At 40.8% G+C, this 57,671-nt stretch carries 52 protein-coding genes and 7 tRNA genes (2 of these 59 cut by a window edge); 42 read left to right on the top strand and 17 right to left on the bottom strand.

Translation table 11 applies throughout. The features are described 5' to 3' along the window. The 12 genes from HC725_RS08275 to HC725_RS08220 all read left to right on the top strand — a co-directional run. Positions 1 to 17, top strand: the 3' end of a protein-coding gene (locus tag HC725_RS08275) for an EpsG family protein (RefSeq protein WP_190331349.1). 976 nt of this gene lie to the left of the window's left edge; the window shows 17 of its 993 coding nt (coding positions 977–993); the start codon falls outside the window, past its left edge; its stop codon occupies positions 15 to 17. A 9-nt stretch (positions 18 to 26) separates the two neighbouring features. Then, positions 27 to 1,235: a glycosyltransferase gene (locus HC725_RS08270; RefSeq protein WP_190331348.1), complete on the top strand. Its 1,209-nt coding sequence runs from the start codon at positions 27 to 29 to the stop codon at positions 1,233 to 1,235. Positions 1,236 to 1,237: 2 nt separating this feature from the next. After that, positions 1,238 to 2,275: a polysaccharide biosynthesis protein gene (locus HC725_RS08265; protein WP_190331347.1), complete on the top strand. Its 1,038-nt coding sequence runs from the start codon at positions 1,238 to 1,240 to the stop codon at positions 2,273 to 2,275. Beyond that, on the top strand, positions 2,276 to 3,379 hold the full coding sequence (gene wbjC / locus HC725_RS08260) for a UDP-2-acetamido-2,6-beta-L-arabino-hexul-4-ose reductase (RefSeq protein WP_190331346.1): 1,104 nt from the start codon (positions 2,276 to 2,278) through the stop codon (positions 3,377 to 3,379). Positions 3,380 to 3,396: 17 nt separating this feature from the next. Then, the gene (gene wecB / locus HC725_RS08255) at positions 3,397 to 4,527 is read left to right on the top strand and encodes a non-hydrolyzing UDP-N-acetylglucosamine 2-epimerase (RefSeq protein WP_190331345.1); all 1,131 of its coding nucleotides are present in this window, start codon (positions 3,397 to 3,399) and stop codon (positions 4,525 to 4,527) included. After that, a complete protein-coding gene (locus tag HC725_RS08250) occupies positions 4,527 to 5,723 on the top strand; it encodes a glycosyltransferase family 4 protein (protein WP_190331344.1) in 1,197 nt (398 codons plus the stop codon). The genes wecB and HC725_RS08250 overlap by 1 nt, the downstream gene beginning before the upstream one ends. Then, positions 5,724 to 6,122: a WbuC family cupin fold metalloprotein gene (locus tag HC725_RS08245; protein WP_190331343.1), complete on the top strand. Its 399-nt coding sequence runs from the start codon at positions 5,724 to 5,726 to the stop codon at positions 6,120 to 6,122. 72 nt (positions 6,123 to 6,194) lie between these two features. After that, entirely contained in the window at positions 6,195 to 7,256 is a 1,062-nt protein-coding gene (gene wecA / locus HC725_RS08240) for a UDP-N-acetylglucosamine--undecaprenyl-phosphate N-acetylglucosaminephosphotransferase (RefSeq protein WP_190331342.1), read from the top strand. Between the two features lie 56 nt (positions 7,257 to 7,312). Then, complete coding sequence (locus tag HC725_RS08235) at positions 7,313 to 8,479, top strand: nucleotide sugar dehydrogenase (protein ID WP_190331341.1); 1,167 nt, start codon at positions 7,313 to 7,315, stop codon at positions 8,477 to 8,479. Between the two features lie 1,304 nt (positions 8,480 to 9,783). Further along, positions 9,784 to 10,803, top strand: a complete 1,020-nt coding sequence (locus HC725_RS08230; protein WP_190331340.1) for a DHH family phosphoesterase — start codon at positions 9,784 to 9,786, stop codon at positions 10,801 to 10,803. 280 nt (positions 10,804 to 11,083) lie between these two features. Beyond that, positions 11,084 to 12,628: a 2,3-bisphosphoglycerate-independent phosphoglycerate mutase gene (gene gpmM / locus HC725_RS08225; RefSeq protein WP_190331339.1), complete on the top strand. Its 1,545-nt coding sequence runs from the start codon at positions 11,084 to 11,086 to the stop codon at positions 12,626 to 12,628. Positions 12,629 to 12,721: 93 nt separating this feature from the next. Further along, positions 12,722 to 13,921 (top strand): murein hydrolase activator EnvC family protein, encoded by a 1,200-nt coding sequence (locus HC725_RS08220; RefSeq protein ID WP_190331338.1) that lies wholly within the window; start codon positions 12,722 to 12,724, stop codon positions 13,919 to 13,921. 403 nt (positions 13,922 to 14,324) lie between these two features. On the opposite strand, the gene HC725_RS08215 is transcribed toward HC725_RS08220, so the two are convergent. Continuing rightward, positions 14,325 to 15,698 carry an MATE family efflux transporter gene (locus HC725_RS08215; protein WP_190331337.1) on the bottom strand — a complete coding sequence of 458 codons (1,374 nt, stop codon included), beginning with the start codon at positions 15,696 to 15,698 and terminating at the stop codon, positions 14,325 to 14,327. Positions 15,699 to 16,086: 388 nt separating this feature from the next. Here HC725_RS08215 and HC725_RS08210 point away from each other — a divergent pair, with 388 nt between their 5' ends. After that, the gene (locus HC725_RS08210; RefSeq protein WP_190331336.1) at positions 16,087 to 16,377 is read left to right on the top strand and encodes a co-chaperone GroES; all 291 of its coding nucleotides are present in this window, start codon (positions 16,087 to 16,089) and stop codon (positions 16,375 to 16,377) included. Positions 16,378 to 16,434: 57 nt separating this feature from the next. Further along, positions 16,435 to 18,087 (top strand): chaperonin GroEL, encoded by a 1,653-nt coding sequence (groL, locus tag HC725_RS08205; RefSeq protein WP_190331335.1) that lies wholly within the window; start codon positions 16,435 to 16,437, stop codon positions 18,085 to 18,087. Between the two features lie 145 nt (positions 18,088 to 18,232). Here groL and HC725_RS08200 read toward each other — a convergent pair whose 3' ends face one another. The 3 genes from HC725_RS08200 to HC725_RS08190 all read right to left on the bottom strand — a co-directional run bounded on the left by HC725_RS08200 (position 18,233) and on the right by HC725_RS08190 (position 21,139). Then, complete coding sequence (locus HC725_RS08200) at positions 18,233 to 18,616, bottom strand: hypothetical protein (protein ID WP_190331334.1); 384 nt, start codon at positions 18,614 to 18,616, stop codon at positions 18,233 to 18,235. Between the two features lie 458 nt (positions 18,617 to 19,074). After that, positions 19,075 to 20,109, bottom strand: a complete 1,035-nt coding sequence (locus HC725_RS08195; RefSeq protein ID WP_190331333.1) for a methionine synthase — start codon at positions 20,107 to 20,109, stop codon at positions 19,075 to 19,077. Between the two features lie 55 nt (positions 20,110 to 20,164). Then, on the bottom strand, positions 20,165 to 21,139 hold the full coding sequence (locus tag HC725_RS08190) for a putative oxygenase MesX (protein ID WP_190331379.1): 975 nt from the start codon (positions 21,137 to 21,139) through the stop codon (positions 20,165 to 20,167). A gap of 224 nt (positions 21,140 to 21,363) precedes the next feature. On the opposite strand from HC725_RS08190, the gene HC725_RS08185 reads away from it, so the two are divergent. Next, complete coding sequence (locus tag HC725_RS08185) at positions 21,364 to 22,839, top strand: ATP-binding cassette domain-containing protein (RefSeq protein ID WP_194687900.1); 1,476 nt, start codon at positions 21,364 to 21,366, stop codon at positions 22,837 to 22,839. Positions 22,840 to 22,968: 129 nt separating this feature from the next. Here the strand turns inward: HC725_RS08185 and HC725_RS08180 are convergent, their stop codons facing one another. Continuing rightward, positions 22,969 to 23,496, bottom strand: coding sequence for an MgtC/SapB family protein (locus HC725_RS08180; RefSeq protein ID WP_190331332.1), 528 nt, complete (start codon positions 23,494 to 23,496; stop codon positions 22,969 to 22,971). Between the two features lie 265 nt (positions 23,497 to 23,761). Here HC725_RS08180 and acuI point away from each other — a divergent pair, with 265 nt between their 5' ends. Then, positions 23,762 to 24,742 carry an acrylyl-CoA reductase (NADPH) gene (gene acuI / locus HC725_RS08175; RefSeq protein ID WP_190331331.1) on the top strand — a complete coding sequence of 327 codons (981 nt, stop codon included), beginning with the start codon at positions 23,762 to 23,764 and terminating at the stop codon, positions 24,740 to 24,742. Positions 24,743 to 24,922: 180 nt separating this feature from the next. Here acuI and HC725_RS08170 read toward each other — a convergent pair whose 3' ends face one another. Both HC725_RS08170 and epmB read right to left on the bottom strand, forming a co-directional pair. After that, positions 24,923 to 25,864 carry a LysR family transcriptional regulator gene (locus HC725_RS08170; RefSeq protein WP_190331330.1) on the bottom strand — a complete coding sequence of 314 codons (942 nt, stop codon included), beginning with the start codon at positions 25,862 to 25,864 and terminating at the stop codon, positions 24,923 to 24,925. A gap of 14 nt (positions 25,865 to 25,878) precedes the next feature. Next, a complete protein-coding gene (epmB, locus tag HC725_RS08165) occupies positions 25,879 to 26,967 on the bottom strand; it encodes an EF-P beta-lysylation protein EpmB (RefSeq protein ID WP_190331329.1) in 1,089 nt (362 codons plus the stop codon). Positions 26,968 to 27,000: 33 nt separating this feature from the next. Between epmB and efp the strand changes: the two genes are divergently transcribed. Beyond that, positions 27,001 to 27,567 carry an elongation factor P gene (efp, locus tag HC725_RS08160; protein WP_190331328.1) on the top strand — a complete coding sequence of 189 codons (567 nt, stop codon included), beginning with the start codon at positions 27,001 to 27,003 and terminating at the stop codon, positions 27,565 to 27,567. Between the two features lie 186 nt (positions 27,568 to 27,753). Then, positions 27,754 to 28,203, top strand: a complete 450-nt coding sequence (locus HC725_RS08155) for a hypothetical protein (protein ID WP_190331327.1) — start codon at positions 27,754 to 27,756, stop codon at positions 28,201 to 28,203. A 97-nt stretch (positions 28,204 to 28,300) separates the two neighbouring features. Here the strand turns inward: HC725_RS08155 and frdD are convergent, their stop codons facing one another. Genes frdD through frdA form a run of 4 tightly spaced genes read right to left on the bottom strand, consistent with a single transcriptional unit; the run spans position 28,301 to position 31,633 of the window. After that, positions 28,301 to 28,663 carry a fumarate reductase subunit FrdD gene (frdD, locus tag HC725_RS08150; RefSeq protein WP_190331326.1) on the bottom strand — a complete coding sequence of 121 codons (363 nt, stop codon included), beginning with the start codon at positions 28,661 to 28,663 and terminating at the stop codon, positions 28,301 to 28,303. Between the two features lie 9 nt (positions 28,664 to 28,672). After that, complete coding sequence (gene frdC, locus HC725_RS08145) at positions 28,673 to 29,056, bottom strand: fumarate reductase subunit FrdC (RefSeq protein WP_190331325.1); 384 nt, start codon at positions 29,054 to 29,056, stop codon at positions 28,673 to 28,675. 1 nt (position 29,057) lies between these two features. Continuing rightward, a complete protein-coding gene (locus HC725_RS08140; RefSeq protein ID WP_190331324.1) occupies positions 29,058 to 29,804 on the bottom strand; it encodes a succinate dehydrogenase/fumarate reductase iron-sulfur subunit in 747 nt (248 codons plus the stop codon). Next, complete coding sequence (frdA, locus tag HC725_RS08135; protein ID WP_190331323.1) at positions 29,804 to 31,633, bottom strand: fumarate reductase (quinol) flavoprotein subunit; 1,830 nt, start codon at positions 31,631 to 31,633, stop codon at positions 29,804 to 29,806. The genes HC725_RS08140 and frdA overlap by 1 nt, the downstream gene beginning before the upstream one ends. A 264-nt stretch (positions 31,634 to 31,897) precedes the next feature. Between frdA and HC725_RS08130 the strand changes: the two genes are divergently transcribed. Beyond that, a complete protein-coding gene (locus tag HC725_RS08130; RefSeq protein WP_190331322.1) occupies positions 31,898 to 32,686 on the top strand; it encodes a hypothetical protein in 789 nt (262 codons plus the stop codon). A 167-nt stretch (positions 32,687 to 32,853) separates the two neighbouring features. Further along, positions 32,854 to 33,822, top strand: coding sequence for an elongation factor P--(R)-beta-lysine ligase (epmA, locus tag HC725_RS08125; RefSeq protein ID WP_190331321.1), 969 nt, complete (start codon positions 32,854 to 32,856; stop codon positions 33,820 to 33,822). Between the two features lie 21 nt (positions 33,823 to 33,843). On the opposite strand, the gene HC725_RS08120 is transcribed toward epmA, so the two are convergent. Continuing rightward, complete coding sequence (locus tag HC725_RS08120) at positions 33,844 to 34,743, bottom strand: LysR family transcriptional regulator (protein ID WP_190331320.1); 900 nt, start codon at positions 34,741 to 34,743, stop codon at positions 33,844 to 33,846. Between the two features lie 203 nt (positions 34,744 to 34,946). Between HC725_RS08120 and HC725_RS08115 the strand changes: the two genes are divergently transcribed. The 4 genes from HC725_RS08115 to HC725_RS08100 all read left to right on the top strand — a co-directional run bounded on the left by HC725_RS08115 (position 34,947) and on the right by HC725_RS08100 (position 39,573). Further along, positions 34,947 to 36,644 carry an L-lactate permease gene (locus tag HC725_RS08115; protein ID WP_190331319.1) on the top strand — a complete coding sequence of 566 codons (1,698 nt, stop codon included), beginning with the start codon at positions 34,947 to 34,949 and terminating at the stop codon, positions 36,642 to 36,644. An 81-nt stretch (positions 36,645 to 36,725) separates the two neighbouring features. Continuing rightward, positions 36,726 to 37,484: a (Fe-S)-binding protein gene (locus HC725_RS08110; protein WP_190331318.1), complete on the top strand. Its 759-nt coding sequence runs from the start codon at positions 36,726 to 36,728 to the stop codon at positions 37,482 to 37,484. Next, positions 37,481 to 38,914: a LutB/LldF family L-lactate oxidation iron-sulfur protein gene (locus HC725_RS08105; protein ID WP_190331317.1), complete on the top strand. Its 1,434-nt coding sequence runs from the start codon at positions 37,481 to 37,483 to the stop codon at positions 38,912 to 38,914. Before HC725_RS08110 ends, HC725_RS08105 begins: the two co-directional genes overlap by 4 nt. Next, positions 38,914 to 39,573, top strand: coding sequence for a LutC/YkgG family protein (locus HC725_RS08100; RefSeq protein ID WP_190331316.1), 660 nt, complete (start codon positions 38,914 to 38,916; stop codon positions 39,571 to 39,573). Before HC725_RS08105 ends, HC725_RS08100 begins: the two co-directional genes overlap by 1 nt. An 8-nt stretch (positions 39,574 to 39,581) precedes the next feature. Here HC725_RS08100 and HC725_RS08095 read toward each other — a convergent pair whose 3' ends face one another. The 4 genes from HC725_RS08095 to rsgA all read right to left on the bottom strand — a co-directional run bounded on the left by HC725_RS08095 (position 39,582) and on the right by rsgA (position 43,469). Further along, positions 39,582 to 40,469, bottom strand: coding sequence for a DMT family transporter (locus HC725_RS08095; protein ID WP_190331315.1), 888 nt, complete (start codon positions 40,467 to 40,469; stop codon positions 39,582 to 39,584). 65 nt (positions 40,470 to 40,534) lie between these two features. Then, complete coding sequence (locus tag HC725_RS08090) at positions 40,535 to 41,248, bottom strand: glycerophosphodiester phosphodiesterase (protein WP_190331314.1); 714 nt, start codon at positions 41,246 to 41,248, stop codon at positions 40,535 to 40,537. Between the two features lie 146 nt (positions 41,249 to 41,394). Next, positions 41,395 to 42,321 carry an archaetidylserine decarboxylase gene (gene asd / locus HC725_RS08085; RefSeq protein ID WP_190331377.1) on the bottom strand — a complete coding sequence of 309 codons (927 nt, stop codon included), beginning with the start codon at positions 42,319 to 42,321 and terminating at the stop codon, positions 41,395 to 41,397. Positions 42,322 to 42,416: 95 nt separating this feature from the next. Then, positions 42,417 to 43,469: a small ribosomal subunit biogenesis GTPase RsgA gene (rsgA, locus tag HC725_RS08080; protein WP_190331313.1), complete on the bottom strand. Its 1,053-nt coding sequence runs from the start codon at positions 43,467 to 43,469 to the stop codon at positions 42,417 to 42,419. A gap of 116 nt (positions 43,470 to 43,585) precedes the next feature. Between rsgA and orn the strand changes: the two genes are divergently transcribed. From orn to HC725_RS08040, 8 genes are all read left to right on the top strand, one after another. After that, positions 43,586 to 44,149: an oligoribonuclease gene (gene orn / locus HC725_RS08075; protein ID WP_190331312.1), complete on the top strand. Its 564-nt coding sequence runs from the start codon at positions 43,586 to 43,588 to the stop codon at positions 44,147 to 44,149. Between the two features lie 142 nt (positions 44,150 to 44,291). Further along, positions 44,292 to 44,367: transfer RNA gene (locus HC725_RS08070), tRNA-Gly, on the top strand. Between the two features lie 65 nt (positions 44,368 to 44,432). Further along, positions 44,433 to 44,509 (top strand) — tRNA-Met (locus HC725_RS08065). A gap of 127 nt (positions 44,510 to 44,636) precedes the next feature. Continuing rightward, positions 44,637 to 44,712, top strand: a tRNA-Gly gene (locus HC725_RS08060). Between the two features lie 168 nt (positions 44,713 to 44,880). Continuing rightward, positions 44,881 to 44,957: transfer RNA gene (locus tag HC725_RS08055), tRNA-Met, on the top strand. Between the two features lie 128 nt (positions 44,958 to 45,085). After that, a tRNA-Gly gene (locus HC725_RS08050) sits at positions 45,086 to 45,161 on the top strand. Between the two features lie 65 nt (positions 45,162 to 45,226). Continuing rightward, positions 45,227 to 45,303: transfer RNA gene (locus HC725_RS08045), tRNA-Met, on the top strand. Between the two features lie 143 nt (positions 45,304 to 45,446). Then, positions 45,447 to 45,522: transfer RNA gene (locus HC725_RS08040), tRNA-Gly, on the top strand. Between the two features lie 682 nt (positions 45,523 to 46,204). Here the strand turns inward: HC725_RS08040 and queG are convergent. Continuing rightward, positions 46,205 to 47,323: a tRNA epoxyqueuosine(34) reductase QueG gene (gene queG / locus HC725_RS08035; RefSeq protein ID WP_190331311.1), complete on the bottom strand. Its 1,119-nt coding sequence runs from the start codon at positions 47,321 to 47,323 to the stop codon at positions 46,205 to 46,207. 291 nt (positions 47,324 to 47,614) lie between these two features. On the opposite strand from queG, the gene tsaE reads away from it, so the two are divergent. The 10 genes from tsaE to HC725_RS07985 all read left to right on the top strand — a co-directional run. Then, positions 47,615 to 48,082 (top strand): tRNA (adenosine(37)-N6)-threonylcarbamoyltransferase complex ATPase subunit type 1 TsaE, encoded by a 468-nt coding sequence (gene tsaE, locus HC725_RS08030; RefSeq protein ID WP_190331310.1) that lies wholly within the window; start codon positions 47,615 to 47,617, stop codon positions 48,080 to 48,082. After that, complete coding sequence (locus HC725_RS08025) at positions 48,076 to 49,821, top strand: LysM peptidoglycan-binding domain-containing protein (RefSeq protein ID WP_190331309.1); 1,746 nt, start codon at positions 48,076 to 48,078, stop codon at positions 49,819 to 49,821. Before tsaE ends, HC725_RS08025 begins: the two co-directional genes overlap by 7 nt. Before the next feature lie 74 nt (positions 49,822 to 49,895). Then, positions 49,896 to 51,878 (top strand): DNA mismatch repair endonuclease MutL, encoded by a 1,983-nt coding sequence (gene mutL, locus HC725_RS08020; protein WP_190331308.1) that lies wholly within the window; start codon positions 49,896 to 49,898, stop codon positions 51,876 to 51,878. Next, positions 51,875 to 52,810, top strand: coding sequence for a tRNA (adenosine(37)-N6)-dimethylallyltransferase MiaA (gene miaA / locus HC725_RS08015; RefSeq protein ID WP_190331307.1), 936 nt, complete (start codon positions 51,875 to 51,877; stop codon positions 52,808 to 52,810). The genes mutL and miaA overlap by 4 nt, the downstream gene beginning before the upstream one ends. 258 nt (positions 52,811 to 53,068) lie before the next feature. Next, positions 53,069 to 53,341 (top strand): RNA chaperone Hfq, encoded by a 273-nt coding sequence (gene hfq / locus HC725_RS08010; protein WP_190331306.1) that lies wholly within the window; start codon positions 53,069 to 53,071, stop codon positions 53,339 to 53,341. 35 nt (positions 53,342 to 53,376) lie between these two features. After that, positions 53,377 to 54,684, top strand: a complete 1,308-nt coding sequence (gene hflX / locus HC725_RS08005) for a ribosome rescue GTPase HflX (protein ID WP_190331305.1) — start codon at positions 53,377 to 53,379, stop codon at positions 54,682 to 54,684. Positions 54,685 to 54,745: 61 nt separating this feature from the next. After that, complete coding sequence (gene hflK / locus HC725_RS08000) at positions 54,746 to 55,939, top strand: FtsH protease activity modulator HflK (RefSeq protein ID WP_190331304.1); 1,194 nt, start codon at positions 54,746 to 54,748, stop codon at positions 55,937 to 55,939. 2 nt (positions 55,940 to 55,941) lie between these two features. Continuing rightward, a complete protein-coding gene (gene hflC, locus HC725_RS07995) occupies positions 55,942 to 56,928 on the top strand; it encodes a protease modulator HflC (protein ID WP_190331303.1) in 987 nt (328 codons plus the stop codon). A gap of 118 nt (positions 56,929 to 57,046) precedes the next feature. Beyond that, on the top strand, positions 57,047 to 57,211 hold the full coding sequence (locus tag HC725_RS07990) for a DUF2065 domain-containing protein (RefSeq protein WP_190331376.1): 165 nt from the start codon (positions 57,047 to 57,049) through the stop codon (positions 57,209 to 57,211). Between the two features lie 133 nt (positions 57,212 to 57,344). Next, positions 57,345 to 57,671: the 5' end (the start) of an adenylosuccinate synthase gene (locus HC725_RS07985; protein ID WP_190331302.1), read on the top strand. Its footprint extends 990 nt past the window's final position; only the first 327 of its 1,317 coding nucleotides appear in the window; its start codon is at positions 57,345 to 57,347; its stop codon lies beyond the right edge, outside the window.

The following is a 57,671-nucleotide window of genomic DNA, read 5'->3' as shown; positions in this document are numbered from 1 at the left end:
TTTCATTTGTTTTATAAGGAGTGGGGATGGATATTGTTTTTTTAGGTGGCATATTTTCTAGCTCTGAAGCTGAAATGATTATTAATGATTCTATTGGTCCAATTCAAAATGCAGCAGATTCTTTACAAAAAAAATACTTGGATGGGTTGGCTGAAAATGAAAGTGTGAATTCTTTATCTGTTATCAATTTACCATTTATTGGTGGTTACCCTGGTTCTTATAAAGAAAAAACTTTCACTCCAAGGGCGAAAAAATCCAATTACAATGGTGTTAAGGTTGATAATATTAAGTTTATCAATGTAAAGGGCTTTAAGCACATGGCTCGCTTTTGGGGAGCATTTGTTTCAATAAGAACTATCTTAAAATATAAAAAAGATATTAAAGTAATATGCTATTCAATGCATCTTCCATTTTTGTTGGCATGTTATATTAATAAAATTTTCAATTCACGAATCAAGTTCTATGTGATAATACCTGATCTCCCAGAGTACATGTCAGAAAGAGTTGGTATTAATGCGTTTTTTTATCGATTAGTTAATAGGTTGTCCTACTCTATTGTCAATAAATCTTCTGGTATAAGTGTTATTACGAATGCAATGGTAAATCGGTTCTCTAAAAACTTAAATCATGTCCTTATAGAAGGAATATCTTCATCAGAAAGGTTTTATTATAATATGGGTGATGAGTATTTGTCTTTTTATTGTAGTGAACCATTTTTTCTTTATTCAGGAACTTTAGATAGAAGGTATGGAATACGAAATTTGATAGAATCATACTCTGACTCTGGAGTTTCAAATGTAAAACTTTATATTTGTGGCGACGGAAATGATCGTGATTATGTGGTCGAAAAAAGTAACGACATTAAAAATGTTATATATTTAGGTCAGCTAGAGAGAGAAAAAGTGTTAGCTTTACAATCGATGGCTTTAGCTTTAGTTAATCCTCGGAGTAATAATGATGAATTTACAAAGTATTCATTTCCATCAAAAGTTTTAGAGTATATGAGCTCAGGGGTTCCTGTGATTATGTATAAACTTGATGGTATTCCAAGTGAGTATGATTCCCTTTACTTTAAGGTTGAAGATGAAGGTGACTTAAAATATGTTTTAAAAAAAGTATCAGGTTTTTCAAAGGAATATTTATTTGAATGTGGTTTGAAAGCCAAAGAGTTTGTTAGTGAGCATAAGTGCGCAAGCAAACAAGTTTCTAAGTTAGTTTCTATTATGAAGGTGTAATAATGTTTAAAGATAAGTCTCTTTTAATTACTGGAGGAACGGGGTCGTTTGGCAACGCAGTTCTAGACCGATTTATTAAATCAAATATTAAGGAGATTCGAGTTTTTTCTCGTGATGAGAAAAAACAAGATGACATGCGTAAAAAATATAATTCGTCTAAGTTGAAGTTTTATATTGGTGATGTTCGTGATTATCAAAGTATTTTAAATGCTAGTCGTGGTGTCGATTATATTTATCATGCGGCAGCACTTAAGCAAGTTCCTTCATGTGAATTTCATCCAATGGAAGCTGTAAAGACTAATGTTCTTGGTACCGAGAATGTTCTTGAAGCTGCGATTCAAAATGAAGTGAAGCGTATTGTTTGTTTAAGTACCGATAAAGCGGTTTACCCTATTAATGCTATGGGGATATCTAAGGCGATGATGGAAAAAGTTATCGTTGCGAAATCACGTAATGTTGATCCTGAAAAGACCATCATATCAGCAACTCGATATGGTAATGTGATGGCTTCTCGTGGCTCTGTAATCCCTCTATTTCTACGCCAAGTTATGAGTGATCAACCAATCACTATAACTGACCCGAATATGACCCGTTTTATGATGACATTAAATGATGCAGTAGACCTCGTACTTCATGCATTTGAGAATGGAACAAATGGTGATATTTTTGTACAAAAGGCACCTGCGGCAACCATTGATGTGTTAGTAAAGGCACTTCTTAAAATTACGAGTAAGCCAGATCATATCGTAAAAACTATTGGTACTCGCCATGGTGAGAAATTATATGAAGCGCTATGTAGTCGAGAGGAGATGTTTGTGGCTGAAGATCAAGGTGGATATTATCGCATACCTTCAGATAATCGCGACTTAAATTACTCAAAATTTAATGAAGAAGGTGAGAAAGACCTTTCTACTATCGAAGATTATAACTCACATAACACTGAACGCTTAGATGTCGATGGCATGATTAAGTTATTACATAAGCTTGATTTCATTGCAGACATTGAAGCTGGAAGTCTTATTGTGCCAGAGGGAGTGTAAATGAAAATTGTTGTTACTGGAGCAAAAGGTTTTATTGGTAAAAATTTATGTGTCATGCTCCGTGAACAAGGCTATCAAAATATAATTGAAATTGGTCGAGACACATCGCGGGAGCAATTAAAACATTCACTTCGTGAGGCTGATTTTGTTTACCATTTGGCTGGTATAAACCGACCTAAGAATGAATCCGAGTTTTTGGAAGGAAATACCGATTTTACTAACTACATAATCGGTGAGTTAAATGCATCTAATAAAACCGCTACTTTAGTTGTTAGCTCTTCGACCCAGGCCAACCAAGATAATGCGTATGGACGTAGTAAAGCTGTAGCTGAAAAATCGGTTGAGCAATATGGTATTGAAACTGGTGCTTCTTATTATATTTATCGGTTACCTAATGTTTTTGGTAAGTGGTGTCGCCCCAATTATAACTCATTTGTTGCTACGTTTTGCTATAACACCTTAAATAATTTAGATGTTAATATTCATGATCCTGATGCGGCTGTGACATTGGTTTATATTGATGACGTATGTCGTAGTTTCATATCTCTTCTTACTGAGAGTGAGAAATCTGGTTATCAACATATAGCAACAGAATATTCCACCACTGTTGGTGACGTAGCGGATTTACTTAAAGCATTTAAACAAAGCCGTGAAAGCTTAACTACTGAAAATGTGGGAACAGGCTTTGAACGTGCGCTGTATTCTACTTATCTTAGTTATATGACTCCGGGGCAATTTAATTACGCTATTCCTAGCTATGGTGATGAGCGTGGCGTCTTTAGTGAAATGCTCAAAACGAAAACGGCGGGACAATTTTCATTTTTTACCGCTCACCCTGGTATTACTCGAGGGGGACATTATCACCATACTAAGACTGAAAAATTTTTGGTTTTAAAGGGAAAAGCTTTGTTTAAGTTTGAGCATATCGTTACAGGTGAGCGTTATGAGCTTCAGACCGGTGGGACTGAAGCACAAATTGTAGAAACGGTTCCTGGATGGTCGCATGATATTACTAATATTGGTGATGAAGAAATGATCGTCATGTTATGGGCAAATGAAATTTTTGACCGTGAAGCACCTGATACCTTTGCTCGCCCACTGTAGTTATAAAGAGAAAGAAAATGAAAAAATTAAAAATAATGTCAGTAGTGGGGACTCGCCCAGAAATTATCCGCCTTTCTCGTGTATTGGCAAAGTTAGATGAACATTGTGAGCACGTCATTGTTCATACTGGCCAAAACTATGACTTTGAGTTAAATGAAGTATTTTTTAATGATTTAGGCGTTAGAAAGCCTGATTTCTTCCTAAATGCTGCTGGTTCTTCTGCCGCGGAAACTATTGGTCAAGTAATTATTAAGGTTGATCAGGTTCTTGAGGAAATTAAACCAGACGCAATGCTTGTTCTAGGTGATACGAATTCATGTATTTCAGCACTACCAGCAAAGCGTAGAAAAGTACCAATTTTTCATATGGAAGCAGGGAACCGTTGTTTTGATCAACGAGTACCAGAAGAGACCAATCGTAAAATAGTCGATCATATTGCCGATATTAATCTTACTTACAGTACCATTGCTCGTGATTATTTATTAGCAGAGGGTATTCCTGCTGACCGAGTTATTAAAACCGGTAGCCCAATGTTCGAAGTGCTTAACTATTATATGCTTCAGATTGATGGCTCTGATGTATTACAGCGCCTAGGGCTCCAAAAGGGTAAGTTTTTTGTTGTGAGTGCGCATAGAGAAGAAAATGTAGACTCACCAAAGCAACTGGCGAAGTTAGCTGATATTCTAAATACAGTGGCAGAAAAATATGACTTTCCAGTAATTGTATCAACTCATCCTCGAACTAGAAATAAAATTGAAGCACAGGGAATACAATTTCATAAAAATATCCAATTATTAAAACCACTTGGATTCCACGATTATAATCATCTTCAAAAGAATTCGAAAGCGGTATTATCTGATAGTGGAACTATTACTGAAGAATCTTCAATTATGAATTTTCCTGCATTAAATTTGCGTGAAGCTCATGAGCGTCCTGAAGGGTTTGAAGAAGCATCGGTAATGATGGTCGGCTTGGAAGTTGAACGTGTATTACAAGCATTAGATATCTTAGAGTCTCAACCGTCAGACGGTGAACGTTTGCTACGTCCTGTTTATGACTACAGTATGCCTAACGTATCCGATAAAATGGTGCGAATTATCCATTCCTACACTGATTATGTAAAACGTGTGGTGTGGAAAGAATATTAATGAAACTCGCTTTTATCATTGATGACTATTTGCCTCATAGCACAAGGATTGGAGCTAAAATGTTCCATGAATTGGCCTGTGAGTTTGTTGGTCGAGGTCATTCGGTAACGGTTATTACGCCAGATAACTCACAATCAAAAATGCTTGTAAAGGAAACACTAGATGACGTCTCTATCTGGTATTTTAAAAGTGGTGAAACCAAAGATGTCGGTAAAGTAAAAAGAGCAATAAACGAAACATTATTATCTTTCCACGCTTGGCGAGCTATCTCAAAAGAAGTCGATCAAGGATCGTTTGATGCCGTCATTTATTATTCGCCCTCAATCTTTTTTGGTCCGTTAGTTAAGAAAATAAAAAAAAGGTGTGGTTGCTCTGCTTACCTAGTGTTACGAGATCTTTTTCCTCAATGGGCGATTGATGCAGGGATGATACGCTCGGGATCTATGATCGAAAAATATTTTAGATACTTTGAGCATGTTTCTTATAAGCAAGCTGATATGATTGGATTAATGTCTGAACGCAATGTTGAGGTTTTTCAAGCAGAAAATTTTCAGTATCAGTATCAATCACAAGTTCTTAGAAACTGGGCATCTTTGCTTCCTAGTGCTTCAAAGAAGCTAAAGTCATACCGTGAAGAACTAAACCTACAAGATAAAGTTATCTATTTTTATGGCGGTAACATTGGTCATGCACAAGATATGTCCAATTTAATGCGACTAGCTAAAAATATGCAGTCGTATGAAAATGCTCATTTTCTTTTTGTTGGCCAAGGCAATGAAGTCGAGTTGATTAATCAGTTATCGCAAGAATGGCAATTATCTAACTTTTCCTATTTACCTTCCGTTAATCAAGAAGAGTTTAAGCAGATCTTGTCTGAAGTTGATGTTGGTTTGTTTTCTTTAGCTTCTCATCATACTGCTCACAACTTCCCAGGAAAGTTACTTGGTTATATGGTTGAATCTTTACCCATTTTAGGTAGTGTAAATGGAGGCAATGATTTAATGCCTCTTGTTAATGAAGCCAATGCTGGGTTTATTCATGTGAATGGTGAAGATGATGTATTATTAACTTCAGCAGCTACTCTATGCTCTGATGGTCAGCTACGTCTAGAAATGGGAAAATCTGCATATATGTTATTATCCGATGAGTTTTCGGTTCAAGCAGCCGCAACAACGATATTATCTGAGATCGATTAAATGAAATTGATTGATAAAACGGTAATTGAACCGTTATACCGGGCAGCAAAAGCAAGTGAGAGAAAACGTTCTCATTATCTGTTACATGATTCTCATCAAGATAAAGTACAACGTTTATTGATAGGTTTGGTTAAAGGTAGTTATGTTGAACCTCATTACCATGCGCAGCCTCACCAATGGGAGATGTTTACTGTGCTTGATGGCTGCATTCGCCTTAACCTTCATAGTAGCGATGGTAGTATAGTCCGAAGTGTTTTCGCCGGCCCCGCTGAAAGCGTAGTTTCTGTTGAACTGAAGCCCATGGATATTCATAGCTTAGAATGTATATCTGATAAGGCTTTGATACTTGAAGTGAAAGAGGGCCCTTTTGATTCAGAGCAACCAAAATCATTCTTATGAAGTTATAACTCGTTTTATTTGTTTACTTACCTATTAATACTTTTTATTTACCTTAAATTTCGTATTTAGAGGATGACCTTGTCTACTTTCATCGATTTAGTCTTTATATTTCTCATCTCTTTTGCCATTCTCTTTCTTTTACGAAAATGGGCTAAAAAAGCAGGCTTAGTTGACAAGCCAAATGCACGAAAACTACATAATGGAGCCGTTCCATTAGTGGGGGGGATATCGATAACTTTCACTTTTTTATACTTTTTGTTTAATAATCCTGGCTTGCTCTTTAGTGTCAATTTGTATGCTATTTCTATTTTGATATTGGTAGTGGTGGGCGCTTTAGATGATAAGTATGATATGAACTTCAAACTACGTTTTGCAGTGCAAGCCGTTTTGTCTGTTTGTATGATGCAAATGGCCAATTTACAGCTTCATACCATTGGTAATGTTTTTGGTTATGGAAATGTGGATCTTGGTCTGCTTGGTTATGTTATTACTGTTCTTGCTGTGATTGGTGCGATCAATGCCTTTAACATGGTTGATGGCATTGATGGTCTTCTTGGTGGGCTTTCGATTGTAACGTTTGGTGGGCTAGGTTTTATGTTGTTGCATGATGGCCAACACAAGCTCTCTTACCTTTGTTTAGTGCTTATCGTTATTATACTTCCTTATATTTTACTAAACCTTGGTGCTTTTGGCCGTAAGCGAAAAGTATTCATGGGGGATGCTGGTAGTATGGTTATAGGGTTTACTGTCATTTGGTTTTTATTGATTGCAAGCCAAAATGGAACTAGACCACCACTTCGCCCTGTAACTGCGTTATGGCTAATTGCTGTTCCACTTCTTGATATGGCGGCAATTATGATTCGTCGAATTCGTCGTGGTGATTCACCGTTCAAACCAGATCGTGAGCATTTACACCACATATTTCAGCGCCTAGGTTTAAATTCAACTCAAACACTAATAGCTATTTGTATTATTGGCTCTTTGTTTGCCGCTTTTGGGATTTATGGTGAAATCATTAATATTCCTGAATATGTGATGTTTTATTTATTTATTGGATGCTTTGTTATTTATACGCTTCTCTTATCTAATGTGTGGAAAATTACCTCTAAGATCCGTGAGTTAAAAGGTAAGTAATAAGCTAGATGAGCTGTAAAACCTCCATTTTCAAAGTTTATAATTGAGTGAGAATTATGAAAATTGCTATCGCAGGTACCGGCTATGTCGGCCTTTCAAACGCTGTTTTGTTGTCACAACACCATGAAGTGGTTGCTGTTGATATCATCCCTGAAAAAGTAGAGATGATTAATAATCGTCAATCACCAATCGCGGATGCTGAGATTGAGCAGTTTTTAGCAACTAAGTCATTAAACTTAACCGCCACGTTAGATAAGCAGCAAGCCTATCAAGATGCTGAATTTGTTATCATTGCCACGCCTACGGATTATGATCCTAAGACAAATTACTTTAATACCTCTTCCGTTGAAGCTGTAATTAAAGCGGTGATAGAGATTAACCCACAAGCCGTGATGGTGATCAAATCGACAGTGCCAGTAGGGTATACCGAGCGTATTAAGCAGGAGCTAGCAACGGACAATATTATGTTCTCTCCTGAATTTTTACGAGAGGGGCGTGCACTGTTTGATAATTTGAACCCTTCTCGCATTATTGTTGGTGAGCAATCTGAACGCGCCCAAGTTTTTGCCAATTTATTAGTAGAAGGTGCGATTAAGCAAGATATTGATGTGCTGTTTACAGATTCAACTGAAGCTGAAGCGGTGAAGTTGTTTTCAAATACTTACTTAGCTTTACGTGTGGCTTATTTTAATGAATTGGATTCCTACGCTGAGGCCCATGGTTTAGATTCTCGCCAGATCATTGAAGGAGTGGGGCTTGACCCTCGTATCGGTACCCACTATAACAACCCATCATTTGGTTATGGTGGTTATTGTTTGCCGAAAGATACTAAGCAGTTATTGGCTAACTATGAATCAGTACCGAATAATATTATTGGTGCGATTGTCGATGCTAACCGTACCCGAAAAGACTTTGTTGCCGATTCTATCCTTAAGCGTAACCCTAAAGTTGTGGGTATTTATCGTTTAATTATGAAGGCTGGATCAGATAACTTCCGCGCATCGAGTATTCAAGGGATTATGAAGCGCTTGAAAGCGAAGGGTATTGAAGTCGTGGTTTATGAGCCAGTGTTAAAAGAAGATGATTTCTTCCGCTCTCGCGTAGTTCGTGATTTTGAAGAGTTTAAACAAATATCTGATGTGATCGTATCAAACCGTATGGTTGAAGAGCTTGCCGATGTTGCGGATAAAGTTTATACCCGCGATTTGTTTGGTTCGGACTAAACAACGCCTGGACTCAAATAAGCCGTCATCCTGAAAAGCGACGTAGGAGCGCTGTTCAGGATCTCCCAAGGCGTGTGAGACTGTATGTATTTTATGGTGAGTAACGTGCGGTAGGAGATCCTGAACTACGTTCGTTCCTCACTATTCAGGATGACAATCTTTGTTGTGTGGAAAAGTTGAAAAGCTTGCCGATGTTGAGGGTAAGGCTTACAGCCGCGTTTTTTGTTGTGTGGAAAGTGAAGAGCTTGTTGAGGCTGAGGCTTATACCCGCGATTTGTTTGGTTCGGACTAAACAACGCCTGGACTCAAATAAGTCGTCATCCTGAAAAGCGACGTAGGATCGCTGTTCAGGATCTCCTAAGGCGTGTGAGACTGTATGTATTTTATGGTGAGTAACGTGTGGTAGGAGATCCTGAACTACGTTCGTTCCTCACTATTCAGGATGACGATTTTTGTTGTGTGGAAAAGTTGAGAGCTTGCTGATATTGAGGGTAAGGCTTATACCTGCGTTTTTTGTTGCGTGGGAAAGTGAAGAGCTTGTTGAGGTTGAGGTTTATACCCGTGATTTGTTTGGTTCGGACTAAACAACGTTTGGACTCAAATAAGTCGTCATCCTGAAAAGCGACGTAGGAGCGCTGTTCAGGATCTCCCAAGGCGTGTTGAGACTGTATGTATTTTATGGTGAGTAACGTGCGGTAGGAGATCCTGAACTACGTTCGTTCCTCACTATTCAGGATGACGATTTTTGTTGTGTGGAAAGTGAAGAGCTTGTTGATATTGAGGGTAAGGCTGATACCCGCGTTTTTTGTTGTGTGGAAAAGTTGAAGAGCTTGCCGATGTTGAGGGTAAGGCTGATACCTGCGTTTTTTGTTGTGTGGAAAGGTTGAGAGCTTGTTGAGGCTGAGGCTTATACCCGCGATTTGTTTGGTTCAGGCTAAACAACGCCTGGACTCAAATAAGTCGTCATCCTGAAAAGCGACGTAGGAGCGCTGTTCAGGATCTCCCAAGGCGTGTGAGACGGTATGTATTTTATGGTGAGTAACGTGCGGTAGAGGATCCTGAACTACGTTCGTTCCTCACTATTCAGGATGACGATTTTTGTTGTGTGGAAAGGTTGAAGAGCTTGCTGATGTTAAAGGTAAGGCTGATACCCGCGTTTTTTGTGTTGGAGTAGATTTCCGCTCTCACTAAGGCTTGGCAGGAATGACGATTGATTTGTTGGTAGGCGCTACAAAAGCAATCTTAAAACTGCTCTTTCTAGGAACTCTAAACTAGGAACTTCTTTGCATTTATAAAGGATTATCATGCACTACGATGTTTTTAATGGCGACGCCGATGGAATTATTGCGTTGTTGCAATTGCGGTTAGCGGAACCAAAACCGAGTCAGCTTATTACTGGGATTAAACGTGATATTAATCTTCTGACTCAAGTGGCAAGTGTTGATGATGTTACATCTGTCACCGTTCTTGATATTTCCCTGCAAAAAAATCTGACTTCTCTCGTTCAGCTTCTTGAACGCTCTATTCCTGTCTTTTATTGTGATCATCACCAAAGCGGTGATATTCCCGCTTCTCCATATCTCGATACTCTTATCAATCTCGATTCTGAAATTTGCACTAGTTTGCTTATCAATCAAAAACTTAAAGGCCAATATCAAACGTGGGCGATTGCGGCTGCGTTTGGTGACAATATGGTGAAAGGGGCGCAGCGTTTAGCTGAAAAATCTCAGTTACAGCCTGAACAAATCGACTTCTTAAGCGAGTTGGGCGTTTTGATTAACTATAATGGCTATGGTGCCGATTTATCGGATTTGCATTTTTTACCCGTTGATCTGTTCCGGTTGTTACTTAAATACCCTAATCCATTTGATTTACAAATAGATAAGCAATCGCCTTTTTATCAACTGCAAGCAGGCTACCATAAAGATAAAGCTCACTTAGACAATATTACCGCAAGTTATGTCGATGAAGTGTGCGAGGTGTTCATTTTACCTTGTCAGCCTTGGGCAAGACGCATCAGTGGTGTATTTGGTAATGAACTTGCGAACCGTGATCCGAATAAAGCTTTTGCAGTCTTAACTCTAAATAAAGAAGAGTCTTTGAATCGGGATCTAACATCAAATAAAGAAACAGCCTTAAATTTGGATCAACGAGATTATACGGTAAGCGTTCGTGCACCATTGAATAATCGAGTTGGCGCTGATGAAATTTGTGGCCAATTCATAACTGGTGGTGGTCGACGTGCTGCGGCTGGCATTAATCAATTAGCACAAGAAGACGTGGATAAGTTTATCTCGGTATTGAGTCAGCGTTATTTGGATTGAAAGAATAATGATAGATGCGGGAATTCGATACTCGTTTCTTAATTTTCCTTATTGTTCCTGCCTATTAATATCATCCAATAATTCGATTTTCATCTTGCTTAAAACTTGGGCATAATGTGGGCAACGAATGAAATTTTGTACCAGATTTATGTGACACCAAAAGGTATGGTGAAAGTTGAAACGATTTAACTTGATCTTATCCTGCAGTTTATAGTGAAAAGTGTAGTAAAATTACGCTTAACTGATTTCTCTAATTCTTAGTATTTAAACGAGGTTTAACATGTCGAATAAAAAACCAATCGCTTTAGTCATCCTTGATGGTTGGGGCTCTCGTGAAAAGTCTAGCGACAACGCTATCGCCAATGCAAATACACCAGTACTGGATTCTCTATTTGCTAATCAGCCAAATACTCTTATCTCAGCATCGGGTTTCGATGTGGGTCTGCCAGATGGTCAAATGGGTAACTCTGAAGTGGGTCATACCAATATCGGTGCAGGTCGCGTGGTATATCAAGATTTAACCCGCATTACGAAATCAATTTTAGATGGTGAATTTAAACATACGCCAGCCATTGCGAATGCGATTGATAAAGCAGTTGCAGCTGACAAAGCGGTTCATATCATGGGGCTTATGTCTCCAGGTGGCGTGCATAGCCATGAAGATCATATCTATGCTGCGGTTCAAATGGCAGCAGAGCGCGGCGCTAAAAAAGTGTATGTTCACGCTTTCCTTGATGGCCGTGACACTCCGCCACGCAGTGCAAAAAATGCCTTACAACGCTTCCAAGATTTGTTCGCAGAATTGAACCTAAAAGAAGGTCGTATTGCTTCTTTAATTGGTCGTTACTTTGCGATGGATCGTGATAACAACTGGGATCGCGTACAAAAATCTTACGACTTATTAACCCAAGCAAAAGCAGAGTTTACATTTGATTCTGCAACGGCTGGTCTTGAAGCTGCTTATGCTCGTGAAGAAAACGATGAGTTCGTACAAGCAACGGAAATTCGCGCTGAAGGTGACGAAAGCGCAGCAATCGTTGATGGTGACGCCGTTATTTTCATGAACTACCGCGCTGACCGTGCGCGTGAAATTACTCGCACTTTCGTGCCTGATTTTGCAGGTTTTGAACGTGCAGTCTTCCCTACGATTGATTTTGTTATGCTGACTCAATATGCGGCAGATATTCCTCTGCTTTGTGCATTCCCACCAGCATCGCTAGAAAATACTTACGGTGAGTGGCTGTCGAAATGTGGCAAAACTCAGCTTCGTATTTCTGAAACGGAAAAATATGCGCACGTAACCTTCTTCTTTAACGGTGGTAAAGAGGACGAATTTGAAGGTGAAGAACGCCAGTTAGTGGCTTCTCCAAAAGTAGCGACTTACGATCTTCAACCAGAAATGAGCGCACCAGAATTAACCGATAAATTGGTTGCTGCAATCAAGTCTGGTAAATTCGATACCATTATTTGTAACTACCCGAATGGCGATATGGTTGGCCATACTGGTGTTTATGAAGCTGCGGTAAAAGCTTGTGAAGCGGTTGATGAATGTATCGGTCGCGTTGTAGAAGCAATTAAAGAAGTTGATGGTCAATTGCTGATCACCGCTGATCACGGTAACGCAGAAATGATGATCGACCCAACTACAGGCGGCGTTCATACTGCGCATACTAATCTGCCAGTACCACTTGTTTATGTGGGTTCGAAAACCCTTGAATTTAAAGCTGGTGGTAAACTCTCTGATCTTGCGCCAACCATGCTTGAATTAACAGGAATGGAAATCCCAGCTGAAATGACGGGTCAGGTTATTGTTAATTTGAAATAACCCCTACATCCTTTTGGTAACAGTTTGTGTGGATTACTGGTAAAGTAGTCCACACAAAAACTGACTATAATGTTTTAGGGATAACGTTTTAGAATGAATTCATCGCCACCAACTCTTCAGGCTAAATTAGTCGCTATTCACGCCAGTATTTACTCAATCAAACACATTTTTTTTAGGCAATCAGCCAAGTTCGGCACATTTTTGAGTTTGGTGCTTTCGATTCTCTTATTTCCTTATTCCGTTCAAGCGGCGTCTAAAGATGATTTAAAAGGTGTATCGGCTCAGATTTCTCGTCAAACCTCCTCAATCAGCTCTCAGCAAAAACAACTAAATCAGCTACAAAATGAGCTTAAAAATCATGAGATTGCTATTTCTAAGCTAGGGCAAGAGATTCAGCATACACAGCGTGAATTGGCTAAAGTTCATAGCAACTTAGAAGAATTACAGCAGCAAAAACAAGAACTCGAACAAACTAAGGCTGAGCAAAAAAACATGTTAGAACAATTAATTAAAGCGTATTACATCACCAGTCGTAATAATGATGTTTCTCAGCTCTTACAAGGTGGTGATCCGACAGAAAAAGATCGTATCAGCCAATATTTTCAACATCTTGCTACTGCGAGAACAAAGGCAATTCAAGCTTTAGAATTGACACAATCTCGTTTAGACGAAAAAGAGCAACAGCTTTCGGTTGAAGAAAATAAGCAGGCGACATTGCTTGCCGAACAAAAAGGTAAGCGTGACGATCTACAAAAAGCACAAGGTCAGCGAAAAACAACCGTTGCCGGGATTCGAACTACGATTAAAAGCAACCAAAGTAGTTTGGCTGAATTACGCCGCAACGAAACCCGCTTAAAAGCAGAAATAGCAAAAGCTGCGAAACGAAATATTTCACCAATGGATGGATTAAGTCGTTACAAAGGTCGTTTACCTTGGCCATTAACTGGCAGTATCGCGCATAGTTATGGAACGTCGCAAAGTGGTCAGGTAACGTGGAAAGGTATTGTTATTAACGCTAAACAAGGTCAAGCGGTAAAAGCGGTTCATTCAGGTAAAGTTGTGTTTGCCGAATGGCTGCGTGGCTATGGATTAGTGATCTTACTTGACCATGGTAAAGGTGATATGACGTTATATGGTTATAATTCAACGCTACTGAAAAAAGATGGTGATGTAGTTACCGAAGGTGAAACCATTGCTTTAGCAGGCAACACTGGCGGACAAGATAGATCCGCTTTATATTTTGAAGTAAGGCGTAATAGCCAAGCACAAAACCCGAAAAGCTGGTTGAAATAGAACTTAAGGATTTGCAAGGTAAAGCGAGTCTGTGGGTACGTTTCACTCAAGAGCCGAAGAGTATCAAAATACATTTCATTTCGAGGAAGCAAGCGTCATCCTGAAAATGACAAAGGAGTGCAGTTCAGGATCTCCAGCCGACGTTGAATATCAATACTCGGTGGGAAATTCTAAGCAGCTCATGCCACGCTGTGAAGCTGAATCGTCATCTTGGAAATTACAAAAGAGTGCAGTTTAGGATCTCCAGACAAGGTTGAATATCAATACTCGGTGGGAAATTCCAAGCAGCTCATGCCTCGCTGTGAAGCCGAGTCTCGTCATCCTGAAAAACGACGAAGGAGTGCAGTTCAGGATCTCCAAGCCGACGTTGAATATCGATACGAGGTGGGAAATTCCAAGCAGATCATGCCACGTCCTCGATTCTCATCTCCGCTTTCATTTGTTTCTGAAAATACATCGCATATCCATAAGCACAACACCCTCCAACGATATTCCCAATCGCAATGCCTATAAATAGACCTTCGACTTCGTAGAGCTGACTGCCGAACCAAGCCGTCGGCAAGGTGAAAATAAATAAGCGAGCGAAGTTCCAAAAGAAGGCTCTGAACGGTAGGTGCATGGCATTTAAACCGCTGACTAATATCATCACAATGCCCTGAAATCCATAGCTAAATGGGACGATCAGAAGAAAGTGCCATAAGGTTTGTTGTACACCTTGGTCTTGATGCACCGCTTCTTGGCTAAATAATGATGCAATTGGCCAGCTTAATGGCACCATCAAAACAAACAATCCAAATTGAAAGAGTAAAGAAAATCGCATGGCAATAAATAAGGCATCGAAGCTACGTTGTGGATTTTTGGCTCCCATGTTTTGAGCAATAAAAGGCATGAGTATGGAGCTAAGTGACATCAAAACGATGATCATGATTGATTCTATTCGTTGCGCTGCGCCATAGGCGGCGACAGATTCAGTCCCAAACTTGGCGAGTATTATCATTAATATAGCGCCAGATAGAGGATTCATAGCACTAGAGAAAGCCGCCGGAGTACCAATTTTTAGGATTTGATGCCAATCATTAATGATGTTATTGAGCTGTGGTAGCGCCACCATTTTTTCGCGATAAATTAATACATAAAGAATGGCGATTAATGCGCCTAGCCAACTTACGGCACTGGCAATAGCTGCGCCTTGAATTCCCAGTTCAGGAAATGGCCCATATCCAAAGATAAGTAAAGGATCGAGCCCGCCATTAATAAAGCCAGCAGCCATCATTATTTTGGCGGAAGTCTTAGTGTCTCCCGTTGCTCGAATAACACTGTTACCTGCCATTGGAATGACTAATAACGGAATGGTGATATACCACACCGACATGTATTGGTCGATAAGTGGGAGCAGTTCTGGGGTCGCACCTAAATAAGTGAAGAGTGGTTCTATTGAAAAATAGCCGATAGTTGAAGCGACCATCACTAATAAAACGGCTAAGAGTAAACCATGGGTCGAAAATTGTGCTGCGTCGGAGCTATTGTCTTGTCCTAATAACTTCCCAACATTGGCGGATAATCCCATTCCAATACCAAGCGTGATGCAACTTACCCCAAAAGTGACCGGGAAAGTAAAGCTTATTGCGGCTAGAGATTTTGTTCCTAATAACGAAATGAAAAAAGTATCGATAAGATTAAAGGTTAAGATCGCAAATAGACCGAACATCATCGGCACGGTCATGGTCTTTAGAACGGTTTGGATATTGCCTGTGAGTAAACCATGTTTATCGATCATAGAAATGACAGTGTAGATGAAGGAGTCAATAGGATACAGGCTGATCAAAGCAAAAGCGAGAAAGCAGGATCGCTTTGTTACGGGAACTAAAAAAACCTTAAAGATATGGTGTCATCCTGAAAAGTGACGAAGGAGCGCAGTTCAGGATCTTCTTCGAGCCGTTAAGATTCAACCCGCTCTAGGTGATCCAACGTAATTCATTTCTCACTTTGAGGTGACGTGAAAAGCTTGGGGCGGAAGTTCACCATCTTTGCTTTTGTCTACTTTAGTCACATTTTTTTTCATCTTGCCCCTTGGGTTATGGCTTGAGCCCCCCAACATCTTTAGCAAGCCGAACGATTCGGTATCCCTAAAATTTCTATGAACATCTATCAGGAGAAACACACAGATGAACATTCGTCCTTTACACGACCGAGTTATCGTTGAACGCCAAGAAGTTGAATCAAAATCTGCCGGTGGCATCGTCTTAACGGGGTCTGCTGCGGAAAAATCAACACGCGGTATCGTTTTAGCGGTAGGCAAAGGTCGTATCTTAGAAAATGGCACAGTACAACCACTTGACGTAAAAGTGGGTGATTCAGTGATCTTCGCTGAAGGCTATGGCACTAAGTCTGAAAAAATCGATGGTAAAGAAGTTTTGATCATGTCAGAGAACGACATCATGGCGATCGTAGAATAATCGTAGCTTCTTAATTCAAACCAAAGCATTCAATAGATTTTATAAGGAATATTTAACATGGCAGCAAAAGACGTAAAATTTGGTAACGACGCGCGAATTAAAATGCTAGAAGGTGTCAACATTCTGGCTGACGCAGTAAAAGTAACATTAGGACCTAAAGGTCGTAACGTTGTTTTAGATAAATCTTACGGTGCTCCAACTATCACTAAAGATGGTGTATCAGTGGCTCGTGAAATTGAGTTGGAAGACAAGTTCCAAAACATGGGTGCGCAAATGGTGAAGCAAGTGGCTTCTCAAGCGAACGATGTAGCGGGCGACGGTACAACAACCGCAACGGTATTGGCACAATCGATCATAACTGAAGGTCTAAAAGCGGTAGCTGCGGGTATGAACCCAATGGATCTTAAACGTGGTATCGACAAAGCAGTGACTGCTGCAGTGGAAGAACTGAAAAAGCTTTCTAAGCCTTGTGCAACGAGCATTGAGATTGAACAAGTTGGCGCAATTTCAGCAAACGCTGACAGCACTATTGGTAAAATTATTGCTGAGGCGATGGATAAAGTTGGCCGTGATGGCGTGATTACCGTTGAAGAAGGCCAAGCATTGCAAGACGAGCTTGACGTCGTTGAAGGCATGCAATTTGACCGTGGTTACCTATCTCCTTACTTCATCAATAACCAAGAAGCGGGCAGTGTTGATCTAGAAAGCCCATTCATTCTTCTTGTTGATAAGAAAATATCGAATATTCGTGAGCTACTTCCATCACTTGAAGCGGTTGCTAAAGCGTCTCGTCCACTGCTTATTATTGCAGAAGATGTTGAAGGTGAAGCATTGGCAACACTTGTTGTGAACAACATGCGCGGTATCGTGAAAGTGGCGGCGGTTAAAGCGCCTGGTTTCGGTGATCGCCGTAAAGCAATGCTACAAGATATTGCAGCGCTAACGGCTGGTACGGTAATTTCTGAAGAGATTGGTTTAGAGCTTGAAAAAGCAACGTTAGAAGATCTTGGTCAAGCGAAGCGTGTCACTATTACTAAAGAAAACACCACTATTATTGATGGCGCGGGTGATGAAGTCATCATTCAAGGTCGCGTAACGCAAATTCGTCAACAAATCGAAGATGCTACTTCTGATTACGACAAAGAAAAACTGCAAGAACGCGTAGCAAAACTTGCTGGTGGTGTTGCCGTGATTAAAGTTGGCGCAGCAACTGAAGTTGAAATGAAAGAGAAAAAAGACCGCGTTGAAGATGCATTGCATGCGACTCGCGCAGCGGTTGAAGAAGGCATTGTTGCTGGTGGTGGTGTTGCACTTATTCGCGCTGCTGCAACGGTTGCGGCAAGTGGTTTAGTCGGTGATAACGAAGAGCAAAACGTCGGTATTCGCGTAGCTCTTCGCGCAATGGAATCACCAATTCGTCAAATCACTAAAAACGCAGGTGATGAAGAATCAGTTGTGGCTAACAACGTTCGCGCTGGAGAAGGTAACTACGGTTATAACGCAGCAACAGGCGAATATGGTGACATGATCGCAATGGGGATTTTGGATCCAACCAAAGTTACTCGTTCTGCGCTACAGTTCGCAGCATCGGTTGCCGGTCTTATGATCACAACCGAAGCGATGGTGACAGACAAGCCACAAGACTCAGGTTCAGCGATGCCAGATATGGGTGGCATGGGCGGAATGGGTGGTATGGGCGGCATGATGTAGTGCAAGCCTAACAATCTTTAAGTACTAAAAAGCCCCGCATGTGTTGAACGTGCGGGGCTTTTTTCATTGAAGTCTAATATTTTAAAATGCTCATGCTCATGCTTATAAAGTCATGACTTATAAACATAGATCTCCACGATAGTGATTATTTTAATTTAAGATCTTGTGCAGTTTTCTCTGCTTGAGCTTTTAGATCGTCAATTTTTTTATTGAATGAATCTACTTGCTCATCAGTCATGCTTGCTACTTGATCAGTAAAGGCTTTGTTACTTGCTAGCTGTTTTTCAGCATTTGCTTTATTCATTTCATTAAATTTGATTTTTGTATTGATTTGCATTTCTTCTTTTTTATCAGAAGCGCTATCCAATTGCTTATTTAAAGTATCAAGATTCTTTGTGGCTGTTGCTTCAATAGTTTCTAACTTTGCGTTGAAATCATTAATGTTTGCTTGTTGTGCATCGCTCAGTGTCGCAGCTGCTGCAAGAGAAGATGAAAGAACAAGAGAGAGTACTAGTGCACGTTTTAACATGATCAAGATCCTTAAAATAATATTGATATCAACCGGAATGCCTCACAGGTTTAGCCTATTTACTTTAGGTATAAATGTGAATTTGTCCAAGTTGTGATGACGATTATACCTATCTTTTTGACCATCCAGTTTAAGCAAACGAGATATTGGATTCCATTTTGATAGGTATCGTGCAATTAAATTACCCTTTTAATTTTGTGTCTATGTGAGGTTTATGTCATTTGTATTTATAAAAGGTGTAATGAGAGGTAGGGAAGCGATAATCTATTTTAAATGATTATATTTGTTAGGTTTTCTATACGTTTAAGTATGAGTTGTTCATAGATGTGTGACATTTTAGAACCGTGTCTATTTATCGGCAGAACGATCTAATCTCATCTTTACCGATGGGAGGTTGGTAAATCAAACTCTCCCAACGGTAGATTAATGTTAAAGCAGATTAATGTTAAAGAGATTAGTTAGCTGCCAGCGGATAGCTCTCGGCGGATGATCTCAGCGCCAGCGCTTAAGGCATTGAGTTTACCGGTTGCGACCTGACGAGATAAAGGCGCCATACCACAGTTGGTACATGGGTATAGTTTATCGGCATCGACAAACTGTAGGGCTTTGCGTAAAGTATTTGCCACTTCTTCAGGCGTTTCAATGGTATTGGTTGCTACATCAATGGCACCCACCATGACTTTTTTACCTCGAATTAGCTCTAACAGTTCCATTGGAACATGAGAGTTATGGCATTCTAATGAGATAATATCGATATTGGATTTTTGCAGTTTAGGGAATGCTTCTTCATATTGTCGCCATTCGGCACCGAGTGTTTTTTTCCAATCGGTATTAGCTTTGATGCCATAACCGTAGCAAATATGTACTGCGGTTTCACATTTAAGTCCTTCAATTGCTCGTTCTAAAGTAGCAATCCCCCAATCATTGACTTCATCAAAAAATACATTAAATGCAGGTTCATCAAATTGGATGATATCTACACCAGCAGCTTCTAACTCTTTGGCTTCTTGATTCAATATTTTAGCGAATTCCCAAGCGAGCTTTTCACGACTTTTATAATGGTCATCATAAAGGGTATCAATCATCGTCATTGGGCCAGGTAATGCCCATTTGATTGGCTGCTTGGTTTGTTGACGTAAAAACTTAGCATCCTCAACAAATACCGATTTTTGGCGACTAACAGGACCCACAACAGTTGGAACGCTCGCCTCATAACGATCACGAATTTTTACGGTTTTACGGTTCTCAAAATCCACCCCGTTGAGGTGCTCAATAAAGGTCGTCACAAAATGTTGGCGTGTTTGTTCGCCATCACTGACGATATCAATACCAGCTTGTTGATGAGTTTGTAGGGAAAGGCGCAGAGCATCGTGTTTGCCTTCGATTAATTCGTCATCTTGTAATTTCCAAGGAGACCAAAGTGTTTCTGGTTCTGCAAGCCATAAAGGTTTAGGTAAGCTGCCAGCCGTTGATGTTGGTAATAAAGTTTTCATGATAAATAATGCGCCTATTTGAAGAAATAATTAACGTAAGAGGTCATGTGATTATTCAGTGTGCAGAGCAAGACCATTGTTCAAGGATCGTTTGATAAGGTTTGATAAAGTTTTCTTCCGCAAATTTACCCTGATCATTGGCTAACGCACTGCGCTCTTCTCGGTCATAAACAATTTGGGTTAAAGAATGATCCATATTCTTCAGATCGGGTTTATAAGATTCTCCTGCGGTGTTATTCGCATTATAAATTTCCGGTCTGTATATCTTTTGGAAGGTTTCCATTGTGCTAATGGTGCTTATAAGCTCGAGATTAGTGTAATCATTGAGTAAATCCCCAACATGATATAAAGCAAATGGTGCAGCGCTGTTTGACGGCATAAAGTAACGAACGTGTAATCCCATCTTTTTGAAGTATTGCTCAGTTAATGAAGACTCATTTGGCTGATATTCAACGCCTAATACAGGGTGTTGATTTGCCGTACGATAGTAGGTTTTATTATCAGAAACACTCAGACATATTACTGGCGGTTTATCAAAGTTACTCTTGTAAACATCTGAATGAATGAATGATTTGAAAATGTTGCCGTGTAATTCACCAAAGTTATCTGGAATGCTAAATTTAACTTGGTTTCTATTATGTTCTTGCAGTAATACGCTAAAATCATAATCTCGAACATAAGAGGAGAAATTATTTCCTACGATACCTTCGATACGTTGATTCGTTTTACTATCAAAAATATTGGTTTTTAATACTTCGATTGATGGAAAATATTTACCATTGCCTTCAACATCAATATCAACAGAAATTATTTCTAGCTCAACAGAATAACGGTTTCCAGTAGGATTATCCCAATGTGCTAAGGTATTAAAACGATTGTTAATCATTGCTAAGGCATTACGCAAATTTGATTGACGATAATCCCCTCTAGCCAAATTAGCAAAATTAGTCGTGATACGAGTATTGACTGATGGATGATAGTTTTCATCGAGACAAACACTCTTAAGGGTAAATGTAACTTCGTTATTAATACTCATCTCGTTCTAATTCCCTTTTTGATCTTCCTTGCCTGTTGATTCACCCTAAAGGCTAATTAAAAATCAACAGCAATATGTATAAAGTTAAAAGCTTAATATGTTTATACTTTGTTAATTAGATGAGTAATATTGATTTTACTTAATGCTTATAATGAATAAATTTCATGTTGTTCTATTCCGTTGCTTAGACGTTTGTTTTATATGAGGGGAAAATAGTTTTGACGATACAGATAAAAAATCTCATTGTTCAGGAGTATGGTTTACAAGTCGATGATTGGGAGATTGCTTCGGGTCAGCACTGGGCGATCTTCTCAACTTATAGCCATTGTGGTTCTGTCATTGGGCGCTTACTCACTGGCGATTTGATGATTGAACAGGGCGATGTTATTGGCCTTCCCAGTAGCATTGGCTGGGTGTCTTTGTATCAACAACAACTTTTACTCGATAAAGAATTATCAAATGATGACACTGATTTTATGGATCGATTGGATTATGGTTCCAGTGTTGAAACGCTCGTTGCGGAAATGTGTACAGAACATTCAGAACTTAACAATTTATTAGCACTGACCGATTTGATCCATTTGCGTCAACGTGGCTTTCGTCAACTTTCTACCGGAGAAACTCGTCGAGTGATGCTAGCAAGAGCGTTGGCGATTAATCCGGATCTATTAGTGTTAGATGAGCCTTATGCGGGGCTTGATATTGCACATCAGCAAAGCCTTTCTGAGTTGCTTAATCAGCTATCTAAAACGATACAGATCATTGTGATTACCTCGCGTGAAGATGAGGTTCCGGAGTGCATTACCCATGTGGCAATGTTTAATGTTGACGTCGATAAAGCGGGTCATAACACGCATCGTTTAAGTCCACCAATGACGATTGATGAATGGCTCGCTCATCCTGTGATGGCGCAACTAAATCAATTATCTCAACAGCGCAGTGATGAAGTGCTGGAACTTATTAAGCGTCAGCGTTATCAACCACAGTATCCAGATCCGCTGGTGGAGTTAAAGAACGGTAAAGTGGAATACACCGATGGGCTGATTTTTAAAGATGTTAATTGGCGAATTAATAATGGTCAGCATTGGCAAGTTCGTGGCCCGAATGGTTGTGGCAAAAGTACCTTGCTTGGTTTGATTTTAGGTGATCATCCGCAATGTTATAGCAACGATATTACTTTGTTTGGTAAGCCGCGTGGCAGTGGTGAAACTATCTGGCAAGTTAAACAGCAGATTGGCATTGTGTCTTCGGCGCTGCATCTGCAATATCGAGTCAATTGCAGTGCGCTTGAGGTTTTGTTGTCTGGTTTTTTTGATTCGATTGGCTTGTATCAACAGCCGAGTAAGAAGCAGGTCGATTTAGCCAAAGATTGGTTGGCAATCTTACATATGACTAATTGTGAGAAGATCAGCTTTAAACAACTCGATTATGGTCAACAACGTTTGCTACTTATTGGCCGCGCTTTAATTAAACAGCCGGTGTTGTTGATTTTAGATGAGCCTTATCAAGGGTTAGATTTTATTAACCGAAAATTGGTTATGAACACCTTGAATATGATTGCCCAAGAAAATTTAAGTCAGCTGCTTTATGTTTCCCATCATGTGGATGATGCTTTGCCTGCAATTCAGAATTATGTCGATTTTGTTGGCAGTGTTGAAGAGGGGTATCAAGTAGAAGTGAATGGAAACATTTAGGATATCAAATCGAAATCCTTAACATTATGCTCCTCAAAAGCTCGAACTGTTCATCGATCCATTCGAGCTTTTGAGAACCTGAAAATAATTTAGAATTACTGTTTTTGCTTTTTGGCTTTCGCTTCAGTTTTAATCTTCAGTACTTTGTTCTTCTTTACCAACCGCACGATTCATATTAATCGTTTTAGGGCGACGGCGTCGTTGAATCGTTTGGTGGACACCTCGACGCAAACCGTGGAAGCTTTTTTCTACTTTATCGACACCGAGCAATACCAATAATGCCAGTACGGTAAATATGACCGATTGATGTTCGTGTCCAAGGCCAATCATCAGCCCTAATGCAGCAAGAACCCAAATGACGGCTGCTGAGGTCACACCATGAATTTTTCCATCCATCGTCATCATCACGCCTGCACCTAAAAAACCAACCCCCGTAATAATTTGGCCAAGTACTCGGGCTTGATCTAAGGTGTTAGGAGATAAAGAAACCGCCATTGCCATGAACAAATAGGTGCCGGAAATAATTAAAATAGCGGTACGAATACCAACGGGCTTACCTCGGAGTTGGCGTTCCAATCCAATCAATATACCGTTGATTGCACAGGCTAAAAGTGACCACCAATTGAAAGGGGTGATATCAAGCCAAGTTGGATCCATGTTGTGTATATTCCTGTAAAGAGTAAAAAATAGAATGGCGACTATGCCAATGTTTTTGTTTGAGATCTATTTTTATGATCATGATGATTTTTTATTGTAGCCGAAAAAATAATTGATGCAGTTGGTCGTTTTTGTTTATGCGCAACATACATGTATTTAATGATTTCATTTCATTTTTTTCATTGTTGGCAATTGCCTATACTGTAAATAATTAGACCGATTTTTATTTCTATCGCACGTTTTAACGCGTGAACCTGGAGACGTTATGTTTAAAGCATTAGTTCTAAATCAAGAAGAAAAACGCACTATTTCTAGTATTGAAATGTTAGATGAAACCACGTTGCCTGAAGGTGATGTGCTGGTGGCTGTGGAGTACTCTTCTTTAAACTACAAGGATGGTTTGGCCATTACAGGGAAAGGAAAAATCATTCGAAACTTCCCTATGGTGCCGGGTATCGATTTTGCAGGTACGGTTCTTGAGTCAAAAGATACCCGTTACAACACAGGCGATAAAGTCGTATTAACCGGTTGGGGCGTGGGTGAAAATCATTGGGGTGGCATGGCGCAAAAAGCCAGCCTGAAAGCCGATTGGTTAGTGCCTCTTCCACAAGGTTTTGATAGCAAGCAAGCCATGATGATCGGCACGGCTGGTTTCACTGCGATGTTATGTGTTCAAGCTATCCTCGATGGTGGCGTAAAACCTGAAGATGGCGAAATCTTAGTGACTGGTGCTAGTGGTGGCGTGGGTTCGGTTGCGGTGACTTTACTTAGCCAATTAGGTTATAAAGTGGCGGCTGTTACTGGCCGTGTTGAAACCAATGGTCCTTTACTCCAAGAGTTGGGTGCAGCACGTATTATTGCTCGCAGTGAATTTGAAGAGCCAGCTCGCCCATTAGAAAAGCAAATCTGGGCAGGGGCTGTTGATACCGCAGGAAGCAAGATGCTCGCGAAAGTATTAGCGCAAATGGATTACAACTCAGTGGTTGCCGCTTGTGGTTTGGCTGCGGGTTTTGATTTACCAACGACCGTGATGCCATTTATTTTGCGTAACGTGCGTTTGCAGGGTGTTGATTCAGTTAATTGCCCGAGTGAAAAACGCATCGCGGCGTGGAATAAACTGGTGGATATTTTACCCGCTAGTTATTTCGATCAAGCGTGCACACAAGTGAGCTTAGAAGAAGTCTCTAAATACGCTGACGATATCACTAACGGACAAGTGACTGGGCGAGTGGTAATTAAGCTATAAAATCACTCTGAGGATTGAGTGCACTTGGCTTTCGATCTCCGAGGTGAGTAAGAAGATCTGAAATGTGAACAATTTTATCTGAGAGTTAATTAAATAAAAAAAGGCTAGGTGGTGCTTTGACATGAGTGCCCATTTAGTCTTTTTCTTTAGGATTTATCTTCTACTTCCCATTATTAGAATTTATTCTATTTCCATCACCTTCACCCTCTCGGCGATTAGTTTTCCACATTCTTGTTTCACGACTTTTCTTAACCATTCTTGCGCAGGTGAATGATGGCAGCGATCGTGCCAGATCATCGAATAGTCAAAAGGTTCTAACCGAAAAGGTAATTTCTTGATGATGAGATCATGACGCTTTGCCACCAAATAGGCTAAGTCGGCAGGAACCGTAATAATCAGTGGAAGCGAATCAATGACAGCCAATGCTGTTTCTAAATGATAAGAACGTAGCATCAGTTTTGGCTCAGGATGCCCAATTAATGCTTCATCGATTAAGGCTTTAACGCCATCACTAATCGCGATCATGGCATGATGTGCGCTTAGATAGTCATCTAACGTTAGGGCTTTTCCTGCCAATGGATGAGATTTGGATAGCAAACAAAAAACGCTGACTTTTCCTAATGTATCGCAATGCAAAGGCGCAACAGAATACGTTGGACGGCAAATAGCCAAATCTGCCCCTTGTGTGGTCAATTGTTGGGTAAGTTGCTGATGTTGTAACGGCACAAGTTCTAAGCGGATATTGGGTGCTTCTTGATAAATACGCGGAAGTGCAAAGGGCAGAATAGTCTGAGTGGAATAATCTGTTGCCGCAATGATGAATTTTTGCTGGCACGCTTTAGGATCAAAATCTTGTGGGGATAACAACTCTCGTAGGTTTTCCAATGGCGCAGCAAGCGAGCGATTAAAGTCGAGTGCTTTTTGAGTCGGCATCAATGCTTGGCCTTGCCGAGTAAAGAGTGGGTCGTCCAGTAATAAACGCAATCTGCCTAATACTCTACTCATCGCCGATTGACTTAAATTCAGGCGAACGGCGGCTTTACTCACACTACCTTCTTCGATTAACACCCGCAAGGCGACCAATAAATTCAAATCTCGGCGGTAAATATCTTCGAGTTCCATGTTATTCCTCTACTTTAAGATAAACGTAAATCCAGTGGCGTTTTGCTTTTTTCGCCACCAATTTCTCGCGCTAATTTAGGAACTAGATAACCCGAAACTTGAGTTAATACGCCTGATATTATTTCTCTTGCTCTGTCATCGGAGACATAAAAATGCGCAGCGCCTTGGACTTTATCTAATACATGTAAGTAGTAAGGTAATACACTCGCTTGAAATAATGCTCGGCTTAAATCCACTTGAGCTTCAATATTGTCATTAACGCCCTTTAATAAGACACTTTGGTTTAATAAGGTTACGCCAATGTGTTTCAATTTAGCCAACGCTAGATTTAATTCTTGATTGATCTCATTGGCGTGATTGATGTGCGTTACCACCACCACTTGTAGGCGTGTGTTTTGCAATGTGTCACATAAATCCTCAGTGATCCTAGATGGGATCACCACCGGTAAACGGCTATGAATACGCAGGGTTTTGATGTGGTCAATTTGGCTGATGGCTTCAATTAGCCACTGTAATTCTTGATCTTTGGCCATTAATGGATCGCCGCCTGATAAGATCACTTCATCCAGTTCTGGGTGCGAAGTAATATAATCAAGGCTAGTTTGCCATGCCTTCTTGCTGCCTTTGTTGTCTTGATAAGGAAAGTGACGACGGAAGCAGTAACGGCAGTTTATTGCGCATCCTCCTTTTACGATCATCAAAACGCGGCTTTTATATTTATGCAGCAAGCCTGGTATTTTATTACTTTGCTCATCTAAAGGATCGTCTGAATAGCCATCATGGATATTAAACTCTTCATGTAATGGCAGAACTTGGCGCAGTAATGGATCGTGTGGGTTGCCTTTTTCCATTCTATCGACAAAGCTTTGTGGTACGCGTTGAGCAAAAAGTTGACGAGCTTTCATTCCTTCAAGCCATGGTGTTGGATCAATATCGAGCTGATTGAGTAATTCTAATGGATCCGAAATCGCACCATTTAATTCAGATAACCACTGATTTTGGCGATTTGAATCGGTTTTTACCGGTATTTGTGTGAAAGAAGAGGTGGATTTTAGGTGGTTTTGCTCAACAGACTCGACTTTTCGGGTTATGATATGCGGCATTGAAATTAACTCAGAAATCTGTAAGAGGACATCATGGCTACAGTTAGCACTAATGAATTTAAAGGCGGTTTAAAGTTCATGTTGGATAATGAGCCTTGCTCAATTCTCGAAAATGAATACGTCAAGCCGGGTAAAGGCCAAGCGTTTAACCGCGTGAAATTGCGTAAACTTTTGTCTGGTAAAACGTTAGAAAAAACATTCAAATCAGGTGAAAGCTTTGAACAAGCAGACGTTGTTGATGTTGAACTTGGCTACTTGTACAACGATGGTGAATTTTACCATTTCATGAACAATGAAACCTTCGAGCAACTTGCCGCCGACACTAAAGCCGTTGGCGATATGGCTAAATGGTTAGTTGAAAATGACGTTTGTACTCTAACGTTGTGGAATAATACTCCGATCACGGTCACTCCACCAAATTTTGTTGAGATTGCGGTAACAGAAACCGATCCTGGCCTAAAAGGTGATACTCAAGGTACTGGCGGCAAACCGGCGACTTTGAGCACTGGCGCAGTCGTCCGTGTTCCATTATTCATCACTATTGGTGAAGTGGTAAAAGTAGATACGCGTACTGGCGAATATGTGGGTCGCGTTAAGTAATTTTCTTTGTAATTGAAAATTGAGTAATATCGATACTAAAAAGCGAGTCACTTCAAATTAAGTGACTCGTTTTTTTTGTATTACGCATTACATATCTATTCTTTTTGTGAATATTATTGTGTTGATTGTATTGATGGATTATATCTAACGGCTTAAATTGGAGTGTTTTTAATTTTAAGGATATTTATGAAAAAGGTTTTACCATTAGTTGCTATTATTTTGTTCATTTCAGGTTGTACTTCTACCAATCTTGCTTCTATCCAAGACCCTAAACTTGTTTTGCCTACTGATATTAGCCATATGAAAACAATGTGTATTTTTGATAATATCCCCAATCTCGATTATGAAAATATTCGAGATTTTAAGGCTGGCAAAGGAACATATGGATCCGTTGCTAATATAATGCCTAAGTTTATTCATTATGCTGATAGATTGAATGCTAATACGGTTATTGACTTTCATGCGGGTCAACGTTTTGGTTTTTGGCCTTGGAGGATTGTGCGACCAGTCGCGTATGGTACTGCTGTGAAATGGAAAAATAAAAGTGATAGTGAATGCAAATCACTTGGCGGTCGAGTATATGCAATTGAATCAAATAAACGCGTTTATGATATGACTAATAGTGAGCTGAACTAGACGATTAAAATGGATATTTAGTTAGATTTTTTTATATTTTATTATAAGAACTAAAAAGCCGACAATATTGTCGGCTTTAAATTTTTTTATCTATTCTTTATAGCAAAAAAATAAACACAATCGCTAAGACACTGACTAATGCGGCAAATGCATAACAAGCAATCTTGCCGATTAGACCTGTGTGGAATTTAAGATCATGCATGCCGTGGTGAACACGGTGCATTGCATGCCATATTGGTAGCGCAATCGAGGCGATTAAAAATAATGCGCCAATAAAGCTGCTAGCAAAAGTATGGGCTCTTAAAAAGTTAAACGTACCAATATCGAACACACCTAACGGCATTAATATGCCAAGCACTAAAATAGTGACGGGCGTGATCATGGCAAACCATGTGCCACCAGCGCCAAATAAAGACCACCAAATTGGCTCGTCAGAACGTCTTGGGTTTGGGTTAATCATGTCTATCTCCTACACCAAAGCCAATACAAACAATGAGATCACAGTAACTGCGCCCCATTGTGCGGCAATAATTACTTTCGGACTCAGTAGTTTACCTTTCACGCGGATCGGCATTACTTGCGGCATCATGCTAAAGAAGGTGGCTGCATGGAATAAGCTACCTGCTAGGGCCACGATGTTAATCGCGATCACCACTGGATTTTGCATGAAGTGTTGCCATTCAATCCAAGCTTGTGGGCCTTTCACTAAGCTTGCAAGGCCACATAGCATAAACAATGTGAACAAGATTAACGGTAGAACGGTTGCTTCACGAACCATGTAAAAGCGGTAGAACGGATGTTTGCTCCACCAAGTACGCTCGATAGTGCGAACATAAGGCTTACGTTTACTCATCCTAGATCTCCTCAGACTTAAACATAGAGATAACGAAATCCATTGAAGACTCTACTTTGCCTTGGTTTACCGCAGCAGCAGGATCAACATGTTTTGGACAAACGACTGAACAGTAACCAACAAAAGTACAACCCCAAGCGCCGTTTTCACTGTTGATCAGCTTCATACGCTCTGCTTTACCGTTATCACGGCTATCTAGGTTGTAACGATGGGCAAGAGTTAAAGCAGCTGGTCCAATAAATTCAGGATTTAAACCGAATTGAGGACAAGCGGCATAGCAAAGACCACAATTGATGCAGTTGGCAAATTGCTTATATTTTTCCATCTGCTCTGGCGTTTGTTTGTTTGGACCATCTTCTAGTGTGCGATCATTGCCTATAATGTAAGGCTTGATCGCTTCTAAACGCTCGATAAAAGAACTCATATCTACGATAAGATCTTTTTCGATTGGGAAGTTAGCTAAAGGCTCAATGGTGACACCTGTTGGATAGTCACGCATGAAACTTTTACAGGCGAGTTTTGGCACTTTATCGACCATCACGCCGCACGAACCACAGATCGCCATACGGCAAGACCAACGGTAAGATAGGTTTTTATCAAGGTGATCTTTGATGTAACCAATCGCATCTAAGATTGATGTTGTATCATCACAAGGAACGTCAAACGTTTGTAGGTATGGCGCGTCATCCATTTCTGGGTTGTAACGTGACATATGTACTTTTTGAGTGCGGGTCGCAGTTACTGACATTATTTAGCTTCCTTCGCTTCAGCGGCTTCTTTGACGGCAGCTTCTTCAGCAGCAGCGCCGTACAAGCGAGCTTTAGGTTGAGATTTGGTTATTTTTACTGCGCTGTAATCGATCACAGGCGCGGCATCCTCTTGATAGAAAGAAAGCGTGTGCTTCAAGAAGTTTTCATCATCACGAGTCGTACAACCCTCATCTAAGCGTTGATGAGCCCCACGAGATTCTCTGCGACGAATTGCCGATTGAGCCATCGCTTCTGCTACATCTAATCCGTAACCAATTTCAATCGCGTACAGTAGGTCGGTGTTAAACACTTGGCCTTTATCTTTAATGCTGATTTTCTTGTAGCGCGCTTTTAGTTCAGCCAGTTTATCTATGGTAGCTTGCATGGATGCTTCTTCACGATAGATACCACAACCGGCTTCCATTGAGTGGCCCATTTCTGTGCGGATATCTGACCAGCTTTCATCTCCTTCTTGATTCATCAGTGCTTCAATGCGCGCTTCAACCACTTGTATTTGTGTTTTGATGCTTTCTTCATTCCAGCCTTTGAATGCTTTCGCGCGTTCGGCGGCATGTTCACCAGCTACGCGGCCAAATACGACGAACTCCGCTAATGAGTTAGAACCTAAACGGTTTGCGCCGTGTAAACCAACAGAAGCGCACTCACCAACTGCAAATAGACCTTTAATCTGTGTTTCACATTGGCCATTGGTTTCAATCCCACCCATGGTGTAGTGCACGGTCGGGCGAATTGGAATAGGCTCTTTAGCTGGGTCAACGTTCACGTAAGCTTTAGCCAGTTCACAAATAAACGGTAGACGTTCATTGAGGTACTCTTCACCTAAGTGGCGTAGATCCAACATCACTACATCACCAAGTGGGTGCTTGATGGTGTTGCCTTTTTGTTGTTCATGCCAGAACGCTTGAGACACTTTGTCGCGAGGACCTAGTTCCATATATTTGTTTTTCGGCTCGCCAACCGGAGTTTCAGGACCCATGCCATAATCTTGCAAGTAACGGTAGCCATTTTTGTTGACGATAATACCGCCTTCACCACGACAACCTTCGGTCATCAAGATGCCCGTACCTGGTAGGCCCGTTGGGTGGTATTGCACAAATTCCATGTCACGTAGCGGTACGCCGTGACGATAAGCCATTGCCATACCATCGCCAGTTACGATACCGCCGTTAGTATTGGTGTGATAAACACGTCCAGCACCACCAGTAGCCAATATTACTGATTTTGCTTTAATCGCAACCAATTCACCTTCAGACATGTGAATGGCAACAATACCTTGTGCTTCTTTTGTGCTTTTTTCGCCATCAACAGCTTCTTCATTAACGAGCAGGTCAACCACGAAATATTCATCGAAACGTTTGATGTTTGGGTATTTGATTGAGGTTTGGAAAAGAGTGTGCAGCATATGGAAGCCAGTTTTATCGGCCGCAAACCAAGTACGTTCGATTTTCATGCCACCAAAACGGCGTACATTGACATCGCCATTTTCTTTACGGCTCCAAGGGCAACCCCATTGCTCCATTTGTATCATTTCGCGAGTAGAATTCGCGACGAAATATTCAACAACGTCCTGTTCACATAGCCAATCACCACCACCAACGGTATCGTTAAAATGGTTGTCTAAGCTGTCTTCTTCCTTGATAACTGCTGCTGAACCGCCTTCGGCAGCAACCGTATGTGAACGCATTGGATACACTTTTGAAATCAGTGCAACTTCGAGTTCAGGGTTTGCTTCTGCTGCCGCAATTGCAGAACGTAAGCCAGCGCCGCCGGCTCCGATTACTGCGATATCTGTGGTTATGACTTTCACAGTTATCCTCCAGAGTTGGTGTGTCCATGTCTTTCATGAGCACGATTGGAAAAATAGTTTCTATAACGTTGATCAGTATAAGTAACATTGGTAACTAAGAAATTGATCTGACAGGGTATAAGGTGTCAATACTTACCCCTAATTGGGTATATAAAGTGAAGGTTGTGAAGTGTGTTTTATGGTGTTTGAAAAATAAACATGAAGACATGCTTTTTATATTCGCTATTATCAATGTAGTTATTTTAATTAATTAGAATGGTTCTCATGAAAACAATCAAACAGGTGTTGCCGAATGCCATTAATATCTTATTGTTGGCGCTGATGGTATTGGCTCTGCCTAGCTATGCTGATGATGTTAAAAATGATAATAAGCAAGCAGAAATAGATAAAGAAAAGGCCAAAATGGCAGAGGACCCGACCAAGGTTGTGACTCAAGGTGGCGTTAGCTATGGCGGTGATCAATTAAAGTTTTCAGGTTCATTAGGTTTGGGGCCAGTAAATAAAATAAATGCTTCGGTTGATTCTGATGGAGATGAATGGCGTTTAGGCGGATCGTGGTTGTTTGATGTTGGTATTGTTAATGTCAACTTTGGTAAGAAAGAGTTTGATGATGGTTCAAGCCAAAATAACTACAGTATTGGTACTTTTGTGCCATTAAGTTATTTTGGCTTTACTCCGTGGGGTACTCAAGTTTTTTTAATGGGTGGGTATACTTATAATGATGGTGAGGTAGCTTGCTACAGTAATGAACAGTGCGGAACGGATAATATAGATTTTAATAATTTAACTGATGGAATTATGTATGTTCCTAATTCCAGTTCTTCAGGTTATTTAGGTACCTTTGCTTTAAAACCATTAACGGATAAGTGGCGGTTAATTGGGGTGGCAGCAGGATCATTAGGCTCAAATGATTATCACGGTTACCTATTCGCGTTAGGCACAGGTTATAGCATTACTAAGCGCCAATCCGTTGCGGCGTATGGTTTCTTACAAGATAATAGTTATGGCCATGATGAACAATTAGGTATCGTTTATAAATACCAGTTTAACTAATTGATTCATCTGCTATCTTTTGTAGCATATGAGCACAACATGTATACCAATGAAATAGCCTCGATGATTTTGATAATGCATTAAGGTTATTTTTTTGGGACCGCTTCTTGGTTATAGTTATCAGTTTAATTAAACTAGTTCTTTGACTTTTTATCTTCGAGTTTCTTATGCAGCAGTGGCAACCTTCAGCTTCAATTCCTCAGCTCCAGCAGCGAGCAAAGTTGATCCAACAAATTCGTGCATTTTTTGCTAGTAGAAATGTGCTTGAAGTCGATACGCCAGCAATGAGTCATGCGACAGTTACCGATGTTCATCTGCATACTTTTAAAACCGAATTCATAGGTCCGGATTTCGCGCATGGTCAATCTGTATTTTTAATGACCAGCCCAGAATTTCACATGAAACGCTTATTGGCGGCTGGTAGTGGCTGTATTTATCAAATCAATAAAGCCTTTCGTAATGAAGAAAATGGCCGTTATCACAACCCAGAATTTACGATGCTGGAATGGTATCGAGTCGGTTTTGATCACCATGATCTGATGGCTGAAATGGATGAGTTATTGCAATTGGTTTTATCGTGCCAATCATGCGAGAAAATGACCTATCAGCAAGCATTCTTACAAGTGTTACAAGTGTGTCCACTAGAAGGAAGCATGCAGCAGTTGAAGCAAGTGGCGACGACCTTAGGTTTATCGGATATTGCCGAACCTGAACAAGACCGAGATACGTTACTACAATTGTTATTTAGTATTGGTATTGAGCCGCACATAGGTAAAAACGTGCCAGTAATGGTTTATGACTTTCCTGCATCGCAAGCTGCCTTAGCCAAGATTAATCAACAAGATCCACGAGTTGCTGATCGCTTTGAGGTGTATTTTAAAGGCATTGAATTGGCGAATGGCTTCCATGAATTAGATGATGCCAAAGAGCAGCTTTCTCGCTTTGAGCAAGATAATCAACAACGATTGGAAATGGGATTGAAATCACAACCGATAGATCATCATTTAATTGCCGCATTAGACGCGGGTTTGCCGCAATGTGCGGGGGTCGCATTGGGTATTGATCGCTTAATTATGTTGGCGATTGGCTGCGATCACATCGATCAAGTTACGGCATTTCCGTTTCCTCGGGCGTGATTGGGGCTTACAAATATAAGATTAAAAATAATGAGAAATGGACAGATAACGCGTGCGGATATGCTCGATTAACAACCTAACATTGTTAGGAAGTTGTCGAGTGAAAGGATACACCGCATACACTCCCAGTTTTTTCCCAACCTGTTCAGGGAAAATATCGATTAACTCCCCATTACGTAGATCGTGGTAGACAAGGCAGCGAGGTACATAAGCAACACCATGCCCAGCTAATGCAGCTTTACGGAGTGCGGTCGCATTATCTGTAGAGAAAGACCCGGTCACCTTAATTAAATAATTACCTTTATTTCCCTTAAATTCCCAGTCGCAAGCGCCTGTTGTTTGGTAGGCGTATTGCAAGCAATTGTGTGTGGTTAAATCGCTTGGTTGAAGTGGTTTTCCGTTGCGAGCGACATAAGTGGGAGAAGCGCATACGACCCATTGAGAATCTAAAATATGGCGGGCAATTAAACTGGAGTCGTCTAAGTAGCCAGTACGAATAGCTAAGCCATAACCGCCTTCAATTAAATCAACAAATCGATTATCGAGAGACATATCGACCGTTAATCCTGGGTGTAAATTACAAAATTCTGCCACGGCATCCGCTAAGATGAGATCGCCAGAGATGGTCGGTACTGACATTTTTATATGACCACTGATATTTTCGCCCAATCCCGCTACGGCATCGATCGCTTCTTGAGTGGCGAGCTTCACATTTATCGCACTTGTCAGCAGTGCTTTACCTGCTTCGGTTAGCGTCAATTTGCGCGTTGTTCGATATAATAGCTGTACTCCTAACTCCTTTTCTAATCTTGTTATTCTTTTGCTAACTACTGAATTTGTAAGGTTATTTTTATCTACGACCTTAGTGAAGCTCCCCAGCTCGACGACCTGAGCGAATAAAATTAAATCATCAGCTTTCATTGATTAAACCTATTTTGGAAAGAATGAAATTCATTATTTCCCTAAATGCACAAAATAAAAAGTCCTATATTCACTCCGAGTTAACAACTTGTTCATAAATTATAAAAATAACGTGAAACGAAGCTCACTACTTAATTCGCACCCTACACAGGCGAATTAAGACATCAATCAAGATTAAGAGCTTAACGACAAGGAAGCAGTCTATGAATGATTCATTATTAGCCATCATCGCATTTTCTCCCATAGTGGTAGCTGCGGTTCTTTTGGTTGGTCTTAATTGGCCAGCTAAAAAAGCCATGCCAGTTGCATTTGGGTTAACAGTTTTGGTTGCTTTGACTTTTTGGGATATGTCAGCCAATAGAGTGATTGCATCGATATTGCAAGGATTAGGGGTCACGATAACGGTGTTGTGGATTGTGTTTGGAGCGATCCTGTTACTCAATACTTTAAAATACACAGGAGCTATTACGACTATTCGGAATGGTTTTATCGATATTTCACCCGATCGCCGAGTTCAAGCCATTATTATTGCTTGGTGTTTTGGTTCGTTTATTGAGGGGGCTTCTGGATTTGGTACGCCTGCAGCTATTGTGGCTCCACTGCTTGTCGCGATTGGTTTTCCTGCGCTGGCGGCGGTGTTAATGGGGATGATGATCCAATCAACACCGGTTTCTTTTGGCGCAGTTGGCACACCTATTTTAATAGGTGTGAGTAAGGGGTTAGATACCCATAATATTACCGAAACTTTAGTGTCTCATGGCTCTAATTGGGATACATACCTACAACAAATCACCTCAACCGTCGCATTGACTCATGCGGTTGTGGGAACATTGATTCCTGTGCTTATGGCAATGATGCTGACTCGTTTTTTTGGTCAGAAACGTAGTTGGACTGCCGGATTGGATATTTTGCCATTTGCTTTGTTTTCAGGCCTTGCCTTCACGGTGCCTTATGCGATAACCGGAGTGTTTCTTGGTCCTGAATTTCCATCGTTAGTGGGCGGGCTATTTGGATTGGGCATTGTGGTTACCGCAGCAAAGTTCAATTTCCTTGTACCTAAAACCACTTGGGACTTTCCTCAAGATAAAGATTGGCCCGCCCAATGGTTAGGTTCATTAAAAATGAATCTTGATGAGATTAAAACCAAACCGATGGGCTTGGTGTTAGCGTGGTTGCCTTATTTATTGTTAGCCATCATTTTAGTATTAAGCCGTGTGAATAAAGACTTTTTGGGCTGGTTGCTAAGCATCAATGTGTCTTTCAATAATATTTTAGGTGAAGCCGGAGTGAGTGCCTCTATTGCACCTCTTTATTTACCTGGTGGAATCCTAGTTTTTGTTGCTTTACTCGCGGTATTACTGCAGTCACGTAGTTTGGCCCCGATGGGAAAAGCATTGGGCGAATCTACCAAGACGTTGATTGGCGCTGGATTTGTACTGGTTTTTACCATTCCAATGGTGCGCATATTTATTAACTCTGGCGTGAATTATTCGAATTTAGCCAGTATGCCAGTTATGACTGCAAACTTTGCCTCGAATGCGGTTGGCGAGGCTTTCCCCGCTTTAAGTGCCACCGTTGGTGCGCTGGGAGCTTTTATCGCTGGATCCAACACGATTTCTAATATGATGTTTAGTCAATTTCAATTTGAAGCTGCACAGACGTTGGGCATATCCAGTGTTGTTGTTATTGCTTTACAAGCAGTCGGCGCGGCAGCAGGTAATATGATTGCTATTCATAATGTTGTGGCCGCTTCGGCAACGGTAGGTCTACTTGGACGAGAAGGCATCATTTTACGCAAGACCATTATACCGACATTTTATTATTTGGTGGTGACTGGTGTGATCGGAATGGTATTGATTTACGGGGTCCACATGACCGATGTCTTGATGGTATCCCCATAATATCGATTTATAAATTAGAAGATTAAATGAGTAATCGCTGGCTATGGAATGTGAATAGCCAGCTCTTTATCGGAGAAGCCCATGCGTATTTATCCTGCAAAACCGAAAAAGGTGTATTTCTACGCCACTTGTCTTGTGGATGTATTTGATCCAGAGGCAGGTCTTGATGCCATGACGTTATTAGAACAACAAGGGATCGATGTCGTTTTTATTGAAAAGCAAACATGCTGCGGTCAGCCTGCTTACACTTCCGGTTATGATGATGAAGCGAAACAAATCGCGCTAAGCCAAATCGCACTGTTTCCCAAACCTTACCCGGTGATTGTGTTATCCGGCTCTTGTGGTGGAATGATGCATCATCATTATCGTCGTTTATTTAAAGAAGATAGCCACCAAGAAAAGGTGGGTGAATTTTGTGATCGCGTATTTGAGCTAACGGAATTTTTAATTAAAGTGTGCAGAATTCGCTTGGAAGATCAAGGCGATCCTATGGCGGTAGTGATGCATACTTCATGTGCAGCTCGTCGTGAAATGAATGTACATGTTACCGCCACACAGCTTATCGAACAGTTAGATAATGTGGATCTACGAATGCAAGGCTATGAAAGTGAATGTTGCGGTTTCGGTGGCACATTTTCTGTTCGTCATCCGGATATTTCGGCCGCCATGGTGGAAGACAAAACGCATCATATCCTTGAAACCAAAGCCGAAACACTCGTGAGCGCCGATTGGGGGTGTCTGCTGAATATTAACGGCGCTCTTGAATATCAAGGGCAGGCGATGCGTGGACGACATTTAGCGAGCTTTTTATTAGAGCGTACGCAAAGGAGCCCATCATGAGTCAGTCACCGGAGCATTTTCATGCGCAAGCAAAGGTAGCGCTTGCCGATCCGCAATTACGTGCCAATTTTAGGGGCGCGATGGATTACCTACAGGATAAGCGTAAAAGCGTTTTTCCTAATGCCACAGAAGAAGCGGACATTCGAGATTTAGCGGAATCTATTCGTCAGCGAAGTTTACGAAAACTCCCGGAATTACTTGAGCAACTTGAAGCTAACTGTATTAATAATGGTATCCAAGTTCATTGGGCGTTAAATGCAGAAGAAGCCAATCAGATTATTGCCAAGATTGCGGAGCGTCATCAAGCCAAGATGATCATCAAAGGTAAATCGATGGTCAGTGAAGAAGTAGAACTTAATCATGAGATGGCGAAGCTGGGCATAGAATGCCTTGAAAGTGATATGGGTGAATACATTGTTCAGCTTGATGGCGATAAACCATCGCACATTATCATGCCGGCTATTCATAAAAACAAACAAGAGGTCAGTGATACTTTTGAAAAGAATCTTGACGATTTCAAGCCGACAGTCGATGTTGATGAATTGATCCAAACTGGTCGAACGCGTTTACGTCAAAAATTTCATGATGCCGATATTGGTTTGTCTGGTGTGAACTTTGCGGTCGCCCAAACGGGCACATTATGTTTAGTTGAAAATGAAGGCAATGGCCGCATGTCGACGACCATTCCGAATGTGCATATTGCGATCACGGGGATTGAAAAAGTCGTCGAAAACCTGGCTGATGTACCGCCACTGTTTAGTGCTTTAACTCGCTCAGCTACCGGACAAGCGATCACCACTTACTTTAATATGATCACATCACCGAGAAAGCCAGGTGAAAAAGATGGGCCGAAAGAAGTACATTTAGTGCTGCTTGATAACGGTAGAAGCCAAGCCTATCAAGATGAAGAGATGCGTAAAACCTTACAGTGTATTCGCTGCGGCGCCTGCATGAATCATTGCCCTGTGTACACAAAAATTGGCGGTCATGCTTATGGCACGGTTTATCCGGGGCCAATAGGAAAGATCATTTCACCGCATCTTTTAGGCTTAGATAAAACGAAAGATTTAGTGACGGCGTCAAGTTTATGCGGGGCGTGTGGTGAGGTGTGTCCGGTTCGGATCCCCATACCTGAAATGTTGCAGCGTTTACGACGTGAAGCAAAAAATGATCCCAAGCCGAATACTGCACCAATTCAAGGGCAAAAATCAGCAGCGAGTCGTAGTGAGCATATTGCGATGCAAGGATTTGCTTATGCGGCTTCTCACCCCAGTCTCTATCATTTTGGAACCGGAATGGCGACAAAATTTCGCTCATTCATGCCTAGCAAAATAGGGCCTTGGACTCAATGTCGAACTGCGCCTAAATTGGCTAAGCAATCACTGCACCACATCATGGCTCAACGCCATAAACTTAGCGGGGAACAATAATGACGACTTCTCGTAACCAGATTTTAGAGCGTTTAAAAATGGCAAAGGTCAGATCACAGGTACAGAAGGATATAGCGTTTCACCCTTGGGGAAGTGATGAAAAAAAAACAAATGAACAGAAAATGACTCGATTTTGCCAGGCTTTGAGCGCAAGTCATGCTGAGATTAAATCCATCCATAGTGAGCAGCTAAGCCAAACATTAAATCAGTTGAGCGGTGAGAAGGGATGGAAAAAGGCTGTCATTGGTACGCAAGGAAAATGGCACCATGCTTTTCAACAAAGCCTTACCGGAATTGATGTGAAAAAATTTAGTCAGGAGATAGAAGGTTGGAAAACTGAACTATTTACTGATATTGATGTTGGTATTACACATGTTCTAGCGGGGATTGCGGATACTGGAACGTTGGTATTATGGCCTACACCACAAGAACCAAGAACTTTATCTTTAGTGCCGCCTTGTCATGTTGCGGTTATTCATGCTTCGACCTTACATCATCATTTTTTGGAAGTTATGGCGGTACAGAATTGGGCGGATAACATGCCAACCAATGCGTTGTTGATTTCAGGACCCTCTAAAACGGCGGATATCCAACAAACGTTGGCTTATGGGGCTCATGGGCCCAGTGAGCTAATCGTCGTGATTTTAGAGGATCAATAAGCCGTTTCTTAGCTGACTAAAATACTGGTTCCAACGACTGCCAGCACCGCACCCATCCATGCAAAAGGAGAGGGGCGTTGTTTGGTATAGATCCAAAGTAACGGTAAAATCATAATCGGGGTGGTGGAGGATAATAGTGCCACCATGCCGACATTGCCTTTTTGTAGGGCGTATAAAATTAATGTCATGCCAAACACCATTGCTAGCAGACCATTAATAGCCGTGATACCTAAAATTCGCCAGTTAATGCTTTGCAGCGGTTTGGCAATGTTTGCGCCAGTTGCTCTTAATGTCAGATGTGCAGCAAAAGCGGTGATCATTCGAATCGCAGAAGCGGCCACTGGATCTGCGGCGGTTTCCATGACGGGCTTGGCGATGATTCCTCCCATTGCTTGGCAAAATGCAGCTAATAAACCTAGTCCTATCGCGATATGAATTTTGCCTTGAACGGCTTCCCAAGTATGTTGATTTGCTTGCTTACGGCCAAAGAAAATAGCTATGACGACACCTGAAAAAACCATGGTGGCTCCGAATAGCTCTTTTCCACTTAAGGTTTCATGAAATAACCAATACCCCAGAATCGTTGAAAATACCGCATGGCAAGAAAATAATAATCCTGCTTGCCGAGGTCCCATACGATTCATGCAGGCAAAAAGAGCGGTATCACCAATAAATATTCCAACAAAACCAGACAGAGCTATCGGCAATATGTGAGTTGATTCTATGCTTGCCCAGCCACCAATAAACCATGCCAAGCTCGTGAGCATGATTGCTGTACAACCCATGCGCCAGCGACTATAAGCAAATGAACCTAAATGACGCGCAGGAGTGACCGATATTAAGCTAGAAATTGCCCATAAAGCAGCAGAAGTGAGGGCTAGCCATTCGTAGGTCATAGTGATTGATCTTCCTTGAAAATGTTGCTTTGTTACGACCAAATGGCGTGTCTAATTAAAGTGGATTATTGCCACAAAAATGAGCTAGGTTGGGGATAAAGTGCAATCGCATTGGCGGGACAATCACAAAACACACCATCCACACCAATATCAGACAACCATTGCCAATCTTCGGGTTGATTGACCGTATAGACAAATACTGATAAGCCGAGTTCTTTGGCATGTTGGACATAGTCTTCATCGATAATATCAAGATCTAAATTGATACTAATAGCACCGAGTTGAGCTGCAAAGGCCGCTTTATCAATGCCCTTAGATGCGGTAAGTGCGCCTAGAATCCATTGTGGTTGTTCTTCTTTTATTTGTTTTAACCAATCATGCTTAAAAGAGGAAATGATTAACTGTTCGAGTTGGAAATGACATTGAGCAAGGGCAAACTCAAGATGATGATAAAGCAAATCAAAATGCTGTACGCTTTTCAGTTCAATATTTAACGCACATTTCCCATCAATGAGTTGCAATACTTCAATTAATGTCGGAATGCTTTCCGTTTTGGCGACTTTTACTTTCTTGAGTTTTTCACTACTCAACCAATGCAGTTTTCCAATATGGTCGGTGGTGCGGTTTAGCCATTTATCGTGGATAACCCAAAACTGACCATCATGCTCATGTACATCGATCTCAATGGCTTGGCAGCCGGTATCTAAAGCCGCTTGGATGGCAGATAAGGTATTTTCAGGATGCGTTGAACGAGCGCCGCGATGAGCAATGATGAGCATAACAGAGAGCCATGATATTGAGGTTAAGAGCTTACATCATAAGTAGATAGCAGCATTTAGAAAAGTATTAAAATCAAAATGCTTGAAATCAAAAAAAAGGTGACGGACCTAGTGGCCGATCACCTTTTCTAATTTACCTATGAAGCTTATTCGGCGTCAGTCGTTTTTTCCGTTTGGTTTATATCTGAGCTTTCTACCGATTCGGCATTATTTGCTATTTTAATATGGGCATAAGGAGTGCCGAGTACGGTTTTCTCACCCTCGTCCATGCTGTTATCAAAATAGATGGAATCTTTGGCGAATAGGTTAATAACCGTCGAGCCTAATTTAAAGCGGCCCATTTCTTCACCTTTTTTGAACTGAATAGCGTTTTCACCGTCAGTTTCATAGTTCCAGCGATGCACGGATGATCCCGTTGGTGGAGTAATCGTACCGCCCCAAACCACTTCAATACTGCCAACAATGGTAGCACCGACAAGTACTTGTGCCATTGGGCCAAATTCGGTATCAAAAATACAAACCACACGTTCATTACGAGCAAACAGATTTGGCACGTTCGCCGCGGTGAGTGGGTTTACAGAGAATAAATCACCCGGGACATAAATCATTTGGCGTAATACACCATCACATGGCATGTGAACACGATGATAATCACTTGGTGACAGGTACAATGTTGCGAACTCACCATCGGTGAACTCTTCGGCTAATGCTTTGTCGCCACCCAGTAATTCTTTTGCTGAAAAATCATGGCCTTTGGCTTGAATTAATCGACCATTTTCTATTGGGCCAAATTGACTTGCACGAGCATCGGCAGGATGAACGATTACGTTTTTACCTTCATCAATAGGGCGCACGCCTTCTTTTAGTTCACGAACAAAAAATTCATTAAAACTATTAAAATAGGCTGGATCTGAATGAACAGCATCGTCCATGTTGACTTTATACTGCTTAATAAACCAGCGAATAACCGCGGTGCTTAAGCTGCCCATCTGTGCAGAGGCTAACTTACCCATGAGGCGAGTTAAGGCATGCTGTGGGATCCAATACTGTAAAGTTACTTTAATTTTATCAATCACTTGGTTATCCGTTTTATCTGAATATTTCGCATATAAAAATGAGGGTACGAAAGAGGCCGATATAGTACTTAAAAGCCAACTACTTGTCAGCGTTATAAATCTTTTTTATCTTTCGAAAATTGTCGATTCGCTTTGTTTTCGCTCATACTTTCAATGATGCGATGGTAATTTTCAAAGCGCACTCGAGTGATGTCACCACTTTCAACCGCGCTGCGAATAATACAACCGGGATCATTGTTGTGTTTACAATCTCGGAACTTGCACCCACCTAGATAAGGGCGAAATTCAATAAAGGCCTGTGTGACTGCATCTGCTTCTAAGTGCCATAAACCAAATTCACGCACCCCAGGGGAATCAATTAAATCACCACCTTTTGGAAAGTGATAAAGGCGAGCAGTCGTGGTGGTATGCTGGCCTAGGCCGGAGTTTTCAGAAACATCACCTTCTAAGATCTGCACTTCGGATATTAAGGCGTTCACTAGGCTAGATTTACCTACGCCAGATTGGCCGACAAAAATATTTAAGCGATCTTTTAAGGCAGCTTGTAGATCATCTAAACCTTCTTCGGTTTCGCGGCTAACAAACAACACGTCATACCCAATGGTTTTATAATGACTTAATGCTTGTTGATATTGCTCGCGTTTATCATCCGAAATTAAATCGGTTTTATTCAGAACGATCAAAGGTGCAATTTCGAGAGTTTCAGCTGCGATGAGATAACGATCAATAATGTTAAGCGATAATTCAGGTAAAACGGAAGATACGATGACCATTTGATTAACATTGGCGGCAACAGGTTTTATCCCATCATAATAATCTGGACGAACTAATACGGAAGTTCTTTTTTCGACCGCTTCGACAACGCCAGAGATCCCAGCCATAGATTCCAAGCCGGGACGCCATATCACGTTGTCACCAGAAACAAGGCTTTCAATTCCACGTCGTAGATTACAGCGATGAATAACGCCGCTTTCAGAGTCTTCTATATCGGCATGCTGACCAAAGCGAGTAATGACTAAGCCTTTTTGCATCCCACCTAACATATCATCGTTCCACTGGATCGAATCTTCTCGTTTAAGTCGTTTGCTTTGATTGGTGCGTACTTGGCGTACTTGGCCTTTAGTGAGCTTATTTTTTTTTGCCACAGGTAATATTAATTCCGTAATAATTAAGAGGGTGTTGGATTAAACCCAGCAGGGTATAATATACCTATTATGTGCAAAGATATCCAAAATAGACAATTCATCTAATAGGTAATGATATGACACAACCTCAACACGCTAAGTTTCATCAAGATAATTTAATTTGGATTGATCTTGAAATGACAGGATTGGATCCTGAAACTCATAAAATTATCGAAATTGCTTCAATTGTCACGGATAGTGAATTGAATATTTTAGCGGAAGGGCCAATGCTCGCGATTCATCAATCTGATGAAGAGTTGGATAAAATGGATGATTGGTGCACTACTACACATACCAATAGTGGTTTAGTGAAAAGAGTTAAAGAAACGACTGTGACAGAAGATGAAGCGATTGCTCAAACGATCGCTTTTTTAGAGCAATGGGTACCCAAAGGGAAATCTCCTATTTGTGGGAATAGCATTGGTCAAGACCGTCGCTTCTTGTATAAACATATGCCTCTATTGGAAGAGTATTTTCATTATCGCTATCTTGATGTTAGTACGATTAAAGAGTTAACGCGCCGCTGGCAGCCAGAAATTTTAGAAGGTTTCTCTAAATCTGGCAGTCATTTAGCACTGGACGATATCCGTGAATCGATTGCAGAACTTAAATATTACCGTTCTACAGTGTTTAAAATTTGATTAAAGTGCGAGTGTAATCATCAGATTGTTTTATTTTCAATCAATCGAACAATTATTTTCATTTTTTTGCAAACTAGTACTTGCATCAAAATCAAATGCTCTTATAATTCGCACCCCTAAACAGCGAAAGATGTTTAGCTCTGCGACACTAGCTCAGCTGGTAGAGCGCGACCTTGCCAAGGTCGAGGTCACGAGTTCGAGCCTCGTGTGTCGCTCCAATATCTTGTTTAATCAAGAGGTTGGAAAGGTAAAGTTTTCATTGTACTTAACAATGACATCCGGACGCGGGATGGAGCAGTTTGGTAGCTCGTCGGGCTCATAACCCGAAGGTCGTAGGTTCAAATCCTGCTCCCGCAACCACATTAAAAGATGTTATGAATGCGCTAACTCATCGGGCTCAGCACTTCATAAAATCGGCGAAGGACGTAGATTTAAATCTACTTCTGGAACCACATTAAATGAATGGCTAAATTTAGCGGTTTATTACGCGACACTAGCTCAGCTGGTAGAGCGCGACCTTGCCAAGGTCGAGGTCACGAGTTCGAGCCTCGTGTGTCGCTCCAAATTAGAATACGAAACACGATGGCGCTTATGGCAAAGCGCTACCTAGTCAAGGTCGAGGTCACGCCTAAACCTTGAAGATCGGGAGCCTCGTGTGTCGCTCCAATTTCTTGTTTAGTATAGAAATTGGAAAGGTAAAGTTTTCATTGTACTTAACAATGACATTCGGACGCGGGATGGAGCAGTCTGGTAGCTCGTCGGGCTCATAACCCGAAGGTCGTAGGTTCAAATCCTGCTCCCGCAACCACATTAAAAGATGTTATGAACATGCTAGCTCGTCGGGCTCAGCACTTCATAAAATCGGCGAAGGACGTAGGTTTAAACCTGCTTCTGGAACCACATTAAAATAAATGGCTAAATTTAGCGGTTTATTACGCGACACTAGCTCAGCTGGTAGAGCGCGACCTTGCCAAGGTCGAGGTCACGAGTTCGAGCCTCGTGTGTCGCTCCAATTTCTTGTTTAATAGAGAAGTTGGAAGGGTAAAGTTTTCATTGTACTTAACAATGACATTCGGACGCGGGATGGAGCAGTCTGGTAGCTCGTCGGGCTCATAACCCGAAGGTCGTAGGTTCAAATCCTGCTCCCGCAACCACATTAAAAGATGTTATGAATGCGCTAGCTCATCGGGCTCAGCACTTCATAAAATCGGCGAAGGACGTAGGTTTAAATCTGCTTCTGGAACCACATTAATTTTCATGGTTATCTTAATAACGGTGAGAATATAAAAATAACAACGCGACACTAGCTCAGCTGGTAGAGCGCGACCTTGCCAAGGTCGAGGTCACGAGTTCGAGCCTCGTGTGTCGCTCCAAATTAGAATACGAAATACGATGGTGCTTATGACTGAGCGCTACCTAGTAAAAGTCGAGTTCAGGCTTAAACCTTGCCTCTTTGTTTAAAGAGAAGTAGAAGCATCGTGTGTCGATCAAAATAAAATAAAAACGATCTCAAAAGAGATCGTTTTTTATTCTCTGCAATACATAGATTCACTGATGTGAGTTATTTTCATCTTAATCAATATATTTGATTATCGCTCTTTCTAGTTTTATACAATTTATTGACTGTTATTTTGCTTGTCAGCAAATTATTACTTGATGTCTTATTTCGCTGTAAGCGCTGTATTGACTGATGATTATAAATTTGTCTACAGATTTATCCACAAGTTAATTTTGTGGATAACTTGGTGTGTAAGTCATTTTTTTACTACGTATATATACTGAGTGATTAGGATCTTCGATATAAATAAAAAGTCATAACTCGAATGGAAATTATCCAAGATATTGATTTTATTGCATTTAACCAATTTACTGTATGGAAGAACAGGTTTAATTAAAGATCTTTATTTGGCTTTCACTTGATCTTTATCATTTAATTTGAATGTGTTTAACTTTTTGTTACGCCCTGTAACGTCACTTATTTTGATACTTTTTCCACATTACAATTTTTTGAGATCCGTATCACTATCTGTAGGGTAAAAATATCGATAAGTAAAGTTATGCATCTCGCGGTAAGCCTTTTTCGATAATTCGAACCAGTCGCTCCAATTTGGTATTTCTTATTTCAATTTCTTTCTTGTTATATTGAGTTTCTAAAGCCCAATTAATATGAATATCTAATAATTCATTTGTGCCTAGCCGAGATTCTAAGACTTGGTAGATTGATGGACTATATGGTGCATTGCCTAAAGCGATCGCAATGTTTCGAAGCCATTGCGTATGACCAATACGTCTAATCGCCGACCCTTCCATGTTTTTTAGAAAAGTAGCTTCATCCCATAGGAATAACTGGGTGAGATCCGAAGTATTAAAGATAGGTCTTCGGTGGAAGCTTTCTTGTTCGGTGATATCCGATTCACGACTCCAAGGGCAAACGAGTTGGCAATCATCACAACCATAAATTCGGTTTCCCATCTTACTGCGTAATTCTTCTGGGATAACGCCATCAAATTCTATGGTGAGATAAGAGATGCATAATCTAGCATCAACAACACCATCACTGATTATGGCTCCCGTTGGGCAAGAAGTAATACAAGCTGTGCACTTTCCACATTGGTCGGCTTGCGGCTCATCAATAGGTAAAGGGAGATCAACTAATAATTCCCCTAAAAAAAACCATGAGCCTTTATCTTTATCAAGAATCAAGGAATGTTTACCCGTCCAGCCGAGCCCTGCTTTTTGCGCTAATGGTCTTTCTAGGATTGGTGCAGAATCAACAAAAGGACGATAGCCAAAGGCACCCACTTCTTGTTCAATACGTTGTCCTAGCTTTTTAAGTTGATTACGAATTAATTTATGATAATCGCGACCTAATGCATAGCGACTAATATAGGCTTGCGTTGGATCGGCAAGATTTGAAGCAAATTGAGCATCTGGAGGAAGGTAATCCATTCTTACGCTAATCACTCGAACCGTTCCCGGGAGAAGTTCTGCTGGCCTTGCTCGCATCATGCCATGCCTTGCCATCCAGTCCATAGTTCCGTGATATCCTGCATCTAACCACCGTTGTAATTGAGCTTCATGGTTGGATAAATCGACATCGCATATCCCAACTTTTTGAAAGCCTAGCTCTTCGCCCCATAGCTTAATGTTTTTGGCAAGTTCGATGTAATTCATGGTTGATGGCTTTTGAAGGATGGTCAAGGTCAGATTTTACCTAATAGATAGAGTGGTTGCGATGGCTCTTAATGATTATTTGGTTATTATGGCTCAATAAAGTCAATTTTGGATGAAATCTTGACACTTTACTTAGAATTTATCCGCAATATGTAGAATAATAGCCAGCTAAAAATTTCGGACGATATCCAAGTTTATTGGGTATAGAGCACTTTTAATGTAAATTCGTACGGATAAGTAGAATACTCTTTGTTGAGTTGAACGATCCCTTTTTTTATGAGCAAGAACTCCATGACTAAAATCAAACAAGCACTATTAATTGATGAAGCCGCCACTATAGATTTAGGGACTCAGTTAGCCCATTTATGCTCACAACAAACAACGATTTATTTGCATGGCGATCTCGGTGCTGGAAAAACAACATTCAGCCGTGGTTTTGTGAGAGCTTTAGGCCATAAAGGTAATGTGAAAAGTCCGACGTATACCTTAGTGGAGCCTTATATTTTATCGGATTGGCAAGTGTATCATTTTGATTTGTACCGTTTAGCGGATCCTGAAGAATTAGAGTTTATGGGGATCCGAGATTATTTTACTTCTGATGCTATCTGTTTGGTTGAGTGGCCTGAAAAAGGTGAAGGAATGTTGCCTCAACCTGATTTAGATATTGAGTTACGCTACATTGAAACACATAGGCAGGTTGTTTTAACGGCCAATAATGAATATGGGCAATCTTTATTAAATAGGTTGGAGTTGTGTTGAAGTTATTTCGTGTAAAAGTTTGTTTTTTCTTGATTGCTTTACTTGGTTTGTCATCTTCAGTATTGGCTAATTCATTAAATTCAATTCGTGTCTGGCCATCAGAGAGCGACACTCGTGTTGTGATGGATATGGCTAGTGAGCCTTCTTTTAGCTATTTCACCTTAACTAACCCAGATAGGTTAGTGGTTGATATTAAAAATACGACGTTAAAAACCAAGTTGCCATTAAAAGTGACTGATAGTTCTGTTTTAACTCAAGTTCGTCGTAGTGGAGCTCCAAATGCTTCGACTTACCGTTTGGTCTTTGAATTAAAATCGAAGCAAGATCCTGAGGTGTTTAAATTAGCACCAACGGCTGGTGGACAATATGGTCATCGTTTGGTTGTTGATATTAAACATGGATCTGCCAGTGGTTCTTCTGTTCCAGCTCGCGCTCCAAAAGAAACAGCAACGCCGTCGAATAATGAGCGCCATGTTGTTCCAACAACTCTGTCTCGCTCACCAACGAGTATTGTCGTGGCGATTGACCCAGGGCATGGTGGACAAGATCCTGGTTCAATAGGGCCCACCAAAAAATATGAAAAAAATGCGACATTAGCGATCGCTAAAAAAGTGGTAGATGACCTAAATAAGAAAACACCTAATATTCATGCTGTATTAACTCGTACTGGTGATTATTATGTGAATTTGAATGAGCGTTCAGAAATCGCCCGTAAAAATAAATCCTTATTATTGGTTTCTATTCATGCAGATAGTTACACAACCTCAGGCCCACGAGGTGCTTCTGTTTTTGTATTGAGTACTCGTCGTGCGAATACGGAGATTGGCCGTTGGGTTGTAAAGAAAGAAGAACAATCTGAATTACTCGGTGGTGGTGGTTTATTATTGTCTAAGAATGCGAATGATAAAAACGTGAGCCAAACGGTTCTGGATTTACAGTTTAGTCATTCTCAAACGGAAGGTAATAAATTGGCTTTGCATGTGATTAGTCAGCTACGCCAAGTTACTCGTATGCATACAAGCAAGCCTGTTTATGCCAGCTTAGCGGTTTTGAAGTCACCTGACATTCCTTCCATTCTCGTCGAAACAGGGTTTATTTCAAATCCAGCAGAAGAAAAGCTGTTATTTCAAACCTATCACCAAAATAGATTAGCGAATGCTATTTCTGTGGCGATACAACAGTATTTCAAAGATAACCCACCGGAAGGAATGATTGTTGTGAACCACGCTTCGGCAGGGAAGCATAAAGTCAAAAGTGGCGAATCTCTTTCGGTTATCGCAAAAAATTATAATGTCAGCACCGCGAATTTGATGAGATGGAATAACTTAAAAAGTTCGAGTTTAAATGTTGGTCAAGAATTACAAGTGAGTGCGACCAATGCTAGCCAATCAAGTGCAAGTTCGGGCTCATCGAGTGCTGCATCGTCAAGTTCTAAAGAAATCACTCATGTGGTAAAAAGTGGTGATTATCTAGGTAAAATTGCCGAAACCTATCATGTGTCAGTTAGCCAAATTAAGTCACAAAATAATTTACGTAGTAATACATTAAAATTAGGCCAGAGACTTAAAATTACCGCGCCAAGCTCGTCTGTATCGATCACACATAAAGTTCGAAGTGGTGAGTATTTAGGTGGAATAGCTCAAAAATATGGTGTCAGTGTGGATGATATTCGTAAGGCGAATAATTTACGCTCAAATAGCTTAGCCGTCGGCCAGAAGCTAACCATACCGAAATCTTAATATTGATAAGGTTTTTGGGTCCTGATTTATAGCTTTTTATTATCAATTTATAGTATTAACGGTGTAGCGATATTATGGCAATTAAAATTTTACCTGCTCGACTTGCGAACCAAATCGCTGCTGGTGAAGTGGTCGAGCGTCCTGCATCAGTTGTGAAAGAATTAGTTGAAAATAGTATTGATTCTGGTGCGACGCGGATCGATATCGATATTGAAAAAGGTGGCAGCAAACTTATTCGTGTTCGGGATAATGGTTCTGGTATCGCAAAAGATGAACTGGGGCTAGCCTTGAGTCGTCATGCCACTTCAAAAATCCACACTCTCGATGATCTCGAAGCGATTGTTAGCCTTGGTTTTCGAGGAGAAGCGTTAGCCAGTATTAGCTCAGTATCTCGTTTAACCTTAACTTCTCGTATTGCAACTCAAACGGAAGCTTGGTCTGCTTACGCTGAAGGTCGAGATATGACGGTTAAAGTGACACCAGCAGCGCACCCAATCGGAACGACGATTGAAGTGGTTGATCTGTTTTTTAATACGCCGGCTCGACGTAAATTTCTGCGCACTGAAAAAACTGAATTCTCTCATATTGATGAATTGCTGAAACGTATCGCTTTGAGTTGTCTTGAGGTGTCGATCACCTTACGTCATAACGGAAAAGTGCTGCGTCAATATCGTGCGGCAAAAACAGATAGCCAAATTGAGAAGAGGCTGACTGCGGTCTGTGGCGCTAATTTTATGCAGCATGCGGTTGCGATCTCTCTTGAGCATAATGATCTCAAGCTCAAAGGCTGGATGACCACACCGCAAGGAGCTCGTAGCCAAAGTGATTTGCAGTATTGCTATGTAAACGGCCGCATGATGCGAGATAAGCTTATCAACCATGCTATTCGCCAAAGCTATGAGTCAGCTTTGCGCTCAGATCAGTTTGCTACTTATGTACTGTTTATTGAGATCGATCCTCATCAAGTTGATGTCAATGTCCATCCAGCCAAACATGAAGTTCGTTTTCACCAAGCACGTTTAGTTCATGATTTTATTTATCAAGCTTTGCGAGATGCTTTATCCCAAGCGGTTGAAATAACCTCGCCGGCCATTTCCAAATCTGCTTATGCGAGTGAATATCATCCTCAAAATGATGTTGATGATTCTGTTAAGGATCCAATTCGCCAGCAAGATGAATATATTAATGACTCTCCACCAACCTATAAGGTCGCGAGAGCTAATCAGTGCCAAGAAAGCCGTCCGTGGCAAGAAAGCAGTCAGTGGCAAGAAAATGAGCAGAGAAAGCGAGATCGCTCAATCTCTTCTCCGTACTCTGGGAAAACCACTGGTTCAAGTTATCACCCGAAGCAATCAGAACTGTATCAAGCGCTGTTTCAAATCCCTGTATCAACGGATTTAGATGACGATCAAGATAGAGGTAATAATGTAAACAGCAATGTGAGTACGGCTAAAAAGGAGGTGGGATCTCAGCCAAGATCAACTTCCGAATTAAGTAATATCACGTCGTTAGGGAAATCCTTAGCCGTGGTTCAAGATCGCTATTTATTGATGCAAAACTCTCAGACCTGTTTATTAGTGGATCTGAATAAAGCTGAAGCGTTAAGAGTGCAAGGTCAATTAATAGTGGGCGAAGATAATGGCTTAAAAGCGCAACCGTTACTCATTTTATTAAGTATCCCTGTCTCATCTGATTTACTGGAAACGGCAGAAGCACAATATTCATTATTATCCTTGTTTGGCATTGAGCTTGAAGCCAAGGGTAAGAATAATTTGGTGGTAATGGCCGTGCCACAGCCGTTAAGACATCAAAACTTACAATCTTTTATCCCGGCTCTTTTAGAGTACATTTTAGAGATGAAAACCGTTACTTATGAAGCGCTGACTTTATGGATAACGGAATATATTACCGTACCAAAAACTCGCTATACTTTATCTGAAGCCATTCAACTTGTATCTGAGCTTGAACAAATTTGGGGAACTGCTTTGCCGTTACAACAATATAATTGGGTTCAACCAGTTGATTTTTCTGCTTCGATTGCGGGGTTACAATCATGAGCCAGCCATTACCTTTAGCTTTGTTTTTAATGGGGCCGACAGCATCGGGGAAAACTGAATTAGCAATTCGCCTACGTCAAAAATACCCTGTTGAGATCATTAGTGTCGATTCGGCATTGATTTATAAAGGAATGGATATCGGAACCGCAAAGCCAGATGACCAAGAATTAGCACTTGCACCCCACCGGCTGATTAATATTTTAGATCCAAAAAATTCTTATTCTGCTGCTGATTTTCGTCGAGATGCATTGAAGGAAATGGCCGATATTGTTGCCCAAGGTAAAATACCATTATTGGTAGGTGGCACTATGTTGTATTACAAAGCGTTGCTTGAAGGCTTGTCACCATTACCTGCCGCGGATCCAGCTATTCGTCAACAGATAGAAGAAGAGTCAAAACAAAAAGGCTGGGAAATACTTCATCAAGAATTGGCGAGTATTGATCCTGTGGCTGCTCAAAGAATTCATCCCAATGATCCACAGCGTTTATCGCGCGCACTTGAGGTCTTTCGAATCACAGGTAAAACCTTAACAGAATTGACGGCGAAAAAAGGTGAACCGATTCCTTATCGAGTGAAACAGTTTGCTGTAATGCCAAGTCAACGATCAGAACTGCATAGGCGTATTGAACTTCGATTTGAAAAAATGATAGCCGCGGGATTTGAACAAGAAGTAAGCACCTTGCATCAACGGAGCGATCTACACCTTGATCTACCTTCCATTCGTTGTGTAGGCTATCGACAGATGTGGGAATATCTTGATGGAAATGGCACACTAGATGAAGCCGTATTTAAAGGTATATGTGCCACTCGTCAATTAGCCAAAAGACAAATCACTTGGTTACGAAGCTGGAATGATTTAACTTGGCTAGATAGTGAAAATATTGAGGCATCAGTAGACACTTTATCAAATGCTATAGTGAGTGGATCCTGAACCGTGCATCTTGATGTGATTTGAGTATATACTGAAAGCGTTTAGGTAAGTTTTTGTTAAATACCTATTTTCAGTATAAAGATAAATTTGGCAGTCGAGCAAATTTGCTCGTTAATGCACAACTTAATGGATATTTTTATTAAGTATTCGCACTGCTTTATTGTGTAAGTGACTTTTTACGATTGTTTTTGTAACGATATACGTAGAAAGATCAAAGTTAGCTAAAAATAAAACAACAATCAAAATAAGGAATATAAAATGGCTAAGGGGCAATCTTTACAAGACCCATTCTTGAATGCATTACGTCGCGAACGTATCCCAGTTTCAATTTATTTAGTGAATGGGATTAAGCTTCAAGGGCAAATCGAATCTTTTGATCAATTCGTGATCTTATTGAAAAATACCGTCAGTCAAATGGTTTATAAGCATGCGATTTCGACGGTTGTGCCTGCTCGTGCAGTAAGCCATCATACCGCTGAACAACGCCCAGCAACTCAAGATAAACCGCAACAAGAGAATTCAGAAGATTAAGAATGTTTTATTGTTTACATTAAGGAGCGAACTGTTTGTTTGACCGTTATGAATCCGGCGAACAGGCGGTACTTGTTCATATAAACTTCACACAAGAAGGTGAGTGGGAAGACCTCAGCGAGTTTGAAATGCTGGTGTCTTCTGCTGGCGTAAATAGCCTGAAGGTTGTAACGGGTAGCCGCCAATCACCGCATGCTAAATATTATGTCGGTACAGGTAAAGCACAAGAAATTGCAGATACAGTAAAAGCATTAGGTGCTGAAATTGTTATCTTTAATCATGCTTTAACTCCAGCACAAGAGCGTAATCTTGAATACTTGTGCCAATGTCGAGTTCTCGATCGTACTGGGTTAATCTTAGATATCTTTGCTCAACGAGCTCGAACTCATGAAGGTAAATTACAAGTTGAATTGGCGCAGTTGCGTCACTTATCAACCCGTTTGATCCGAGGTTGGACTCACTTAGAGCGTCAAAAAGGTGGCATAGGTTTACGTGGGCCGGGTGAAACTCAATTAGAAACCGACAGACGTTTATTGCGTGAGCGTATTAAAGCTATCCTACGTCGTTTAGCCAAAGTTTCAAAACAACGTGAACAAGGAAGAAAGGCAAGGCAACGTGCTGAAATTCCGACAATTTCACTAGTTGGTTATACCAATGCAGGAAAATCGACCTTATTTAATCATATTACTCAAGCGGGGGTTTATGCCGCGGATCAATTATTCGCAACATTAGATCCAACGTTACGAAAAATCGAGCTTGAAGATGTTGGTAATGCGGTATTGGCGGATACGGTTGGCTTTATTCGTCATTTGCCCCATGATTTGGTTGCTGCTTTCAAAGCTACATTGCAAGAAACTCAAGAAGCTGACATTTTGTTACATGTTGTAGATGCTAGTGATGACCGTTTTCGTGAGAATATCCACGCGGTTGACGTAGTTTTAGAAGAAATTGATGCCCATGAGGTACCATCGCTGCTAGTGATGAATAAAATTGATAACATGGAAGGGCAAAAACCAAGAATTGAGCGAGATGACGAAGGTTTACCTCGTATCGTCTGGGTTTCTGCCATGAATGGGATCGGTTTAGATTTGTTGTTTTCTGCGCTTACTGAGCGTTTGGCAACACAGATTGTTCAGTATCAGCTCTGTATTCCCCCTATGCATCAAGGACGTATTCGTAGTGTCTTCATTCAGATGAATGCGATCCAAGCTGAAAAATATGATCAAGAAGGTAATTTATTGATTGATATTCGGATGCAGCAAGTTGATTGGTCAAAGTTAGAGAAAAGAGAAGAGGTAGTTTTGCGTGACCTTGTCGTCACTGACTTAGCTGCTACAGTATGATATCAATACAGTATTTACTGTTATTGGTATGAACGTCATATCTATACGATGGAGCTTTCTAATGGCGTGGAACGAGCCTGGAAATAACAACGACAATAATGGCCAAGATAAAGACCCTTGGGGTAAGAATAAAAATCGCGGCGGTCGAGATCAAGGTCCACCTGATTTGGATGAGGTTTTTAATAAGCTCAGCCAAAAATTAGGCGGTACATTCGGTAAGAAAGGTAACGGGAAACCATTATTTGGTGGCGGTGGTGCTATCGGCTTCGGTGCGATTGCGTTAATAGCTATCTTAATTTGGGTTTTCTCTGGCTTCTATACTATCGGCGAAGCAGAGCGTGGTGTTGTACTTCGTTTAGGTAAGTACGAAAAAATAGTGGATCCAGGTCTAAACTGGCGTCCTCGTTTTATTGATGACGTCACACCTGTCAACGTACAAGCGATTCGCTCATTACGTGCTAGCGGTCTAATGCTAACCAAAGATGAAAATGTAGTAACGGTCGAAATGGGGGTTCAATACCGAGTATCTGACCCTTATAAATATTTGTTTCGAGTGACTAATGCTGATGATAGCTTGCGTCAGGCCACCGATTCAGCACTTCGTGCCGTTATTGGTGATTCTTTGATGGATAGTATTCTCACCAGTGGTCGTCAGCAAATACGACAAACAACGGAAAAAACGGTAAACCAAATTATCGATAAATACGATATGGGCTTAACGGTAACCGATGTGAACTTCCAATCCTCTCGTCCTCCAGAGCAAGTGAAAGATGCGTTCGATGACGCCATTGCAGCTCGAGAAGATGAAGAACGTTTCATTCGTGAAGCAGAAGCGTATAAAAATGAAATTCTACCGAAAGCGACCGGCCGTGCCGAACGTTTGAAGAAAGAAGCTCAAGGTTATACCGAGCGCACGGTGAATGAAGCGTTAGGTCAAGTGGCTCAGTTTAATAAGCTATTGCCTGAATACCAAGCGGCACCAAAAGTAACACGTGATCGTTTGTATCTTGATACTATGGAAAAAATCTATACACGTAGCTCGAAAGTTCTTATTGATTCTGAATCGTCTGGCAATATGCTGTATTTACCGATTGATAAATTAATTTCGGATTCTAAAGCTCAGCCATCGAAAGCACGTACCGGAGATAAATCATCTTCTGAGTATGATGGTATTCAATTAGATGCAAGCAAATCAAATGGTGATGAGACTGATAAAAACTCAAGCTCGACTTCAACACGTAAAGGGAGATTCTAAACATGCGTAAGTTATTTATCCCTTTGGTGGCGATTTTAATTGTTGTGACGTTAATGTCAGTGTTTGTTGTCCCGGAAGGTGAGCGAGGCATCGTGAGCCGTTTTGGTCGAATACTTAAAGATGCCAATGATACATCTTCAAGAATTTATCCTCCGGGTTTGCATATGAAAATGCCGTTTTTTGATAGCGTTAAAACGTTAGACGCACGTATCCAAACTATGGATGGTAAATCAGACCGTTTTGTAACATCAGAGAAAAAAGACGTTATTATCGATACTTATGTGAAATGGAAAATCAGTGATTTTGGTAAGTATTATCTGGCAACTGGTGGTGGTAATACCTTAACCGCTGAAACACTACTGGGGCGTAAGGTAACTGATATTCTTCGTTCTGAAATCGGTGCGCGTGAAATTAAGCAAATCGTTTCCGGCCCTCGCAGTGAAATTGTTGCAGTTGATACGATTCAAGATGAAGATGCGCTGCCTGAATCGGCTAAAGAAGCATTAGAAGTGGATGGCGAGCGTGATAAAATCATGCTTGATGTATTGGATGATACTCGCGATAGTGCAATGAAAGATTTAGGTGTTGAATTGGTCGATTTCCGTATGAAGAAAATCAACCTACCTGATGAAATCAGTGAATCGATTTATCGCCGTATGCGTGCAGAACGTGAGTCAGTGGCGCGTAAGCACCGTTCGCAAGGTCGTGAAAAGGCCGAAATCATTCGAGCTCAAGCGGAACTTGAAGTTGCAACTACATTAGCCGAAGCCGATAAAACAGCTCGTGTTACTCGTGGTGATGCAGATGCAAAAGTGGCTACGATTTATGCTCAGTCATACAATCAAGATCCTGAGTTTTATAGCTTCTTGCGTTCACTTAAAGCATACGAAAAATCATTCAGTAATAAGAGTGATTTACTGGTGCTTGATCCAAAGAGTGACTTCTTTAAATATATGAATCAGAGTAATGGGCGTAAAACTGAGAAGTAAACCTTCTTAGCTTTCGTTGTTATAATCAATTAAAGAAGGGACCTGATGGTTCCTTCTTTTTTTATGACCATTTGGGTTAAAATGAGGATAAATAACAGTGACATCTTTCTTTATTGCTATGGGGGCTGTTCTTATATTTGAAGGTTTAGGGCCTGCGTTTGCACCTAAAGCATGGAAAAATATGGTAACAAAAATGAGCCAACTTCCTGATAATCAATTAAAGAGAGTCGGAGGGGCTTTAGTGGTTGCCGGTGCTGTAATTGTGTTTATGTCGCTGAAATAATACAGCAAGCTATTGCCATGTATTATTATTTTATATATGAAATTAAAGTGCATAAAAATTCATCGAAAAAATGACTGCAACAAGTATAATTGGTATGCTAGAATCCTTTTTTAACTAGCAAGTAGAATTAAAAATGGGAAATAACGTAGTCGTTCTTGGCACCCAATGGGGTGATGAAGGTAAAGGTAAAATAGTTGACCTTTTAACTGAAGATGCAAAATATGTGGTTCGCTATCAAGGTGGTCACAATGCAGGTCACACTCTAGTCATTGACGGTGAAAAAACCGTTCTCCACTTAATTCCATCAGGTATTCTACGAAATAATGTGAAGTGCATTATTGGTAATGGTGTAGTACTTTCTCCTGACGCTTTATTAAATGAAATGAAACCGCTTGAAGCGCGTGGTATTCCGGTTCGTGAACGCCTATACATCTCTGAAGCTTGCCCTCTTATTCTTCCT

Origin of the sequence: Vibrio sp. S17_S38 (assembly GCF_014694375.1) — a bacterium.
In the GTDB taxonomy this organism is placed as follows: domain Bacteria; phylum Pseudomonadota; class Gammaproteobacteria; order Enterobacterales; family Vibrionaceae; genus Vibrio.
This window is presented reverse-complemented; position numbering and strand designations above follow the sequence as displayed.

What these genes read in the sequence shown, in the direction of transcription:
- HC725_RS08100 (WP_190331316.1), top strand. Translation starts at nt 38,914, where the DNA reads ATGACGACTTCTCGTAACCAGATTTTAGAGCGTTTAAAAATGGCAAAG.
- HC725_RS08110 (WP_190331318.1), top strand. Translation starts at nt 36,726, where the DNA reads ATGCGTATTTATCCTGCAAAACCGAAAAAGGTGTATTTCTACGCCACT.
- acuI (WP_190331331.1), top strand. Translation starts at nt 23,762, where the DNA reads ATGTTTAAAGCATTAGTTCTAAATCAAGAAGAAAAACGCACTATTTCT.
- tsaE (WP_190331310.1), top strand. Translation starts at nt 47,615, where the DNA reads ATGACTAAAATCAAACAAGCACTATTAATTGATGAAGCCGCCACTATA.
- HC725_RS08095 (WP_190331315.1), bottom strand. Translation starts at nt 40,469, where the DNA reads ATGACCTACGAATGGCTAGCCCTCACTTCTGCTGCTTTATGGGCAATT.
- HC725_RS08130 (WP_190331322.1), top strand. Translation starts at nt 31,898, where the DNA reads ATGAAAACAATCAAACAGGTGTTGCCGAATGCCATTAATATCTTATTG.
- HC725_RS08270 (WP_190331348.1), top strand. Translation starts at nt 27, where the DNA reads ATGGATATTGTTTTTTTAGGTGGCATATTTTCTAGCTCTGAAGCTGAA.
- HC725_RS08115 (WP_190331319.1), top strand. Translation starts at nt 34,947, where the DNA reads ATGAATGATTCATTATTAGCCATCATCGCATTTTCTCCCATAGTGGTA.
- wbjC (WP_190331346.1), top strand. Translation starts at nt 2,276, where the DNA reads ATGAAAATTGTTGTTACTGGAGCAAAAGGTTTTATTGGTAAAAATTTA.
- HC725_RS08230 (WP_190331340.1), top strand. Translation starts at nt 9,784, where the DNA reads ATGCACTACGATGTTTTTAATGGCGACGCCGATGGAATTATTGCGTTG.
- epmA (WP_190331321.1), top strand. Translation starts at nt 32,854, where the DNA reads ATGCAGCAGTGGCAACCTTCAGCTTCAATTCCTCAGCTCCAGCAGCGA.
- orn (WP_190331312.1), top strand. Translation starts at nt 43,586, where the DNA reads ATGACACAACCTCAACACGCTAAGTTTCATCAAGATAATTTAATTTGG.
- HC725_RS08180 (WP_190331332.1), bottom strand. Translation starts at nt 23,496, where the DNA reads ATGGATCCAACTTGGCTTGATATCACCCCTTTCAATTGGTGGTCACTT.
- epmB (WP_190331329.1), bottom strand. Translation starts at nt 26,967, where the DNA reads ATGCCGCATATCATAACCCGAAAAGTCGAGTCTGTTGAGCAAAACCAC.
- HC725_RS08215 (WP_190331337.1), bottom strand. Translation starts at nt 15,698, where the DNA reads ATGATCGATAAACATGGTTTACTCACAGGCAATATCCAAACCGTTCTA.
- groL (WP_190331335.1), top strand. Translation starts at nt 16,435, where the DNA reads ATGGCAGCAAAAGACGTAAAATTTGGTAACGACGCGCGAATTAAAATG.
- HC725_RS08250 (WP_190331344.1), top strand. Translation starts at nt 4,527, where the DNA reads ATGAAACTCGCTTTTATCATTGATGACTATTTGCCTCATAGCACAAGG.
- wecB (WP_190331345.1), top strand. Translation starts at nt 3,397, where the DNA reads ATGAAAAAATTAAAAATAATGTCAGTAGTGGGGACTCGCCCAGAAATT.
- efp (WP_190331328.1), top strand. Translation starts at nt 27,001, where the DNA reads ATGGCTACAGTTAGCACTAATGAATTTAAAGGCGGTTTAAAGTTCATG.
- gpmM (WP_190331339.1), top strand. Translation starts at nt 11,084, where the DNA reads ATGTCGAATAAAAAACCAATCGCTTTAGTCATCCTTGATGGTTGGGGC.
- miaA (WP_190331307.1), top strand. Translation starts at nt 51,875, where the DNA reads ATGAGCCAGCCATTACCTTTAGCTTTGTTTTTAATGGGGCCGACAGCA.
- HC725_RS08170 (WP_190331330.1), bottom strand. Translation starts at nt 25,864, where the DNA reads ATGGAACTCGAAGATATTTACCGCCGAGATTTGAATTTATTGGTCGCC.
- HC725_RS08090 (WP_190331314.1), bottom strand. Translation starts at nt 41,248, where the DNA reads ATGCTCATCATTGCTCATCGCGGCGCTCGTTCAACGCATCCTGAAAAT.
- HC725_RS08200 (WP_190331334.1), bottom strand. Translation starts at nt 18,616, where the DNA reads ATGTTAAAACGTGCACTAGTACTCTCTCTTGTTCTTTCATCTTCTCTT.
- HC725_RS08245 (WP_190331343.1), top strand. Translation starts at nt 5,724, where the DNA reads ATGAAATTGATTGATAAAACGGTAATTGAACCGTTATACCGGGCAGCA.
- HC725_RS08105 (WP_190331317.1), top strand. Translation starts at nt 37,481, where the DNA reads ATGAGTCAGTCACCGGAGCATTTTCATGCGCAAGCAAAGGTAGCGCTT.
- wecA (WP_190331342.1), top strand. Translation starts at nt 6,195, where the DNA reads ATGACCTTGTCTACTTTCATCGATTTAGTCTTTATATTTCTCATCTCT.
- frdD (WP_190331326.1), bottom strand. Translation starts at nt 28,663, where the DNA reads ATGATTAACCCAAACCCAAGACGTTCTGACGAGCCAATTTGGTGGTCT.
- HC725_RS08235 (WP_190331341.1), top strand. Translation starts at nt 7,313, where the DNA reads ATGAAAATTGCTATCGCAGGTACCGGCTATGTCGGCCTTTCAAACGCT.
- HC725_RS08140 (WP_190331324.1), bottom strand. Translation starts at nt 29,804, where the DNA reads ATGTCAGTAACTGCGACCCGCACTCAAAAAGTACATATGTCACGTTAC.
- mutL (WP_190331308.1), top strand. Translation starts at nt 49,896, where the DNA reads ATGGCAATTAAAATTTTACCTGCTCGACTTGCGAACCAAATCGCTGCT.
- HC725_RS08195 (WP_190331333.1), bottom strand. Translation starts at nt 20,109, where the DNA reads ATGAAAACTTTATTACCAACATCAACGGCTGGCAGCTTACCTAAACCT.
- hflK (WP_190331304.1), top strand. Translation starts at nt 54,746, where the DNA reads ATGGCGTGGAACGAGCCTGGAAATAACAACGACAATAATGGCCAAGAT.
- queG (WP_190331311.1), bottom strand. Translation starts at nt 47,323, where the DNA reads ATGAATTACATCGAACTTGCCAAAAACATTAAGCTATGGGGCGAAGAG.
- hfq (WP_190331306.1), top strand. Translation starts at nt 53,069, where the DNA reads ATGGCTAAGGGGCAATCTTTACAAGACCCATTCTTGAATGCATTACGT.
- HC725_RS08155 (WP_190331327.1), top strand. Translation starts at nt 27,754, where the DNA reads ATGAAAAAGGTTTTACCATTAGTTGCTATTATTTTGTTCATTTCAGGT.
- hflC (WP_190331303.1), top strand. Translation starts at nt 55,942, where the DNA reads ATGCGTAAGTTATTTATCCCTTTGGTGGCGATTTTAATTGTTGTGACG.
- HC725_RS08220 (WP_190331338.1), top strand. Translation starts at nt 12,722, where the DNA reads ATGAATTCATCGCCACCAACTCTTCAGGCTAAATTAGTCGCTATTCAC.
- HC725_RS08210 (WP_190331336.1), top strand. Translation starts at nt 16,087, where the DNA reads ATGAACATTCGTCCTTTACACGACCGAGTTATCGTTGAACGCCAAGAA.
- HC725_RS08120 (WP_190331320.1), bottom strand. Translation starts at nt 34,743, where the DNA reads ATGAAAGCTGATGATTTAATTTTATTCGCTCAGGTCGTCGAGCTGGGG.
- HC725_RS08265 (WP_190331347.1), top strand. Translation starts at nt 1,238, where the DNA reads ATGTTTAAAGATAAGTCTCTTTTAATTACTGGAGGAACGGGGTCGTTT.
- frdC (WP_190331325.1), bottom strand. Translation starts at nt 29,056, where the DNA reads ATGAGTAAACGTAAGCCTTATGTTCGCACTATCGAGCGTACTTGGTGG.
- HC725_RS07990 (WP_190331376.1), top strand. Translation starts at nt 57,047, where the DNA reads ATGGGGGCTGTTCTTATATTTGAAGGTTTAGGGCCTGCGTTTGCACCT.